This is a genomic window from Pseudomonas sp. PDM21 (assembly GCF_014852505.2).
Classification (GTDB): Bacteria; Pseudomonadota; Gammaproteobacteria; order Pseudomonadales; family Pseudomonadaceae; genus Pseudomonas.
Genome location: NZ_CM181223.1, coordinates 5,484,969 through 5,541,869, shown reverse-complemented (window position 1 = coordinate 5,541,869; position 56,901 = coordinate 5,484,969). Strand labels below are relative to the sequence as shown.

Sequence of the window (56,901 nt, the reverse complement as noted above, 5' to 3'; positions counted from 1 at the left end):
CGCGCGGAGCGGTAAGGGCGACCAGGCGCAGGTCGTTGTGCACGGCAACGCTGGCGGTGTACTGGGTCATCGCCAGGCGCTGCTCGTCGGCCAGCGGGAAGGCCTGGAAGGCCTCGCCGGGGCGCTTGATGGCGAGCAGGTCGGCGCGGTCATGGGAGTCGCCCATGTACTGCTGGCCGGCGACTATAGTGCCGTCCGCGGCGATGGCCAGGTGACGCACGCTGTTCATCTGCTGCGGCAGGGTTTCCCTGGAGATCAGCGCGCCGTCGCGCTGCATCAGCACCAGGCTCGGCTCCATGGCGTCGAGGTTCATCTCAACGCGGCTTTCTGCTTCGGTGCGGATGCCGCCGTTGGCCACCACCAGGGTCTCGCCATCGGGCATCCAGGACACCTGGTGCGGACCGAGGCCGTGGGTGGAAACCTCGCCAGTGTGGTTCAGGCGCTCGCCATCGAAGCGGTACACGCCGAGCAGGCCGCGACCCGGATCGGTGGTGTCGTTCTCGGTCGCGTAGAGCCATTCGCCGTCCTTGTGCCACACGCCGTGGCCATAGAAGTGGCGGTCGGCCTGCGAATCGACGGTCTGCAGCAGGCGGCCGTCATTCAGGTCGATCAGGTAGCTGTGCCGGCCCGGGCGGCGGGCGACGAACAGCGCCAGCGGCAGGCTGGGGTGCTGCACCACGTCGTGGCAGCGCAGGCCGACTTCGGTGGCGAAGGCGCAGCTGCCGTCCAGGCGATAGCCCACGGCATAGTGCTTGCCATCCGCGTCGTCACGGGCGGACAGCACCAGGGGCTCCTTGCCCTTGCGTGACAGCGTCCAGCCGCCGAAGGTCAGGGCGCCGAGGAGCAGGCTGCCCAGGCCGATCACGTGACGTCGCAACATGGCTTTCACCTCTATCACTTCTTGCATCCCATCGATCTTGCGAGCTAGAGCCAGGCCAGGCGGGATGGTGCGGCGGATGCGGAGTTGGCTCCAGCCAATGAGCAATCCGACGCGCCGTCCCAACGACGCATGGCCGACGCGCAGCCGATCGAATCAATCCCCGTCGTTGGCGTTGAAGCCCAGCTGTACTCCCAGGGCCTTGGCGAGGTCGCCTTCGTGCAGGCGGTGGACGACGTTGAGGCTGTCGTACAGCTCGTTCAGCTGCTTGAGGCCGGCTTCGTTCTTGAGCAGCTCGCTGAGCGGCTGGTTGATCGCCTTCAGCTTGCCGTGGACGTCGGCGTAGGCTGCGTCGATCTTGCCGGCCAGCTCTTTCTGTTCGGCCGGCAGCAGGGCGCGCAGGCCCTTCTTGTCGGTGCCGTCCCACAGTGCCTGGGCGCCAGTCAGGCTGGAGTCCAGGCTCGCGAGCGACATGTCGCTGCGCCAACCTTCAGCCTGGAACGGCTGCGGGATGCCCTTGCTCTGGCGGCCCAGTGGGGTGCCGAGTTTCTTCTTCAGCATGTCCAGTGCGGTGACCTGTACGCGCAGCAGTTCGGCGATGGCTTCGTGGGCATCGGCGTAGCGCTCGTTGGGGAACTTGGAGAGCTGGGCGAGCATGCCGCCGTCCTTCTTCCACTGCGCCAGGATGCTCTCCGCCAGCGCCTGCTGGTGTTCGCCGATGGCTTCCAGCAGCGGGCAGTAGCGCGCCTTGGTCTCGGCGTTGGCGAGGTCGATCCTGGCGTCATAGAGAATGTATTCGTAGGCGGTCAGGCCCTGCACCACGACGCTGGATTTATCCAGGGTCGCCGGGGAAATCGCGTTGCCGCTGTTGAGCAGTTGCTCGACCTGGCGCGCCACGAGGTTCTTCTTGTCCGGCCAGAACTGTACCTGCCAGGAGCGGTTGCCCTCGGCCAGCGGACCGACCAGCAGCGGCTGCAGCTCGGCCCAGGCCTTCTGCGCGACCATGAAGTCGGCGCGGGCCTTGGTCAGATCTTCCTTGCCCTGGCAGTAGGCCAGGGCGCTGGCGGCCAGCGCGCGGTCGGCGTCGACCCAGCGGCTGTAGGTCGGCAGGATCACCTGCTGGGCCAGCGTGGCGCTGGTGGTGGCCTGCGGGTCGGTGGGCGAGCAGGCGCCCAGGGCGATGGCAAGGCTGGTGATCAGCAGTCGGGGGCGGAACATGGTGGGCTCGGCTCCTTAGAGTGAGTTCAGGAACGCCAGCAGGGCATCGCGCTGCCCGGCGTCGAAATTCAGTACGCGTTGCTTGGCCGCTTCGGCTTCGCCGCCATGCCAGAGCACGGCTTCGAGCAGGTTGCGGGCGCGGCCGTCATGCAGGAACTGGGTGTGGCCGTTGACCGTCTCGGTCAGGCCGATGCCCCACAGCGGCGCCGTGCGCCAGTCGCGGCCGCTGGCAAGAAATTCCGGGCGATTGTCCGCTAGTCCCTCGCCCATGTCATGCAGCAACAGGTCGCTGTAGGGGCGGATGACCTGGTTGGCCAGTTCCGGCTCGGCGGCATTGGCGCCGGTGGTGAACTTGGGCGTGTGGCAACTGGCGCAGCCGGAATCGAAGAACAGGCCCTTGCCGGTGAGCACCTGCGGGTCGTCGACCTTGCGCCGCGCCGGCACCGCGAGGTTGCGGGCGTAGAAGGCGACCTGGTTGAAGATGTGCTGGCTGACTTCCGGCTTGCCGCCGTCGATGGCGTTCAGGCAGTCGACCTGGGCTTTTGTGCAGTCATCGCTGGGCAGCAGGTCGCTGGTCAGGCCCATGTCGCCTGAGAAGGCGTGGGCGTTCTGCTGGGCGACGTTGGGTTGCCCGGCCTTCCAGCCGAAGCGGCCGAGGACGGTGGCCTGTTTCTCGTCGTCCCAGACCCGGTTCGGCCGACCGTTGATGCCGTCGCTGCCCTTGGCCTGGAGCTCGGCGTTGGCGAGGATGTCCGCCTCGCTGATGGACTCCAGCAGGCCCAGGCCGATCATCGGCGGGGCGATGCGGGCGGAGAACATCGTGTCCTGGTGCATCGGGCCGTAACCCAGGTCGCTGATCAGCAGCTTGGGCTTGCGCAACTCGACCACGGTGCCGTCCTTGAAGCTCACCTTCACCGGCTCGTAGTCCACCCGCACCTTGCCCTCGGGCGCGACGCCTGGGATGGCCGAGTCCTGGAACTGGCCGCCGTACACCGGCTCGGGCACCACGCCCAGGCGCTTGATGGTTTCGACGTCGGCGGCGCCGGCGGGGATCGACAGGCGCACCAGCATCGACACGGCGTTGACGTCGTTGATCTCCGGCGGATGGCCGCGACCGTCCTTGATGTGGCAGTTCTGGCAGGCGTTGGTGTTGAACAGCGGGCCGAGGCCGTCGCGCGCGGTGGTGGTGGTCGGCGCGATCACCCAGGGATTGCGGAAGAAGCTGTTGCCCACGGCGAAGTCCAGGCGGCGACTCGGCGTGAGGTTGCCCGAGGGCATGGAATAGGCGTTGCGATCGCTCTGTTTCACCGTGGTGGCGCCGCCGGAGAGTGCTTCGCCAGGCTCGGCCACGGCATGCTGGGAGGTCTCCGGCTTGCACGCGGCAAGGGCGAGGGCAGACAGCAGCGGCACAAGGCACAGGGCGGTACGGCGGTGGAGCATTGGCGGGGTTCCAGAGCGGTAGATGGCAGCGCGCCATGGTAGCAGGGGCGTCAAATGCAAATATGAAAAATTTGTATTTGAGAACTACATCGTTTGCCGCCCGGAAATGACAAAGCCCCGCAGTGCGGGGCTTTGCAGAGGCTTGCAGGTGGCTGCGGCGTGGAGCCGCAGCACTTTCAGCCGTCAGGACAGGCGGATCAGAACTGGTGATCGGCGTTGTCCGGCTTCAGGTCCTGCACGCCGACCGCGGTGGCGGCCTTCTCGATGGCGCCGGTCTGCTTGACCAGCGAGGCGATGGCGTCGCGGATCTTCTGCTGATCGTCCTTGTCTTCCGGAGCGATCATCTGGTCGAAATGCACACCGTCCTTCTCGGCACGGTCGACGATGACCTGCATCTTGGCTTCGGTGTTGGCCAGGTCGGCCTTCAGGTCGGTGTCGGCCTGGGCGTCAGCCTTGGCGACCAGGTCGGACAGGCTCGGGCCCTTCACGACGCTGCCGTCGGTACGCTTGTATTCGCCGGTGTAGATGTTGCGAATGCTCTTGGCGTTGAAGAACAGGGTGTTGTGGGTGTTGTCGCTGAAGCAGTCGTGCTCGTCTTCGGTGGAGTTGGCTTCCAGCGCGACCTTCATGCGCTCGCCGGCCAGTTCGCCCAGGGACAGGGAACCCATGCCGAAGAACATCTTGCGCAGGTTGTTCTCGGCGGTGTCGGCCTCGACCTTGGCGCGGTAGTTGTCGGCAACGCCGGCCTTGAAGTTGCCGTGCATTTCTTCCAGGTCGGAAACCAGCAGGTCGGTGACGGCCTTCAGGTAGGCGGCACGACGGTCGCAATGACCGTTGGTGCAGTCCTTACCCTGGGCGTAGTCGGTGTACTTGCGATCGCCTGCGCCCGGCTTGGTGCCGTTCAGGTCCTGGCCCCACAGGAGGAATTCGATAGCGTGGTAGCCAGTGGCGACGTTGGCTTCGGAACCGCCCAGTTCGTTCAGGCCCTTGAGCTTCTCGCCGGTGATTTCCTTGACGTCGATCTTGTCTTCGCCGACCTGGATCTCGGTGTTGGCGACGATGTTGGCGCTGGCGCCAGCATTGCCTTCAGCGTGCTGGTAGTCCTTGGCGACGTAATCGATCAGGCCTTCGTCCAGCGGCCAGGCGTTAACCGCGCCTTCCCAGTCGTCGATGATCGAGTTGCCGAAGCGGAAGGCTTCGCTCTGCGAGTAGGACGGGCGGGAGGCGATCCAGGCTTCGCGGGCGGCCTTCAGGGTTTCTTCGCTGGGCTTGGCGATCAGCGCATCGACGGCGGTCTGCAGGGCCTTGGCGGTGGTCAGGGCGTCGCCGTAGGTGGCTTCGGCGATGTCCAGGTAGTTCTTCACCACGGCCTTGACCGCGGCCTCGTCGACCTTGGCAGCCGCTGCCGGGGCAGTGCTCTGGGTGCTGGCAGCCGGAGCGGCGGCAGGAGCTTCGGCTTTCTTGTCATCGCCGCAGCCGGCGAGGGAAATGGCGATGGCGAGCAGGCTGGCAGTGGCCCAGGGCATACGAGTCATGACGGGTTCCTTTGCATGGATAAGAGGCGCACGTAAAAAGGACTGCGCAAGAAAATCCGCAACATAATGCGAAAGATTTGCATTTTTGAAAAGAGAGATCGGTGGCGCCGCTCGATCAAGGGGCCAGCAAGTCGCCAGCAGCGGGCAGGGGATTGGGCTTTTCGTAGGAGCGAGCTTGCTCGCGAACAGCCCCAGCGCCAGTGCCATGCGGTTCGCGAGCATGCTTGCTACGACAGGGGGATTCGGCGTGGGGGAGGAATCAATGGCGCTCGACGGAGCCGTTGGGATTGCCGCCGGCCGCTTCGGCCAGACGTCGCGCCTGCTTGAGGTAGAGCGTCAGTTCGCGCGCCGGCAGCGGCTTGCTGTAGAGGTAGCCCTGACCTTCGTGGCAGCCCTGGGCGATGATGTAAGCCTCCTGCTCGACCGTCTCCACGCCCTCGGCGATCACCTGCATCCCCAGGCTCTTGCCTAGCTGGATGATGGCGCGAACGATGGTGGCGTCGTCGTCGTCCAGCAGCAGGTCCTGGACGAAGCTCTTGTCGATCTTGATCTTGTCCAGCGGCAGGCTCTTCAGGTAGCTCAGCGAGGAGTAGCCGGTACCGAAGTCGTCGATGGCGATCAGGGCGCCTGCGCGGCGCAGGCTGAGCAGGTGCTGGGCGGCGGTGGAGATGTCCTCCATCAGGCCCGTCTCGGTGACTTCCAGCTCCAGCGAGCGCGGCGGCAGGCGGTGCATCTGCAACAGGTTGCTGACCACACGCGGCAGGGCGTTGTGGCGCAGCTGCACGGTGGACAGGTTGACCGCCAGGCGCAGGTCGTCGAAGCCCTGGTCGTGCCATTCGCGCAGTTGGCGGCAGGACTGGTCGAGCACCCATTCGCCGATACTGAAGATGCTGCCGTTCTGTTCCGCCAGCGGGATAAACAGGTCCGGCGCGACCCAGCCCTGGGTCGGGTGCTGCCAGCGCAATAGTGCTTCCACGCCGACCACGCGGTGATCGCGGTAATCCACCTGCGGCTGATACACCAGGTGCAGTTCGTTGCGTGCCAGTGCCTCGCGCAGGTCCTTCTCCAGCTCGCGGCGACGACGCATCTCGCTGTCGACGCTGGCGATGTAGAACTGGTAGCGATTGCGCGAACGGCTCTTGGCCAGGGTCATGGTCTGCTCGGCTTTCTGCAGCAGCTTCTCGGTGGTCTCGCCGTCCTCGGGGAATAGCGTGATGCCGATGGTGGCGCGCAGGTGCACCAGGTGCTGGTCGAGCTCGAAGGGGGCTTCCAGGTCGTCGAGGATCTGCTGGGCCAGTTCCGCCGCTTCGTAGGGCTGTTCGATGTCGGCCTGGACCAGGGCGAACTGGTCGCCGCCCAGCCGTGCCAGGGCGCCGAGGTGCGCGCTGCGGGTGCGCAGGCGGTCGGCGAGGGCGATCAGCAACTGGTCGCCGAACTGGTAGCTGTATTGCTCGTTGATGCCCTTGAAGTCATCCAGGCCCAGGCAGAGCACGGCGACGCGGCGTTGCAGGCGCGAGGCGCCCTCGAGGATCTGGTCCAGGCGCTGTTGCAGCAGCTTGCGGTTGGGCAGGCCGGTGAGGAAGTCGTACTGGGAGATGCGCAGCAGGCTGTCTTCGGCCTCCCGGCGCAGGTGGCCATTGCGCTCGATGGAGGCCAGCAGCTGGTTGGCGGTATTCACCCATAAACCCAGCTCGTCCTTCTCGTGGCCGTCGGGCATTGGCAGCTTGTGCTGGCTGGGGCGGTCCGGGTTGATGGAGGCGAGGTGCTCGATGATCTTCGACAGCGGCTTGGTCAGCAGCCAGTGGTAGACCATGAACAGCACCAGGCTCAGGGCCATGGCGCGGAGGATGCCGGAGATGAAGATGATCACCGAAGTGGCGACGAAGTCGTCGCCGTAGGGCGCGGTGTCGAGGGTGATCTTCAGGTCGCCATAGTACTCGTTGGAACCGCCACGGCCGGCGAGGCGGATGGAGTAGTTCTGCTCGGCGCCGAGGATCGGGTCGGTCATCCAGCGGGTGCTGGAGTCCAGCAGCGGGCGGGATTTCTCCGCCAGCATGGGTTCGTCGGGGTGGCCGATGGCGGCGTAGCGCACGGCTTCGTGCTGGAACAGGCCCTCGAGGACCTGCATCGCCATGTCGCGGTCGAGGCTGTAGACGGCCTGGGTGGAGGGGTCGCGGACCATCGCCAGGATGCGCTGGGCATCGTTGTGCACGGCCTGGCGCGCCTTGTGGGCGTCATAGACGATCTGGGCACAGCTGAGTACCACCCCGACCACGAGGGCCGCGAGCAATACCATTCGCAGCAGCTTGAGGGAGAGGCTGTGCCGGGGATCCAGTTTCAAGGGCGTTCCTTGTTTCTCGCCAGGGGCGAACGACTGGGGCTGAGTATTGGCAATTGGCGCAATGACGTCAAAGGGCCATCGTTGTGTTTCGTGACTGTACCGGCCTTTCAGGTTAGCTGACACGAAGGTGTTACGCGCCCATTACGAAAAAACCCGGCGCGAGGCCGGGTTTTCGTATCAAGCAGGGTACATTCAGGCAGCGAACTGCTCGGCCACGAAGTCCCAGTTGACCAGGTTCCAGAACGCCTCGACATACTTCGGACGCAGGTTGCGGTAGTCGATGTAGTAGGCGTGTTCCCAGACGTCGCAGGTCAGCAGCGGGGTGTCGCCGCTGGTCAGCGGGCAGCCGGCACCGATGGTGCTGGCCAGGGCCAGGGAGCCGTCGGCCTTCTTCACCAGCCAGCCCCAGCCGGAGCCGAAGGTGCCGATGGAGGTCTTGCTGAACTCTTCCTTGAACTTGTCGAAGGAACCGAAGGCAGCGTTGATGGCGTCAGCCAGGGCGCCGGTGGGCTGGCCACCGCCGTTGGGGCTCAGGCAGTTCCAGTAGAAGGTGTGGTTCCACACCTGGGCGGCGTTGTTGAAGATGCCGCCGGAAGAGGTCTTGACGATGTCTTCCAGGCTCTTGCCTTCGAACTCGGTACCCGGAACCAGGTTGTTCAGGTTCACGACGTAGGTGTTGTGGTGCTTGTCGTGGTGGAATTCCAGGGTTTCCGCAGAAATGTGCGGCTCAAGGGCGTTCTTCGCGTAAGGCAGCGGCGGCAATTCGAAAGCCATGGTCTCTCTCCTATCTCACTCAGTCTGGGCTAGCGCGACGTGCGCGCGACCGGTACACGGGGCCGGTTCGATGTTTGTCGCGGCATCCGGGCGTAGCTGCAATGCGCCCCATCAAGGAGCAGGCAGCGCGCCAGTTGCGTCCGGAAGGCTCAGAGCCCGCCGGCGCCACGAAGGTCCGATCATAGCACCCGACCTGCGGCATATCCACGCAGCAACTGTAGGGGCAAAGGCCCTGCACAGCGGCTTGCGCCGGAGCGCGACGCTCACTATGCACAGACCGGGATGACGGAACGTCGTTCGAAAAGCTTCCGTTGGCGGGCCTGAGATCAGCTGGCGAACACCAGTTGCGCGGCCATGCCCAACATCATCACCGCGACCATCAGGTCCACCAGTCGCCAGGTCGCCGGCCGCGCCAGCCATGGCGCAAGCCACGCGGCGCCGAAGGCCAGGGTGAAGAACCACAGCAGCGAGGCGCTGGCCGCACCCATGGCGTAGGCGCCGGGCGCTGCCTGCTGGGCGCCGAGTGAGCCGATCAGCAGCACGGTGTCGAGGTAGACGTGGGGGTTGAGCAGGGTCACCGCCAGCGCTGCCATGAGCACGGTGCGGCGCGAGCGCGGGCCGGTTTCCTGGGCGTCGGCCATGGCTTCGGGTGCGACTGCACGACGCAGTGCCTTGAGGCCGTACCAGACCAGGAAGGTGACGCCGCCCCAACGGGCGATGGCCAGCAGCGTCGGGTTCTCGGCAAGGACCTTGGCCAGGCCGAACACCCCGGCGCTGACCAGGATGGCGTCGCACAGCACGCACAGCGCGGCCACTGACAGGTGATGCTCGCGGCGCAGGCTCTGGGCGAGGACGAAGGCGTTCTGCGCGCCGATGGCGATGATCAGGCCGGCAGCGACCAGCATGCCATTGAGGTAGCTCTGCCACATGGCTCAGGCCTCCGGATTCAGTGCGAGTGCACGGAGTGTTTCCAGCGCGCGCGGGCCGTCGGAGTGGGCGACGAACAGATGGTCGTGGTACCAGGCGGCGATTACGTTGCAACTGATCCCGGCCTTGGCCAGGGCGCCGGCCACGGCGGCGGTGAGACCGACCGCCTGCAACGCAGAGTGCACTTCCAGGGTCAGCCAGGCGGCGACGTAGTCGAAGGCCAGCTCGGCCTGCTCAGCCTCGAGGCGCGGCAGGATCAGCGTCAGCCCCTCGCTCTCGCGGAAGCTGCCCAGCGGCTGCAGGCCGATCGGGAGCTGACCGTCGGGCAGGGTGCAGAAGACGTACTCGCCGTCGTTGAGCACCGGGGTCATGTCGCGCAGCAGCGCGGCCAGGGAGGTTTCGCCAGCCATGGTGGGCAATCCATAAAGAGTGGGAATGCTGGCGATTGTCCGGCTTTGACCTGTATAAGAAAAACCAATACTGCTGATATCTCATTAGGAAAACTGATCATGTTCGACTACAAGCTGCTTGCCGCCCTGGCCGCCGTGGTGGAGCAGGGCGGTTTCGAGCGCGGCGCCCAGGTGCTAGGGCTATCGCAGTCGGCCATTTCCCAGCGCATCAAGCTGCTTGAAGCGCGGGTCGGCCAGCCGGTGCTGGTGCGCGCGGCGCGGCCGCAACCGACCGATCTCGGCCAACGCCTGCTCAACCATGTGCAGCAGGTGCGCCTGCTGGAGGGCGATCTGCAGCAGTGGGTTCCCGCACTGGATGACGGCGCGGCGCCCGAGCGCTTGCGGCTGGCTTTGAATGCCGACAGCCTGGCGACCTGGTGGGCTCATGCGGTCGGCGATTTCTGCGGCGAGCGCCACGTGCTGCTGGACCTGGTGGTCGAGGATCAGGAGGTCGGCCTCAAGCGCATGCGCGCGGGCGAGGTGGCCGGCTGTGTTTGCGCCAGTCCGCGCCCGGTGGCCGGCGGGCGCTGCGAGCCGCTGGGCGCCATGCGCTATCGCGGGCTGGCCAGCCCGGAATTCATCACCCGGCACTTCCCGAGGGGCGTGACGCCTACCGGATTGGTCCGCGCCCCGGCCATCGTTTACGGCCCGGACGATCAACTGCAGCACCGCTACCTGAAGGACCTCGGCGTCGACGGCCACTTCAGCTACCACCTGTGCCCGTCTTCCGAAGGCTTCGTGCGCATGACCAGCGGCGGCCTCGGCTGGGGCCTGGTGCCGGAGCAACAGGTGCGCGGCGAACTGGAACGCGGCGAGCTGGTGGACATGCTGCCGGGGCAGGTGATCGACGTGCCGCTTTACTGGCACCACTGGCGCAACGGCGGCGAATTGCTCGCCGCGCTGACCCGGCACCTGCTGGCGAAGGCGCCGGGGCTCATGGTGCCGATCAACCGCGAATGACGATGCTGCCGCTGCCCGGCAATTGCTCGATGCAGCGCGCGCCGAAGAGTTTCGACGGAGTGAAGTAGCCGACCGTGTTGGGGTTGGCCAGCAGGTGGCGCACCGCGAAGAGCACACCGTGGATGGTCACGTCGTAGCCGTTGGCAGTTTCCAGTCGTGCGGTGCGGCGTTCGCCACGGGCGTTGCGCACTTCGCCCCAGACCCAGGTGCGCAGTTTGCTGCGGGCCAGTTCATTGGGGCCATGGACGCGCTTGTCCACTTGCTGCTTGAGCCAGTCCTGCACGCGGTCGCGGCCCAGCAGCGGGCGGAAGCTGTCCATCACCCGCATGCCGATGGCGGCGGCCGGCGGCACCGGCAGGTAGACTTCGATGTCGCCGATGCCGGTGGAGTAGTAGGCCGTCGCCACGTCGCCCCAGGGGATGGTCACCGCGTGCTTGAGGCCACGGCCGAAGTCGATGTCGCGGCGCTTGTAGCCCAGCGGCACGTCGCGCAGACGCCCGGCCTCGCGCACCTTGCCGCCCAGCTTGAGCCCTTCCACGGTGGTCTTGGCGGTGCCCGGCGAGAGGCCGCTTCCGCTGTCGAAGCCCAGTGCCAGGTGCGCGGCGTCGGGCATGGCTTCCTTCAGGCAGGCGGCGACGCAGTCGGTGGGGATCACGTCGAAGCCGACGCCGGGGCAGATCACCACGCCCGCCGTGCGCGCCACTTCGTCGAGGCTGTGGGCGTATTCGAAGACGGAAATCTCCCCGGTGATGTCCACGTAATGCGCACCGCTGGCGACGCACGCCTCGATCATCGGCGCGGCGGTGGCGGAGAAGGGCCCGGCGCAATTGGCGACCACGCCGACATCTTCCAGCGCGGCCAGGGCGGCGGCGCTGTCGTTCAGGTCGAACACCCGGCATTCCAGGCCCAGTGAACTGCCCAGCGCATGCAGGCTGGCCGGGTTGCGGCCGCCAAGGATCGGTTGCAGGCCCTCGCGCTGCGCCTGCTCGGCCACCAGCCGGCCGGTGTAGCCGTTGGCGCCGTAGATCATCCAGTGGGGCTTGCTCATGGTGTGGCCTCTTGAGAAAACTGCGTGCCTCAAAGGGTAGTCGCAACCACCCGCTGTATGTCGCCGATCGCAAGTCGTGCAACCCTGGCGCAGCGGCGCGGTCTGCAAGGATTCGTTTCTGGCGTGCAAGGCCAGAGTAGTACGGTGCGGCGCCTGCTAGAGTCGCCGGACTATAAGAACGGGAGTGGCGTGCATGAAGATTCTGGTCACCGGAGCCAGCGGGTTCATTGGCGGGCGTTTTGCCCGTTTTGCCCTGGAACAGGGGCTGGCGGTTCGGGTGAACGGACGCCGCGAAGAGGCGCTGCAGCCGCTGGTGGCGCGCGGCGCCGAATTCATGGCCGGCGACCTGTCGGACCCGGCGCTGGTCCGTGCGCTGTGCAGCGGCGTCGACGCCGTGGTGCATTGCGCTGGCGCGGTGGGTGTGTGGGGCAGCCAGGACTATTTCCACCAGGCCAACGTGACCATGACCGAGTCGGTGGTCGAGGCCTGCCTCAAGCAGAAGGTGCGCCGGCTGGTGCACCTGTCGTCGCCGTCGATCTACTTCGACGGCCAGTCCCACGTCGGCATCAGCGAGCAGCAGGTGCCCAAGCGCTTCGCCAACCACTACGGCTCGACCAAATACCAGTCGGAACTGGTCGCCCTCGGCGCCCAGGAATTCGGCCTGGAAGTGCTGGCGCTACGCCCGCGCTTCGTCACGGGTGCCGGCGACACCAGCATCTTCCCGCGGATGATCGCCGCGCACCGCAAGGGCCGCCTGCGCATCATCGGCCAGGGTCTGAACAAGGTGGATTTCACCAGCATCCAGAACCTCAACGACGCGCTGTTCGCCAGCCTGATGGCCGGTGAGGAGGCGCTCGGCCAGGCCTACAACATCAGCAACGGCCAGCCGCTGCCGCTGTGGGACGTGGTGAACTATGTGCTGCGCCGGCTGGACATGCAGCCGGTGGAACGGCACATGCCCTACGGGCTGGCTTATAACCTGGCGTTGCTCAACGAGGGCGTGTGCAAGGTCCTGCCCGGCCGCCCGGAACCGACCCTGCATCGCCTGGGGATGGCGGTGATGGCCAAGGACTTCTCCCTGGACATCTCCCGCGCCCGCCAGTATCTCGACTACGACCCGCAGGCGAGCCTGTGGGATGCGCTGGACGAGTTCTGCGACTGGTGGCGGTTGCGCGGGGCGTAACGGCTGGCTCCTGCACCATCTGTTACCCCGCTGCGAGGGCTTGCCCTCTCCCTAACCCTCTCCCTGAAGGGAGAGGGCGGGGGGAGAGGGAAGTTCCTGGCACAGACTTTCAGAGATAGACAGTTGCTACTACGAGAGCACGTCCAAATCTAACGTGAGGGGCGGGCGCCGCCACGCAGCGGCCCGGAGTACTGCTGGTCGCCACTGCCCTGCATTGGCAGGAAGCTCGGTTCCTGCACCACGCGGGGCAGCTTTACGCCGCTCAGCTCGCTCAGGCGTTCGCCCAGCTGGCGCGTTTCTTCCCGCGTTGAGTCGGCGCAGGCGCGCAGCATGCGCTCGATGGCGTCGCTCTGCTGGTACTGGATCTCCAGTGCCTGTTCTTCACGCAGACGGCGGCGCAGTTCGCGCATGCAATCCAGGATGGCCTTGTTGAGTTCGATCACCCGACTTCCTCCCCGCGAAGGGCGCCAAAGCGGCGCCAAGTACCTGGAGCGGGAGCAAGGGGCGTGCCACGATGTCGCAAAGCCACTATTGGCGGGTCGCCTGGGGAACTGCGACCTCCGTCACGGGTCTTCTGTGCGCCGACGAGGTGCGTGACGCCCTGTGATGGCACGCTGCTCTGAGCGTCACGCGAACGGATATACTGCGCCCTGCGCAGGCAACACGCCGCTTTATCCCCACAGGTTCATTCCATGCGTAACGACACGTTCGACGAATTCGATGATGTGCCCCACCTGTCCACTGACGCCGCCGACCGCGACGAGTTCGGTCATCACCCGCGCCGCGTGGTCGAGCCCAACGGCCGTCCGCAGCCCCAGCCGGTGAAGCGTGGTGGCGGTACCGGAGCGCTGTGGGCGCTGGTCGCGGCCATGGCCATCGCCCTGGCCGGCGTAGGCTGGTGGAGCCACCAGCAACTGCTGCTGATGGAGCAGCAACTGATCGCCACCCAGGAAAGCTTCGCCAAGATCAGCGAGGAAGCCGCCGGTCGCCTGGATGACATCCGCGGCAAGTTCGTCGCCAACGAATCCAACGGCATGACCGACCGCGAGGCGCTGAAGCTGCAGGTCAAGCAGCTGCAGGGTCGCCTGGCCGAGCAGGCCAAGGCGCAGCAGGCGTCCCTGTCGGAGTTTGACGGCGCCCAGGGCAAACGCCTGGCGCAGGTCAGCGCCGACCTCAAGTCCCAGCAGGAAAGCGCCGCGCTGCTGATGCAGCAGCTCGACGTCAAGCTCAAGTCCATCACTGATGAACAGGCCAAGCTGAAGAACGTGCAGGCTGATCTGACCGCCGCCAACCAGCAGATCCAGGCGCTGAACACCGAGATCGCCAACCTGAAGAAGCAGGGCAATCAGAGCCAGGCGATCAAGAGCCTCCAGGACGACCTGATGCTGCTGCGCGCCGAGGTCGATGGCCGTCAGGGCCAGGCCAGCAGCGATACCAAGGAGTTCGACGTGTTCCGCATCCAGGTGATGCGCAACATCAACACCCTGCAGCAGCAGATGCAGAACCTGCAGCAGCAGATCAGCACCCGCTGATTGTCCTGCCGATGAAAAGCCCCCGTGCCGACAGGTCCGGGGGCTTTTTTCTGGCCATCCCTCTTTGGGGGTAGTCACGGCAATTCTTGTCTTGAATCAGTTTCAGGGCCGGCTTCGAGGCGAATAATCGCTAACAAATGAGAGTCATTCCGATTCTCTCCTTGTTCGATCATTCGCCCCGGAGGCTTCCCATGCACGATCTTCAAGCGCAACGCCGGTACCGCATTGCCGGTTACCGGCCCGGGATCGGCGCCGCCTTCCGCCAGCGGCTGTTCTCCATGGGGCTATTGCCTGGCGCCGAATTGCAGGTGCGCCGCGTAGCGCCGCTGGGCGATCCGGTGCAGGTGGATACCCGCCAGTGCAGCCTGGTGCTGCGCCGCCGCGACCTGGCGTTCCTCCAGCTCGAAGCGCAGGACTGATCCAGCATGGACGAACTGCGCATCGGCCTGATCGGCAATCCCAACGCGGGCAAGACCACCCTGTTCAACCAGCTCACCGGCTCGCGCCAGCGCGTTGGCAACTGGGCTGGCGTCACCGTGGAGCGCAAGGAAGGCAGCTTCCGCACCGCGCGCCACAGCGTGCGCCTGGTGGATCTGCCCGGTACCTATTCGCTGACCACGTTGTCGACCCAGGCTTCGCTGGACGAGCAGATCGCCCGGCGCTGCATTGTCGATGGCGAAGTGGACGTGCTGGTCAACGTGGTGGACGCCACCAACCTGGAACGCAACCTCTACCTCACTGTTCAACTACGCGAGATGGGCTTGCCCTGCGTGGTGGCGCTGAACATGCTCGACATCGCCCGCACCCAGGGCCTGAACATCGACCGCGAGGCGCTGGCGCAGGAACTGGGTTGCCCGGTGGTGCCGCTGGTCTCGACCCGTGGCGAAGGCATCGACGCGCTGAAGGATGCCATCGATAGCGTGACGGCACAGCCGCCGCTGCAGGTGCCGTACCCTGCCGCACTGCGCAATGCCGTCATCCAGCTGCTGCCCGCTGACGCACCACCGGCCCAGGCCTGGATGGCCCTGCTGGCGCTGGAAGGCGATCTGCACAGCGCCCGTCAGCTCAAGCTCGATCCGGCGAGCCTGCTGGCCGCCCGCGATGCGATCCGCTGCGCCTGCGGCGAAGACCCGGAACTGCTGCTGGTGGACGCGCGCTACCGGCTGATCGGCGAACTCTGCGAGCGCGCCAGCAACCACCGCCAGGCCGCGCCGCATCGCCTGACCCAACTGCTGGACAGCGTCGCGCTGAATCGCTGGCTGGGCATTCCGGTGTTCCTCTTCGTGATGTACCTGATGTTCTTCTTCGCCATCACCCTGGGCGGTGCGCTGCAGCCGATCTTCGACCAGGGATCCTCGGCACTCTTCATCGACGGTATCCAGTGGCTGGGTGCGCGCACGGGGGCGCCGGACTGGCTGACCGCGCTGCTGGCCCAGGGGCTGGGCGGTGGCATCAACGCGGTGCTGCCGCTGATCCCGCAGATCGGCCTGATGTACCTGTTCCTCGCCCTGCTGGAGGACTCCGGCTACATGGCCCGCGCAGCCTTCGTCATGGACCGCCTGATGCAGGCCCTCGGCCTGCCGGGAAAATCCTTCGTGCCGCTGATCGTCGGCTTCGGCTGCAACGTGCCATCGATCATGGGCACCCGTACCCTGGACAACCCGCGCGAGCGCCTGATGACTTCGATGATGGCGCCGTTCATGTCCTGCGGTGCGCGGCTGGCGATCTTCGCCGTGTTCGCCGCAGCCTTCTTCGGCCAGAACGGCGCGCTGGCGATCTTCTCGCTGTACCTGCTGGGCATAGTCGTCGCGGTGCTCACCGGCCTGCTGCTCAAGCACACGCTGATGCGTGGTGAGGCCTCGCCCTTCGTCATGGAGCTGCCGCTGTACCACGTGCCGCACCTGCGCAGCCTGCTGCTGCAGACCTGGATGCGCCTGCGCGCCTTCGTGGTTCGCGCGGGGACCGTGATCATCCTGGTCAGCCTGGTGATCGGCGGCCTCAACAGCGTCACCCTCGACGGCCGCCCGGTGCAGGGCGACATCGCCGACTCGGCGCTGGCCAGCCTCAGCCACAAGGTCACGCCGCTGCTCAAACCCATGGGCGTACACGAGGACAACTGGCAAGCCACGGTCGGCCTGGTCACCGGCGCGCTGGCCAAGGAAGTGGTGGTCGGTACCCTGAACACCCTGTACACCGCCGAGCACATCCAGGGCGAAGCCTTCGATGCCGACGGCTATGACCTCTGGGGCCAGCTCAAGCAGGCCGGCGCGGATACCCTGGATGGCCTGCGCGACTCGTTCAGCCTCAGCGTGCTGGCCAACCCGGTGGCCGCGAGCATGGCCGACGGCGAGATGGAGGAGGGCTCCATGGGCACCTTCGCCGCCAAGTTCGGCAGCCCCTTGGCCGCCTATGCCTACCTGGTGTTCGTGCTGCTCTACGTACCCTGCGTGGCGACCCTCGGCGCGCTGACCCGCGAGAGCGGTCGCGGCTGGATGACCTTTGCGGTGTTCTGGGGCCTCAACGTCGCCTACTCGCTGGCGACCCTCTGCTACCAGGTCTTCAGCTTCGCCCAGCATCCGCAGTACAGCGCGGTGGCCATCGGCCTGGTGCTGGCGTTCAACCTGGTGCTGTTCCTGATCCTGCGCTGGGTTGGCCGGCGCGGCCTGGAGCTGGACGGCGAGCGCGACCTGCGCCCGGCCCCGGCGGGGAGCTGCCACTGATGGCCACGGCAATCGCGGTGCGCAACCTGCTCGGCGAGATGGGCGAGGCCGATGTGCCGACCTTGGCCCAGCGTCTCGGCGCCTCCAGGGCTCTGCTCGAAGCGCTGCTGGAGCGGCTGCTGGCGATGGGCGTGGTGGAAAAGATCACGCCCGAGCCGGCGGCCTGCGGGAGTTGCAAGGGCTGCGCGGAGGCGACGCGATGTGCGACCACGGGGTATCGGTTGGCTGGTCGCAATGAGGCCACGCCCCTGCGCTGGATCACCACCTGAACCCGGCTCGCAGGGTGGGTGGAGCCTAAGCGATACCCATGCTCTCGGTGCCACGGATCGATGGGTATCGCTGCGCTCCACGCCATCCTACAGGTACCGGTAACTCTGGGTGCCCATTGCAGGAGCGGCTGCGAATTTTCAGGACAACAAAAAAGGGCGCCTTCGCATGAAGGCGCCCTTTTCATTGGCGCAGGAACCCGCCGTTACAGGCGCGGGTAGTCCAGGTAGCCGACCGGGCCCTTGCCGTAGAAGGTTTCCGGGTGCGGCTCGTTCCAGGCGGCGCCTTTTTCCAGGCGGGTCACCAGGTCCGGGTTGGCGATGAACGGGATGCCGAAGGCCACAGCGTCAGCCTTGCCGCTTGCCAGCCACTCGTTGGCGCTGTCCTTGGTGAAGCGCTCGTTGGCGATGTACACGCCACCGAAGATCTCCTTCAGTTTCGGGCCGATGCTGTCGTCGCCGGCCCTCTCGCGGGTGCAGATGAACGCCACGCCGCGCTTGCCCAGCTCGCGGGCGACGTAGCCGAAGGTGGCCAGCGGATCGGCGTCGCCCATGTCGTGGGAGTCCATGCGCGGAGCCAGGTGCACGCCGACGCGGCCGGCACCCCAGACGCCGATCACGGCATCGGTGACTTCCAGCAGCAGGCGGGCACGGTTCTCCACCGAGCCGCCGTACTGGTCGGTGCGCTGGTTGGTGCTGCTCTGCAGGAACTGGTCGAGCAGGTAGCCGTTGGCGCCGTGGACTTCCACGCCATCGAAACCGGCGGCCTTGGCGTTCTCGGCACCGACGCGGTAGGCCTCGACGATGTCGGCGATCTCTTCGGTTTCCAGGGCGCGCGGGGTGACGAATTCCTTGATCGGGCGCACCAGGCTGACGTGGCCGGCCGGCTTGAGGGCGCTCGGCGCTACCGGCAGTTCACCGTTCAGGTACAGCGGGTCGGAGACGCGGCCCACGTGCCACAGCTGCAGCATGATGCGACCGCCGTTGGCGTGTACGGCCTTGGTGATGTTGGTCCAGCCGCGGACCTGGTCGTCGGACCAGATGCCGGGGGTGTCCGGGTAGCCCACGCCCATCGGGGTCACCGAGGTGGCCTCGCTGAGGATAAGGCCGGCGTCGGCGCGCTGGACGTAGTACTCGGCCATCAGTGCGTTGGGCACGCGGCCTTCGTCGGCGCGGCAGCGGGTCAGCGGGGCCATGACGATGCGGTTGGGCAGTTCCAGGTCACCGATGACGATGGGGTCGAAAAGCGTGGTCATTGCGTTACTCCGGGGCGTGAGGGTGGAGGATCAGTCGAGGACGGGTTGGGTCTGGTTGGGCTTGCCGCTGAACGCGATCATCACCGCGATCAGCGCGAGTACGGAGAGCACGGCGCCGGCCAGGGGCACGCGGGTCAGGCCCAGGCCGTGGTCGATGACGCTGCCGCCGACCCAGGCGCCGATGGCGTTGCCGACGTTGAAGGCGCCGATGTTCAGGGTGGCGACGAGGTTCGGCGCGGCGCCGCCGACGCGCACCACGTTGACCTGCAGGGCGGGCACCGCGGCGAAGGCAGCGGCGGCCCAGATGAACAGGGTGATTTCGGCCGGGATCAGCGAGGCGCTGGTCCAGCTCAGGACGGTGGAGACCACCGCCATGGTGGCGAACACGCCGGCCAGGGTGGTGCCCAGGCGCCAGTCAGCCAGACGGCCGCCGAGGATGTTGCCCAGGGTCAGGCCGAGGCCGATCAGTACCAGGCTCCAGGTAATGCCGTGCGGCGAAACCCGGGTGACTTCGCCCAGCAGCGGCGCGACGTAGGTGAACAGCGCGAAGACGGCGGCGGAGAACAGCACGGTGGTGCCCAGCGCCAGCCACAGCGGGCCGTTGCGCAGCGCAGCGACTTCTTTGCGCATGTCCACGGCTTCTTCATCGTGTTTCTTCGGCAGCACGCTCCACAGGCCGATCAGCGCGAACACACCGATCAAGGTCACCGCCCAGAAGGGCGAGCGCCAGCCGGCGATCTGGCCCAGCGCGGTGCCGGCCGGTACGCCGAGCACGTTGGCCAGGGTCAGGCCGGTGAACATCAGAGCCACGGCGGAAGCCTTGCGGTTGGCCGGCACCAGGCTGGCGGCGACCACCGAGCCGATGCCGAAGAAGGCGCCGTGACACAGGGCGGTAATGATCCGCGCCAGCATCAGCAGGCCGTAGTTGGCGGCCACCGCGCAGAGCAGGTTGCCGAGGATGAAGATGCCCATGAGCATCAGCAGCGCGGTCTTGCGCGGCAGACGGGCGGTGAGCAGGGCCATGATCGGCGCGCCGATGGCGACGCTGAAGGCGTAGCCGCTGACCAGCCAGCCGGCGGCGGGAATGGTCACCGAGAGGTCGCCCGCAACCTCGGGCAGCAGGCCCATGATCACGAATTCCGTGGTGCCGATGGCAAACGCGGACAAAGCGAGGACGAGAAGCGAAGTGGGCATTTGCCTGCTCCTGGAGAGTGGGATTGTCTTGGCTGGCAGTAGCCGGGTTACAGCGCTTCGCTCAGGTGGCGAACAAAGGCCTGGATGGTTTCCTCATTACGTTTGAAGAAATTCCACTGGCCGACTTTTCGACTGGTCACCAGGCCCGCGCGCTGGAGGGTGGCCAGATGCGCGGAAACGGTGGATTGCGACAGACCGGTGCGCTGGTCGAACTTGCCGGCGCAGACGCCGATCTCGAAGGATTGGTGCTCCTGCTCGACGAAGAACTGCTCAGGGTCCTTGAGCCAGTGCAGCATGTCGCGCCGCACCGGGTGGGCCAGGGCCTTGAAGATTTCGTCGAGGTCGATGCCAGGATCGAGAGTGGGTTGTTCAGTCATGGGGCACATCGGTATATCGCGTTGGGACGAACTATATATCGGTCAAAAGCGATATGAATTCGTTTGGGGCGATAGTAATGATCGACACCCGTGATAGTAGCCGCTGACCACCCGCGCTACTCTCTGCCCATGAACTACCTCGCGCACCTTCATCTGGGCGGCGACCGGCCCGCCCAACTGCTCGGCAGCCTCTATGGCGACTTCGTCAAGGGACCGCTGGCCGGCCAGTGGCCCGCCGAGATCGAGGCGGGCATCCGCCTGCACCGGCGCATCGACGCCTTCACCGACAGTCACGCCTTGATACACAGTGCCAAGACGCGCTTCCCCAGCGAGCGCCGGCGCATGGCCGGCGTGCTTCTGGACGTGTTCTTCGACCATTGCCTGGCCCGCGACTGGGGGCGTTTCTCCGGCGAGCCGCTGGAGCACTTCACCCAACGGGTCTACGGTGTACTGGGCCGTACGCCTGGCCTGCCGGAGCGTCTGGCGCGCATTGCACCGCGCATGGCCGCGCAGGACTGGCTCGGCAGCTATCGGGAGTTCGAGGTGCTGCAGGACGTGGTCGTCGGGATGTCCCGACGCCTGTCCAGGCCGTCTTTGCTGGATGGCGCCTGGGATGAGCTGGATCGCCTGTATGAGCCTTTGAGCAGCGATTTCCGTGAGTTCTATCCCCAATTGCAGGCCTTCGTCAGAAATCTGCCGAATACGATGGACGGTCCGGCCTGACTTGATATGCGTCAACCGCCCGACGGCCCATAGCGTGTGCAATAGACACATCTGAAGGACGACGAGAGGAGCAGCATGATGAAGTCGTTAATGGTCGCAACGGATCTGTCCGGCCGTTCCGAAAAGGCTTTGCACCGTGCGGCAGCGCTGGCCAAGCGCTACGCCTGCCCCTGGACCGTGCTCTACGTGGTCGATGAAGACCAGCCTTCGGCGCTGGTCGAACAGGAAGTCACCCAGGTGCGCCTGATGCTTGAAGCGCGGCTGGTGGAGCTCACCGAGCTGGGCGGCACCTGCCCGAAACTGCTGGTGGAGCGCGGTGATCCGAATCAGCAGATCCTCGCCGCAGCGAAGCAGCAGGACTGCGAGATGCTGGTGATGGGCGCGCACCGCAAGAGCGTGCTGCGCGACATCTTCGTCGGCACCACGGTCGAGCGAGTGCTGCGCGCCGGGCAACTGCCGGTGCTGGTGGTCAACCAGCCGGCCGGCGGCCAGTACCGCGACCTGTTGATCGCCCTCGATACCTCGCCGGCCTCGGCCCATGCGGTGGAAGTGGCCGATGAACTGGGCCTGCTCGAAGGCGCCGTGCGCCGGGGCGTCTATGCCTTCAGCCCGCTGGCCAAGGGCATGATGCAGTACTCCGGGGTGAGCGAGGAGCGCATCGACGAATTCGTCGGCAGCGAATCCCGCCAGGCGGTGGACGAGCTGAAGAAGTTCCTCCACGAGCGCCATCTGGAAGAACGCATCGACGAACAACTGGTGGCCGTCGGGCTGCCGGGCAACGTGTTGCAGCGGATGGTCGACAAGCATCGGCCCGATCTGCTGGTCATGGGTACTCGGGGTATGGGTGGGATCAAGCGTGCCCTGATCGGCAGTGTTGCCGACTACGCTCTGCGCGAACTGGATTGTGACATCCTGGTCGTGCCGCCGGAGGCTTGAGCCTCCGGCGCCTGGAGACTGTTTTCAGGTTGCGTCGGGCGGCTCGAGGGTGCCGCCCGGCGTAGTTTGAAAGCCGTTTCGTCAGAGTGGGAACCCGTCGGCCGTAGGTTACGGCGGGCTCCAAACCTTCTTCGCTTTCCCTGCCGCCTTGCTGGCAGAACTCAGGCCGCGATGGCCGACTCTTCCTGAGACTCACACACCACCGCGTGGATCGCAGCATGCGCCTGCCTGGCCAGCAGATTGCGGTCCTGGTGCGCGCTGGACAGCGCCGGCAGCAGGTGGACTTCCACCACACCCCGATCATTGTCGAACAGGCGCTTCAGGTGACTGACCAGATCGTCGTCACCGATGAAGGGCGCCAGTTCGCACGCCTGGTCGTTGCGGCGGTAGCGCAGCCCTACCGGCTGCACCGGCACGCCGGCTTCGATGGCGCTGGCCATCAGGCGGCCGTGGAAGGTGCGCAGGCCCGTGCCGTCGGTGGTGGTGCCTTCGGGGAAGACCAGCAGCGAACGGCCGCGCGACAGGTGCGTGGCCAGCTGCGCATTGATCATCCGCGCATCGCCCGAGCCACGGCGAATGAACAGCGTGCCGGCCTTCTCCGCCAGCCAGCCGGCTACCGGCCACTGGCGCACTTCGGCCTTGGACAGGAAGGTCAGCGGCAGCAGCCCGCCCAGCAGCGGAATATCGACCCAAGACACATGGTTGGAGACCCACAGCATCGGCTGTGTGGGCAACTCGCCGTGCACCTGCAGTTCAAAGGGCAGGGCGGCGGACAGGCGCGCCAGGAACCAGCGCGTCAGGCGCTGGCGCAGGGGCATCCGGTCGCCGGGCAGGCGCTCCAGCAGGCTGACGAAGCTGGCCAACACGAGGCCCACCAGCAGAAGTGACAGCAGGCGGGCGACGCGCAGCCAGGCGCGCAGGCTGCGCATCAGACTGCGGCCTTGAAGTGGCGGGCGTAGCGCGGGCAGAGTTCGTCGCGCTTGAGCAGGATGAACACGTCGGCGACGCCGAAGTCCGGGTCCCAGCAGGGTTCGCCGCAGATCTTCGCGCCCAGGCGCATGTAGGCCTTGAGCAACGGCGGCAGCTCGGCGGTGAGGTTGTCCGGCACGTCCATCGGCGGCAGCGGGGTCTTCGGCTCGGCGCGCAGGTTCTGCTGGCACAGGTAGCGGTCGCGCAGGCGCTGCATGACCGCGCGGGCCTGGATGCCGCCGTCGCGCATGGGAATGCTGGCGCAGCCCATCAGGTAGCGGTAGCCGCCTTCGTTGAGCACTTCGGCCAGTTCGCTCCAGAGCACGGCGATGGTGCCGCCGTTGCGGTAGTCCGGGTCGACGCAGGTGCGGCCGATTTCCAACACCGGGCCCTGCAGGTTGTCCAGGCCGTCGAGGGCGAATTCCTCTTCGCTGTAGAAGCGGCCCAGGCGCTGCGCGGCGCGGTGGTCGAGCAGACGGGTGGTGGCCACCAGCGCGCCAGTGTTGAGGTCGCGCACGCCGATGTGGGCGCAGTGGCGGTCGTAGTCGTCCATATCCAGCCCCAGGTCCGCGCCCTTGAGCTGGGCATCGAACTCGCTGCTGAACACGCGGTAACGCAGGGCCTGGGCTTCGCGCAGGGCGCGGGCGCCGCGCAGACGCACGGCCTTGAGACGGCGCTGTGCCGGGGTGTCACAGGAGAGGGCGATCTGACTCATGCGAGTGCCTCCGTGAACCGGCCATGCGGGTTGCGGCCGGTCGGCTTTGTTGTGCAAGCTCAGGCTAGGAATGACCGGTGTCACGCCCATGACGGTGCGGTGATGCTTGTATGACAAGAACAACGACCTCGAAGGAAGGAGCGCCGCGATGCCCTGGAAATGCCTGCTCGGCCCGCAGGACCGGTTACCGCCCGGCCTGGCCCTGGACGACTGGTACGCCGAATTGCTCACCCGCGCAGAGTGCGCCGGCAGCTTCGAACTGGCAGTGCTCGGCGGCCGTCTGGCGACGTCACCGGGGCTGGCCTTCCTTGCTGGCTACCAGGCCGCGCTGCGCGCACTCTGGCCGGCTGCCCCGCGCAGCCTCGGCGCGTTGTGCGTGACTGAGAAGAAGAGCGTGCGCCCCGCCGATCTGCAGACCCGCCTCGAAGGCCTGGTGCTGCACGGTCGCAAGGACTTCGCCACCGCAGCCGACAGCGCCGCCTGGTGGCTGGTTGCCGCGCGTGACGAGGAGGAGGGCCAGCCGCCGCGCATCGCCATGACCGTGGTGCAGGCCGGCGCCCCCGGCGCGAAGCTCGAAGCGCTGCCGGCCCTGCCGCTGATGCCGGACATCCCCCACGCCCGCCTGCTGCTCGATGGCGCCCATTGCGAGCGCCTGCCCGGCGATGGCTGGGAGGCCTACAGCAAACCTTTCCGCACCCTGGAAGACACCCATGTGCTGGCCGCAGTCTGCGCCTGGCTCTATGGCCTGGCCGTGGAACACCAATGGCCGGCGGAGCTGAGTCTGCGCCTGAGCGGCGTACTCGCCGGTTGTGCCGAAGTCAGCCGACAGCCCGCCTCGCAGCCGGAAACCCACCTGCTGCTGGCCGGCGTGTTCAGCCAGTTCGAAAGCCTCGCTTCGGCACTGGATGCCGCATTTGCCTCAGGCGCTGCGGAGCAGGCTGTGGTGTGGAAGCGGGACAAGGGTGTACTCGCCATCGCCGGTTCCGCGCGGGCCAAACGCCTGGAGAAAGCGAGGGTGGCAATAGGCCTTGACCCACGTCAGTGAGGGCTCGGGGAGGGGACGTTAGCCTTACAGAAGTTTCTGAGATACCTAGAAATTTCCGCAGGGCTACCCACTGTTTTCCCTCCCACTGCTTTAGGAAATCCCCTCATGCGACGCGAACCCATCGTGCTGTTCGACGACGGTAAACACCAATGCCTGTGTTTCGACGATCTCGTCAGCGGCGACGGTGTGCAATCCAACCAGTTCCTCATCGTCGACCACGACCAGCGCCTGCTGCTTGATCCGGGCGGCGACCTGACCTACACCCCGTTGTCGCTGGAACTCTCCAAGCTGTTCCCGCTGCAGGACCTGGACTACATCTTCGCCTCGCACCAGGACCCGGACATCATCGCCGCGCTGGACAAGTGGCTGCTGCACACCCGCGCCAAGGTCATCTGTTCCAAGCTCTGGGCACGCTTCCTGCCGCACCTCACGGCCAGCTACCTGGCGGTCAGCCATGGCATCTCCACCTATGACCGCGTGATCCCGCTGCCGGACCGTGGCGAATCGGTGCAATTGGGCCGCTGCCAGCTGAAGATGATCCCTGCGCACTTCCTCCACTCGGTGGGCAACTTCCAGGTCTACGACCCGATCAGCAAGATCCTCTTCTCCGGCGATATGGGCGCCTCCCTGGTGGACGACGCCAGCCCGGTGCAGGACTTCGCCGCCCACGTGCCGCACATGGAAGGTTTCCACCGGCGCTACATGGCCTCGAACAAGGTTGGCCGGCTGTGGGCCAACATGGTTCGCGGCCTGGACATCGAGATGATCGTCCCGCAGCACGGCCGGCCCTTCGTGGGCAAACCGATGATCACGGCATTCCTCGACTGGATCGCCGACCTGCAATGCGGCATGGACCTCATGGGGCCGGACGACTACCAGGTTCCTCGCTAGCGCGCTCGTGCTGACACGTTCCTGTCAACAAGCGCGGCGCTGACCGATTGCGCCAATCGTCCTTGATTACGGCACGATCGGCGCTTAATCCGTCATCTTCACCGTGCTAGGGTGCGGGCCGACCTGATAACAAGAGGCCCGCCGATGCCCTTTGCCCCCTTCCGCCCAGCGCTGCGCGCGCTGGCGCTGGCCACCTGCCTGCTGAGCAGCCACGCCCACGGTAGCGAAACCTGGCCCGAGGCCGACTGGCCTCACGGCGCCACGCCCAGCGGCGCCGCCGTGCAGGCGTTCGAGAACTACGCCTTCCCCACCCGCGACGACGGCACCCGCAAGGGCGTGCGCACCGACGCCGTGGTGGTGATCCGCGATGGCCAGCTGATCTACGAGCGCTACGCCGGCCCGACCCGCGCCGAGACACCGCATCTGGCCTGGTCGATGAGCAAAAGCGTGATGGCCAGCGTCCTCGGCGTGGCCTTCGGCGAGGGCAAGTTCCAGCTCGACGACCCGGTCGCCAAGCATTACCCGGCCTTCGCCGATCACCCCGACATCAAGATGCGCGACCTGCTGCATTGGGCTTCGGGCCTGGCCTGGCAGGAAGAGTACGAGTACGCGCCGGTGCGCTCCTCGGTGGTGGCGATGCTCTACACCCGTGGCCGCGACGACATGGCGAAATTCACCGCCGGCTTCCCCGCCGATGCCGAGCCGGGCAAGCGCTTCCGCTACTCCAGCGGCGACAGCAACGTGCTCTCCGCCACGCTCAAGCAGATGGTCGGCAAGGACTACGCCAACTATCCCTGGACCGCGCTGTTCGAGCCGCTGGGCATCCAGTCCGCCGTCTGGGAGCGTGACGCCAGCGGGACCTTCGTCGGTTCGTCCTACGCCTACATGACAGCCCGCGACTTGGCGCGCATCGGCCTGCTGATGGAGCGCGACGGGCGCTGGAAGGATCGCCAGTTGCTGCCGCAGGACTGGCTGAAATTCGTCCTCGCGCCGTTCCCCGAGTACCAGCCCGATCCGAAGAAGCCCAATGAGGCGGTGCCCGGCGGCCAGTGGTGGCTCAACCGCCCGGTGGCCGGCGCGCCCGCGCCCTGGCCGGATGCGCCTGCGGACACCTTCGCCGCTCTCGGCCACTGGGGCCAGGCGCTGTACGTGATCCCCGAACAGAAGCTGGTGATCGTCCGCTACGCCGACGACCGTGACGGCAGCTACCAGCACGACACCTTCCTCAAGCTTGCCCAGGCGGCCTTCGCCCACGGGGAGGTGCAGCCATGATCCGCCGTCATCCGATCCTCACCGCCCTGGTCCTGTTGCTGCTCGCCCTGGTCACCACCGCGTGGCAGAACCGTGTCCATCTCGCCGCCTTCCCCGGCATCATCGGCGCCTACACCGCCAAGGAGTACTGCTCCTGCCGCTACGTTATGGGGAACTCGGCGGACTATTGTCAGGCCTATACCAAGCAGTACGTGCCGACCAGCGCCTTTCTCGACGACGAAGCGCGCAAGCGGGTGACCGCCCGCGGCCTGGGCAGTACGCAGACAGCCGCCTGGCTCGGTGCGCGCGAGGGATGCCAACTGATGCCCCAGGCGGACGATTTGCCCGAATCGGGCAGCCACTGACGGGCGCGTTCCACGGAGCGGGGCGACCCGCTTCGGAGGACCAATGCATTCTTTTGTAACAGGAGCTGTATGCGCCTTGCTGGTACTGGCCAGCCCCCTGGCCCTGGCTGAATGGCAACTGGACGGCGACACCTCGCGGATCAGCTTCGTCTCGGTCAAGCGCGGCAAGATGGCGGAGGTGCAGCGCTTCGACCGCCTCTCCGGGCAGATCGACGACAAGGGCGCGGTGCGCGTGGTGGTGCCGCTGGAGTCCATCGACAGCGGCCTGGCGCTGCGCGACGAGCGCATGCGCAATGCCTTCTTCGAGATCGAGCGCTTCCCCGAGGCGATTGTCAGCAGTCAGCTCGACCTGAGCCGCTATGAGGTCCTGCAGGTCGGCCAGTCGCGCCAGGAAACCGTGGATTTCAACCTCGACCTGCACGGCCAGCAGCGCCGGCTCAAGTCCGAGGTGCTGGTCAGCCGCCCCAGCGAGAGCCGCATCGAAGTGACAACCATGGAGCCGCTGGTGCTCAAGCTGATCGACTTCGACCTGGAAGAGAAGCTGGAGCCGCTCAAGGAAGTCGCCAACGTGCCGTCCATTACTCCTGAGGTGCCGGTGTTTGCGGTGTTGGGGTTCAGTCAGGTGATCAAGCAGGCGCCGTGACACTGAACGCCATGCCCGCCATCGTGCGCATGGTGGGGAGATGCACCTGACCTGTAGGAGCGGGCCATGCCCGCGATCCGTCGGCAGGGCCGGCGTCTTCCTCCGCTCCGATGTTGGTCCTGTATTGCTGCGTTGGCTTGGGGATTTCTGCGCCGCTTCGGCGTGCGCTCAGATTCCTGGTTTCGCCCCCTCGGGCGAGTTACTTTTCCAAACGCCGAAAAGTAACCAAAAGGCTTGCCCCGGACATCCGGTTTTTCGCCTAGGCGAAAAATACCCTCGTTGAAGCGAAGTTTCAGGGGCACGCTGCGAAGGGCCATCCCTGGCCCATCGCAGCTCTCGCGACATCCATGTCGCTCAACCCCTGAAACTCCGCTTCAACGAGGCCTCCTGAACGGGGCGTTCGGAGTGCGCTGAGGTTTATCTGGAAGTCATCAAGAGCCAGAGCCAGAGCCAGAGCCGGGGCGGGGCATTGGCTCTTCGTAGGACCGAGGGGGGCGCCTAGCCCTTGCTCGCGAACCGCACGGCTCAGCGTCAATTGCGAAAACAGCCAGCCTTAAGCCCGTGCCGCAATCGCCGGCACGTCGGGTTGGAAGCGGAAGCCGGAGCCCACGCTGCAACTGGAAGCGCCGATGATCACGAAGGTAAGCAGCAGGATGGTCTTCATGGTGATGCTCCTGTCATTCAGGATTGGACAGCCTCCAGTCTAGGCCGCACCGCGCGATGCGCGCCGAAGGTCAGGAAACTCCCCGCGGCGAACAACCAGGCAGCGATTCCGCCGTAGCCAAGCACCCAGCCGAACCCCTGCACCAGTGCCGCACGGGCGCCGTCCGGATCGTCCGGACTCAGCCGGCCGCTGGCGATGCTGGCCGCCAGTTGCAGCTTCTCGCCACTCTCTACGCCCTGTAGCGCCGCCGCGACGCCGGAAAGCAGGATCAGCCCCATCACCGCGATATTGATCGCCAGGGAGATCATCCGCGCGCTCATGTCGATGCCTGAGGCCATGCCGGCGCGGGTGGCGGGCACGGCGGCGGTGGAGGTGTTGGTCACCGTGGTGTTGGTCAGCCCCAGGCCGATTCCGGCCAGCACGCAGCCGGGCAGCAGGGTCAGCCAGCTGGCATGGTCCACGCTGCTGCCCCAGAGCATCAGGAAAAAGCCGGCGCCAATCACGAACATCCCGCCGGGAATCACCCAGCCGGGGTGGAAGCGATGCGCCAGGCGCTCGGCGATCGGCGGCACCACCAGCGTCGGCAGGGTGTAGGCGAGCAGCGACCAGCCGGCCTTCACGTCGTCGTAGCCGAGTACGCCGTGGTAGTAGACCGGCAGGTAGATCATCAGCGGCCAGAAGCTCACGTTCATCCCTGCCGAGGCGAACATCGCGCCGGAGAATGCGCGGATGCGCAGTACCGAGAAGTCGAACATCGGGTGGGCGACGCGGCGCTCGATCAGGATGAAGGCCGCCAGGCTGACGAGGCTGAGCAGCAGGATTGCCAGCGCCGGCGGGCTGGCGTAGCCCATGTCGGCGCCCTGGGTGATGTAGAACACCGTGCCGAGCACTGCCAGCGACAGCGTGAGCATGCCGCTGACATCCAGCCGTTCGGCATCCGGATCGCGCGATTCCACCGCGCCGTATTGCGCCAGGGCCAGGGTGAGCAGGGCGAGCGGCCCGTGCACCAGGAACACCCACTGCCAACTGGCCAGGGCGACAATGGCGCTGCCGACGATCGGCCCGAAGCCCAGGCCGATGCCGAACACCACACCCCAGGCGGCGAAGGCGCGCACGCGCTCGGCCGGGTCGCCGAACTGGCTGGTCAGCACGGCCACCTGGCAGATCAGCATGACCCCGCCGGCGGTGCCCTGCAGGAAGCGCCCGGCGATTATGGTCGGCATGTCGCCTGCCAGCCCGCAGAGCAGCGAGGTCAGGCCGAACAGCGCCAGGCTGATGACAAACAGGCGCTTGCGGCCGAAGCGGTCGGCCAGGGTGCCGGCGGCCATCAGCACGCTGGTGACGGCAATGGTGTAGGCGTTCATCACCCATTGCAGGTCCTGGAAGTCGCCGTGCAGCACGCGCTCCAGGGCCGGCAGGCTGGCCGGCACGCTGGAGATTTCCAGGCCGAACATCATCGAGGACAGGCACACCGCCGCCAGGGCGATGAGGTTTCTTGGGTTGCGGTGGGCAGTCATGGGAGTGGGCTCCGTAGGGCGAGCCACCATTGTCGAAAAGAACAAGGTTCCCCATTGGCTCCATTTGGTCCCATCATTGAGTCTTTTCAGGATTCAAAGGGGAAGGGTGATGGATGACCGTCTCGATGGCATCGCTACCTTCGTTCAGGTGGTCGACGCCGGCAGCTTCGCCCTCGCGGCGGAGCGCCTGAGCCTTACGCGTTCGGCGGTGGGCAAGGCCATTGCCCGGCTGGAGGCGCGCCTGGGCGTGCGCCTGCTGCAACGCACCACGCGTAGCCAGAACCTCACCGACGACGGCCAGGTGTTCTACGACAGCTGCGTGCGCGCGCTGGCCGAGCTGGATGCCGCTCACACCGCGCTGGAAGGCGGGCGGATGGAGCCGCGCGGGCGCCTGCGGGTCAGCGTGCCGATCTCCTTCGGCCACCTCTGCGTGGCGCCGCTGATGCTGGCGCTGGCGCGGCAATATCCGTCATTGAGGATCGACCTGTCGTTCACCGATCGCCGCGTCGACCTGGTCGAAGAGGGCATCGACCTGGCCGTGCGCATCGGCCCGCTCAGCGACAGCGCCACACTCGCCGCCCGCAAGCTGGGAGTGCAGTACACCGGCATCGGCGCGGCGCCGTCGTACATAGCCGAGCATGGCATGCCGGAGCATCTCGACGATCTGGTCGGCCACGCTTCCATCAGCTATTCCGTGGCTGGCGTCACCTCCCCCTGGGACATGCGCGACGACGACGGATACGCCAGGCGCATCGAGATGGACCCGCAGCTGAGCATGGACGACCTGCAAGCCATCACCGCCGCCGCCGTGGCCGGTTTCGGCCTGGCACGCCTGCCGACCTGGCTGTTGGCGCGGCACGTGAAGCGTGGCGAGCTGGTGGTGGTGAAGGGACGCTGCAGGTTGCCGCCGCTGGAGATCCATGCGGTATGGCCGAAGACGCGCTACATGCCGTCGAAGATTCGTTGCGCCATCGATGCGCTGGTGGCTGGGATTCCCGCGTTGCTGGCCGACTGAACCATTGGCGCCCACGCCTGCCCAATGGGCTCGCCGGTCGGCCGGTTTGCAAGCCGACGGCGGGCCGCTATCGTTGGCCGTTGATCCATCCGTTTTCCATGTAAGGGATTTCATGCGCTCGCTGTTCACCTTCCTCTTCGCGGCCTGCTTCGCCGCTTCCGCCCAGGCTGCCTGGTACCTCGACTACGAGTCCTCGCGGCTGACCTTCGTCACGACCAAGAACGCCGATATCGCCGAGGTGAACCGCTTCCTGGTGATGCACGGCAAGGTGGAGGAGCAGGGCCGGGTGGAGTTGCGTATCGAGATGGACTCGCTGAGCACCGGCATCCCGCTGCGCGATGAACGTGTGCGCGACCAGTTGTTCGATACCGAGAAGTTCCCCGAGGCGCGCATCACCTCGACCATCGACCTGCGCCCCATCACCGATCTTGCCAACGGCGTGCAGCTGGAGACGCGCCTGCCGCTGCGCCTGGAGCTGAACGGCCAGGCGAAGGACTACCGCACCGATGTGCTGATCACCCGCCTGGACGAGCATCGCTTCCAGGTGGTGACGCTCTCGCCGCTGGTGATCAACGCCGCTGACTTCGGCCTCGCACCAGGCGTGGCGCAGCTACGCAAACTGGCCGGGCTCAAGAGCATCGGCCTGTCGGTGCCGGTGGGCGCCGTGCTGATCTTCGCCTCGCGGTGAGCGGCCCGATCTTCCCCTGGCGGACGGGCAACCGTTTCGCCCTGCTCTGCGATGGCGAGCGCTTCTTCCCGCGCATGTTCGCCGCCATCGACAGTGCCGAGCGGCAGATCGAACTGGAGCTGTACCTGGTAGAAAGCGGCAGTTGCGCCGAGGCGCTGCTGGATCGCCTGCTGGCTGCGCGCTCGCGCGGTGTGAAGGTGCGTTGCCTGTTCGACGCTTTCGGCAGCCTCAAGTTATCCAGCGCCTGGACGCGCCAGCTGCTGGAGGCCGGCGGCGAACTGCGGCAGTACAACCCGCTGAACTGGAAGGCCGGCATCCGCAACCTGTACCGCGATCACCGCAAGCTGTTGCTGGTGGACGAGCGCATCGCCTATGTCGGCGGTACCGGCGCCACCGACGAGTTCTGGTCCGCGCGGGAGAACCGCAGCGACTGGCACGAAGTGATGGTGGAGATGACCGGCCACATCGTCGCCGACTGGCAGCGCCTGTTCGAGCGGCAGTGGAATGCCTGTCTCGGCGTGCGCGCCTGGAAGCCTCGCGAGGAAGTCCTGCTGACCCGCCTGCCGCCGATCCCCAACTACGGCGAAGGCCTGGCGCGGGTCGCCTATGCCGACGCCGGCCAGCACAGGGACATCCTCCAGGCGCTGGTGCGTTCGCTGCGTGGCGCGCACCAGCGTGTGTGGCTGGCGACGCCTTACTTCCTGCCGACCTGGAAAGTCCGCCGCGCCCTGCGCAAGGCCGCCCAGCGCGGTGTCGACGTGCGCCTGCTGCTCACCGGGCGCCTCACCGACCATGCTCCCGTGCGCTACGCGGGTCAGCGCTATTACCCCGGCCTGCTGCGTGCCGGGGTGAAGATCTTCGAATACCAGCCGCGCTTCCTTCATCTGAAGATGGTACTGGTCGATGACTGGGTCAGCGTCGGCTCGTGCAACTTCGATCATTGGAACCTTCGGTTCAATCTGGAGGCCAATGTAGAAGCGTTCGATCCGTCGTTCACCGCGGCGGTGGCCGACTGCCTGGCCGCCGACTTCGCACAGAGCCGCGAGATCGACCTGGGCTTCTGGCGCGCGCGTCCCTGGTGGAAGCGCCTGCGCGAGCGCCTGTGGGGCTCGCTGGACCGACTGGTGGTGAACTTCCTCGATCGCCGCCGCTGATGTCGTTGTGGTTCGTCCAGCTGTCGTTCGCCTACCTGGAAGGAGAGAAGCGTGGAGAACAGACAAAAAAAGGAGCGTTTCATCGGGCTGGAATGGCTGCGCTTCCTGATGGGCCTTTATGTGGTGATCTACCACACGCTGCACAGCTACCCGGCGGAGCAGAAGTTCGCCGGCCTCGATGACCTCACCGCATTGGGCTTCTTCGCCACCAGCACCTTCTTCGTGCTCTCCGGCTTCCTGCTCTGCCACGTCTACGTCACCGACGGGCAGCTGCGCGAGAGCCCGCGCAGTTTCTTCACCAAGCGCCTGTCCAACCTCTACCCGCTGCACATCTTCTCGATCCTGCTGACCATCACCGTGCTGCTGGTGGTGAGCGGGCTGGGCATCGGCCCGGACCTCGATCAGGCCACGCCGCGGTTCGTCATCTACGACACCAACGAGGCCATCGGCCGGCTGCAGCCGGAGCTGTTCCACCACTGGATGAGCGATCGCGAACTGCTGTTCAACAGCATCCTCCAGCTCACCATGCTGCAGGCCTGGAACCCGTATTACCTGACCTTCAACGCGCCGCTCTGGTCGCTGTCGACGCTGTTCTTCTTCTACCTCTGCTTCCCCTTCGTCGCGCCGCGCCTGGCGCGCCTGCAGAACAAATGGCGCTGGCTGCTGGCGCTGTGGGTGCTTTACCTGATCCCGCCGATCCTGGTGGTCGCCAGCGAACAGTACGGCATGCCCTGGACCGGCCTGCTGCACCGCAACCCGCTGCTGCGTCTGCCGGAGTTCCTCAGCGGCATCCTTGCCTACGGACTGTTCCGCGAGTACAAGGACGCCGGCCGCCTGCCGGGGCGCGGGATGCTGGTGGCGATGGGCGCCTTCGTGCTGGCCAATTTCCTCGTCGCCGATTACCTCTATACCCACGGCGCCAAGTACTGGTACTTCCTCCTGCATAACGGCCTGCTGCTGCCGGCACAGTTGGTGCTGGTGTACATGAGTGCCTTGCCGCGCGATCCGCAGAACAGCCTGATCCGCCACTGGTCGCCGAGACTGGGGGCTGCATCGTTGTCGCTGTTCGCCCTGCATGTGCCACTGTTCACCCTGTTCTCGCGCACCGAGAAGCTGATCCGCGCGCCGGGCGACTGCCTGGCCGACTGGGCCTTCTGCGTCGAGTCGGCGACCCACCAGCAGCTGTCGCTGTGGCTGTATCCGCTGTTCCTGCTGTTCATGGTCACCAGTTGCGTGCTGGTGCAGGAGCGCTGCGTAGTGCCGGTGCGCAAATGGCTGGTGCGCCACCTGTTGCCGGCACCGCCCGCGCCGCCAGCCACGCGGCGACGGGTGGTGACGGAGTCCTGAGGCGCGTCCGTCGGTCACACCCGCGAACTGCCTTGAAGGCTGGCGCGCACGGATATGCTTCTGTCGCGGTTGGAACTTCGGCTGGCTTCTCGGCCTATGCTAGGTTTCAACATTGCTGCCACCTTGCCGGCGGCGGCACCTGCGGACTCCCGCCATGCCCCTGGATATCCGCCTGCTCAGCGGTGATGCCCTCCGCCCGTTCATCGATGATCTGGCGCGATTGCGCATCACTGTGTTCCGCGAGTATCCGTACCTCTTCGACGGCAGCCCGGAATACGAGGCCGGATACCTCGACAGCCACGTACGTTCAGCCTGGAGCCTGTGCGTGCTGGTGATCGATGAGGGCAGGGTAGTGGGGGCCTCGACCGGGCTGCCGTTGTTGGACGAGTCCGAGGCTTTGCAGCAGCCGTTCCTGGTGCAGGGCTGGAACCCGGAACGAATCTTCTATTTTGGCGAGTCGGTGGTTCTGCCGGAGTACCGCAGCGCCGATCTCGACCTGCGCTTCTTCGAGGAGCGCGAACGCTTTGCGCGTAGCCTGGATCGCTTCGACTGGTGTGCCTTCTGCGCCCTTCGGCGGCCGCCGGAGCATTCTGCGCGACCTGCCGGCTACCGCTCGCCGGACGCCTTCTGTCTGCAGCGCGGCTTCACTCCGCAACCCTCCCTGCAGACCGAATACCACTGGCGCGATATCGGCGAGCAACAGGAGACCGCCAAGTCGATGATGTTCTGGCTCAAGGAACTGAGCTGACGCACACCAGTGTTCGGGACGCTGGATCAGGGACAGGTTTGCGCCGGTGACCCAGGTGTGGCCGAGAAGTGACCGACCCGGACTTTCGACGGGTGGCAAGGTGTGATGCGCTGGTTATGCTCCGGGGATAACCATAAGAGGGACTTTCCATGCTCCGAATGGCCCTGTGCGCCTTTCTCCTGATGCTCGCCGGTTGCAGCTCGCCCGGTGCGTTCTTCGGCGCGGTCGACGGACCGCCCTTCGGTGCGCTGCCTACGGATGCGCAGCAAGCCACGGTGTACATCTACCGGCCGCAGAACCAGTGGTCCGACGAGGAGCTGGAAGCGCCCGGGCTGTTCATCAACAACGAGCTGATCGGCAGCCTGCCGAGCAACGGCTACTTCGCCCTGAGCTTCGCCCCCGGCAGCTATCCGCTGCAGATGCGTCGCCCGTTGCTGGGCAGCTTCTGGACCTTCTTCGCCGGCGGCAGCCTGGACTTTACCCTGATCGCCGGCTTCACCCTGGAAGCCCGCGCCGGCGAGGTCTACTACCTGCGCTACGACGAGACCCACACGCCGCCCAAGTACGAACACACCGCCGGCCAGGGGGCTGGCCCGCTGCAACTGGTGGGCAAGGAGCTGGGCTCGCGGGAAATCCCCGCCACACGGCAGGTCCAGGAGCCGGTGAGCATTGCCGCCAGCGGCAAGGAAGTCGAAGGACCAGGCTTCTTCGAACGTATCGGGCTCTGAGATTTCCACCCTTTCGGAGTTATGAGGGCAACTCATAGCTCCTTGAGTTTTTATGGTTACCGGGCCGATTTGGCCCGGTGCTAAAAATCGTCGCACCAGCTCATCGACAACAACAAAGAGCGACGCGACATGATCACCTGCCTGCTTTCCCCACCCTCGATCCGTCCTCCGCGTTCCGGCCTGTCCGGTGCCTTCGCGCACCCGTCCGACTTGCTCGTCGATTCCTGATCCCACACCGACTTTCTCCCGGCGTTCTGTGCCGGTTTTGCCACGGGCCGCGCACGCAGGCCCGGGCTTTCTTACACCCCCACGGTTCCATGAGGTACCCCATGAAAAAGCTCGACCTGTACATCGGTGAAGGTTTCGAAGGCCCCGGCGTCAACGCCGCGCACATCAACATCCTGCTCGGCCCGCGCAGCGGCCCGGCCGGCCAGGCCTTCTCCAACAGCCTGGCTTCGCCCAGCCAGGGCCACTGCCCGTTCATGGTGATCGCCCAGCCGAACATTCCGGTCAAGCCGATGACCCTTTACGTGAACAAGGCCGAGATCGATGGTGACCTGCACGCCAACGCCACCTGGGGGGCTTCCCAGGCGGGCATCGCCAAGGCCGTCACCGAGGCGCTGCTGGACGGCACCCTGCCTCCGGAAGCGGAGGACGAATGGGCCATCGTCACCGCCAACTGGGTCAATCCGGGCTGCGACGACCTGGATGCCGTCTTCCGCAACAACTACAACGCCTGCCGCACCGCGATCCGCGCGGCGCTGACCTGCAAGCCCGAGCGTGCGCAGCTGGCCGACGTGGTCAACGCCATCGCCAACCCCTTCTACACCCCCAAGGCCTGAGGTCCGCACCATGCAATACATCCGTCTCGGCAACTCCGGCCTGCAGGTTTCCAAGCTGTGCCTGGGCACCATGAACATGGGCACCCCGGACTGGAAACCGTGGATCTTCGATGAGGCCAAGAGCGAGCCGATCGTGAAGCACGCGCTGGATTCCGGCGTGAACTTCATCGACCTCGCCGACTTTTACTCGGCCGGTGTCGGCGAGGAGGTGGTCTGCCGCATCCTCAAGCGCCTGGTGCGTCGCGAGGACGTGGTGATCACCACCAAGGTCGGCTACGGCACCCGTCCCGGCATCAACGCCAGCGGGCATTCGCGCAAGCACATCATGGATGGCATCGACGCCTCCCTGAAGCGCATGGGCATGGACTACGTCGACATCTACATGCTGCACTTCTACGACGTAAACACTCCGGTGGAAGAGGTGATGGGCGCGCTGAACGACATCGTCCGCGCCGGCAAGGCCCGCTACATCGGCGTGTCCACCATGCTCACCGGCCAGCTGGCGAAGATCCTCATGGCTTGCGAGCGCAATGGCTGGGTCAAACCGATCAACATGCAGCTGCAGCTCAACTGCGCCTACCGCGAGGAAGAGCGCGAGATGATTCCCTTCTGCCGCGACCAGGGCCTTGGCGTCTCGGTGTTCAGCCCGCTGGCGCGCGGGCTGCTGACTGGCGACGCGAACTCCACGCGCAACCAGACCGACTTCTTCACCCAGCAGATGTACGCCGACGAGGCCTCCTTCGAGATCGCCCGCTCCGTGCAGCGCGTGGCCCAACGCCGCGGCGTATCCAACGCGCAGATCGCCCAGGCCTGGGTCCTGCAGCATTCGGGCGTGGATTGCATGCTGGTCGGTGCCGACACCACCGCGCAGTTCGACAGCGCCCTGGCCGCGCTGGAAACCCGTCTGGACGACGAGGAAATCTATGAGCTCGAGCGCAACTACACGCCCTGCGACGTGATCAACGACTACAGCGCCGGCAAGCGTATCCTGCGCGCCGCCCGCCCCATGCGCGAAGCCTTCGCGCTGACGGAGGCGGTGGCATGAGCGCGCTGCTGAAGACTGGCCACTACATCGATGGCCAATGGGTGAATGGCGGCGCGACCTACCCGGTCCGCAACCCGGCCACTGGCGTGCTGATCGTCGAAGTTGCCCGTGGCGGCGCCGAGGAGACCAACGCTGCCATTGCCGCTGCTGAACGGGCGCTGCCGGCCTGGCGCGCACTCACCGCCAAAGAGCGCAGCGCGCGCATCCGTCGCTGGGGCGAACTGATGCTGCAGCGCCAGGACGACCTGGCGCGGCTGCTCAGCACCGAGCAGGGTAAGCCGCTGGCCGAGGCCAAAGGCGAGGTCGCCTACGCGGCGAGCTTCCTCGAGTGGTTCGCCGAGGAAGCCAAACGCGTGTATGGCGACGTGATCCCCTCGCACAAGGGCGATGCGCGCATCGTGGTGATCAAGCAGGCCATTGGTGTGGTCGCGGCGATCACTCCGTGGAACTTCCCGCTGGCGATGGTCACCCGCAAGGTGGGACCGGCGTTGGCCGCCGGCTGCACGATGATCCTCAAGCCTTCGGAAGAAACCCCGCTGTCGGCCTTCGCCCTCGCGGTGCTGGCGGAAGAGGCGGGCATTCCGCCGGGCGTGTTCAACATCGTTTCCGGCGACGCCCCGGCCATCGGTGGCGCGCTGCAGGCATCGGGCTCGGTTCGCAAACTGTCGTTCACCGGCTCGACCCGCACCGGCAAGCTGCTGATGCGCCAGGCGGCGGAGACGCTGAAGAAGGTCTCGCTGGAGCTGGGCGGCAACGCCCCCTTCATCGTCTTCGACGATGCCGATATCGAGGACGCCGTGCGCGGCGCCATGGCCTCGAAGTTCCGCAACACCGGGCAGACCTGCGTGTGTGTGAACCGCTTCTACATCCAGGACGGGGTGTACGACGCATTTGTATCGCGTCTCACCGAAGCGGTGCGTGCCATGCGCGTGGGAAATGCGCTGGAAGGCGAAACCGAGCAGGGCCCGCTGATCAACGAAGCCGCGCTGGCCAAGGTCGAGCAGCATGTCGGCGATGCGTTGGAGAAGGGCGCGAAGCTGCTCTGCGGTGGCCGTCGCCATGCGCTGGGCGGCACCTTCTTCGAACCGACTGTGCTGGCCGAAGCGAGTCCGAAAATGCTGATTGCCAGTGAGGAAACCTTCGGCCCTGTAGCGGCCTGTTTCCGATTCCGCGACGAGTCTGAAGTCCTGAGCCTGGCGAACGATACGCCCTACGGACTCTCCGCCTATTTCTACAGCCGCGACATCGGTCGCGTCTGGCGCATGGCCGAGGGCCTGGAGGCCGGCATGGTCGGTATCAACGAAGGAATCATCTCCACCGAAGTGGCGCCCTTTGGCGGCATCAAGGAATCGGGGCTGGGCCGGGAAGGCTCCAGGTACGGCATCGAGGACTACGTGGAGATCAAGTATTTGCTCATGGGCGGTCTGTCCGCCTGACGCTTCGCCAAGGCGTTCTGCCTCATCCGCCGCGCCCTCCGGGGCTCGGCGGCTCAACCTCGCTGTGTTTCCAATAACAAAAAGTCGGAGACGATCATGTCGGGTCAACCAGTCAAAATCGATGACCTGCCCATCGGCAGGTTTCACATCAAGATCGCCGGCCTCACCTTCGGCGCCCACTTCACCGACGGCTACATCCTCGGCCTCATCGGCATCGCCTTCACCCTGATCAACCCGCAGATGGCGCTGACGCCATTCTGGCAGGGACTGATCGGCAGCTCAGCGTTGCTCGGGCTGTTCTTCGGCAGCCTGTTCTTCGGCTGGATCTCCGACCACCTCGGGCGGCAGAAAATCTTCCTCATCAGCTTCGTGCTGATCACCGTTGCCTCGGTAATGCAGTTCTACGTCGAAACCGCGATGCAGCTGTTCCTCTGCCGGGTGTTGATCGGCATCGGCCTGGGCGGCGACTTCAGCGTCGGCCATGCCATGCTCGCCGAGTTCTCCCCGCGCAAGCAGCGTGGTGTGTTGCTGGGCTCGTTCAGCGTGATCTGGACCTTCGGGTATGTCGCCGCCACCTTCGTCGGCACCGCTCTGCTGGGGCTGGGCGATGATGCGTGGCGCTGGATGCTGGCGTCCTCGGCGATCCCCGCGGCGTTGATCCTGATCGCCCGCATCGGCACGCCCGAATCGCCGCGCTGGCTGATCCACAAGGGCCGCGTCGAGGAAGCCCGTGCCATCGTGCGCAAGCACCTGGGCGCCAACGTGGAGATCGACGAAGAAGTCATCACCCGCAAGCACGCCGGCTACAGCGCGCTGTTCAGCCGCGAGTACCGCAAGCGCACGGCCTTCAACTGCCTGTTCTTCATCTGCATCGTCATGCCGTACTTCGCCATCTACACCTTCCTGCCGTCGATCCTGCAGAAGATGGGACTCGCCGAAGGCTTCGGCACCGAGATGATGCTCAACGCGCTGCTGGTGGTCGGGGCCCTGCTGGGCATCTGGTGCACCATCAAGTTCAGCCGTCGCGGTTTCCTCATCAACTCCTTCCTGATACTCGCCGCTTCGCTGTTCCTGCTGGTGTTGCTGCCGGGCAGCATGGCCTGGCTGATGGTGGCGTGCTTCGGCCTGTTCACCCTGGTGCTGTCGGCGGTGAGCAACCTGGTCGGCGTCTACCCGGCGGAAAGCTTCCCCACTGAAGTGCGCGCCGGTGGTATCGGCCTGGCCACGGCGGCCAGCCGCCTGGGCTCGGCACTGAGCACCTTTCTGCTGCCGGTCAGTGTGGCGGGCATCGGCCTCAACCCGACCATGGCGATCCTTGCCGGCATTCTGTTGCTGGGGGCGATCATCTCCATCGCCTGGGCCCCGGAGACCAAGGACCTGACTCTGACTAACGCCTGCCGCGCCGAGTCAGGATCGGCACCTGGCGATGCGCCGGAAAAGGCTGCTCAACTGGCCTGACATCTCCCTGCGAGCTGAGCGAACGGGCGTGCCGGGAAACCGGTGCGCCCGTTCGTCTGTAGGCTCTGAAACGAGGCTCTACCGGGCAGTTCCTCAGATATCTGCGCTGATCATGTAGGAATTTGGCGCAACTGACTGGGGGACCATCCGTATCTATTTCTACCCCGATTTCAGCGCTCCGGATGGCGATTAAGGTAGCGGTCCCTGCCTCGGATTGCCGTCCCCGTACGTTCGTTCAACGGTGCAAAGGTCCCAGGCGATCACTCTTCAGCAAGGAGTCGCCATGCACCTGCGCCCCACCGTTACCGCCATCCTCCTCAATGGTCTGCCGTTGCTTCCCGCCTTCGCCTTACTGGCCTGCGCCGCCTCCCTGAGCGGCTGCATGACCGACCAGCAGTTCATAGCGCAGAACCAGAACGCGGCAATCACCACCGCCTTGTCCCGTGCACGCTTCGAACTCGATTGCCCGGACGCCACCGCCACCGTGCTGTCGAGCAAGGTCACCCAGTTCGCCTACGCCAACAACCGCACCGAATACACCATCGGTGCCCGCGGCTGTGGTCGGCAGGCGGTGTACATCGCCTTCTGCCTGACGCCCGACAGCTGCACCGCGGTCAGTGATACCGCGCGCCTCGGCCAGTGATGCAGCCACGTCGCCTACCTGTTCCGTTCACAAGAAACCGAGCCCAAGGAGGGTTCCTCATGCAAGCACCCAAGACTCTGCCCCTGTTCGCTGCGCTGGCCCTGGCGGCCATGGTCCCGGCGATGGCCGCCGATATTCCGCTGGGTACCGCGGTGGTGTCCGATGAGGTGGTGACCAAGGTCATCTCCGTCGATGCCAAGGACCGTCGCATCGTCGTCGAGGACGAGGCCGGGAAACCGCTGACCGTACAACTGACCGATGCTGCACAGGACCTGGGGCACCTCAGGGCGGGCGACTATATCGCCGCCCTGGTCGTCCACTCCGCTGCCTTTGACCTTGACACTCAGGTGCAGACACAGGCTCCCGGCGCTCTCGAAATCGATGGCGCGGCCATGGCCACTCCGACCAATCCGCATCCCGGAGGCGATGCATTCCGCATGGCCCGCGTCCAGTTGAAGATCGTCGGTATCAATCTCAAGAAGCATGAGCTGACCTTCGAAGGGCCGAACGGCGCGACCAAGGTGGTGCAGGTCGATGACGCCAAGCTGCGCAGCCGCATGAGCGAGCTGAAGACGGGCCAGATACTGACAGTGACCTACGAGGACACCCTGCAGATCGTCACTGCTCATCCGGTCGCTCAATCGGCAGCGCCGGCCAAGTCCAGCAACTGATGCCCTCGCGGAGTTCCCGCCGTGGCGGGAACTCCCTTTTCCCGTTCCCTCGCCTTCGGGCAATCGCTGTGGATTGACTATGCGCCTGACTCCTTTGGGCTGCCCCTGCGCAGTACTACTCGCGACCGTATTCCTGACCGCCTGTGATCGGGCGGAAAAAACGCCCGTCGGGGCCGCTCCAGTCGCTGTCACGACCGTCGTGGCGAAGTCGGCCAGCCTGCCGGCGAGCATGACTTTCGTCGGACAGACCCAGAGTCCACAGGCGGTGGACATCCACGCGCGGGTGGATGGCTTCCTGCTCAGGCGCAACTACACCGAAGGCAGTGTGGTGAAGGCCGGAGACCTGCTCTTCGAGATCGACCACGCACCGTTCCAGGCCCAGCTCGATTCGGCCAGGGCGCAGTATGCCGCGCAGAAGGCCAGCTACGAACGCGCCAAGGCCAACCTGGATCGCGTGCTGCCGCTGGCGGCGGAAAAGGCCCTGAGCCCGAAGGACCGCGACGATGCCATCGGTACGGCCAAGTCTGCCGAGGCCTCCATGGAGGCGGCGCTGGCCCAGGTGAGGACGCAGGAGCTGAATCTCTCCTACACCTACGTGCGTTCCCCGGTCGATGGCGTCAGTGACTACGCCCACGTCAACGACGGGACCTATGTCAATGCCGGTAATAGCCTGCTGACCTCGGTGTCCACGCTGGACCCGATGCGCGTGGTGATGAGCGTGAGCGAGGAGCAGTTCCTCACCATCCGCGACCTGCGCGACAGCGGTCGCCTGGTGTTGCCGTCCGACGGCCGGCTCGAGGCGGACCTGCAGATGTCGGACGGCTCGCGCTACCCGGCGACCGGCGTGGTGAGCTTCGCGTCTTCCACTTTCAACCAGCAGACCGGCACCTTCATGGTCCGCGCCGACTTCGCCAACCCCAAGGGCAATTTGCGCCCCGGCCAGTTCGTGCGCATCACCCTGAAGGGTGCGAACTACGCCAATGCGATCCAGCTGCCACAGCGTGCCGTCATGCACGGGCCCAAGGGCGACTTCGTCTACGTGGTCGACGGCGACAAGGCCGAGGAGCGCCCGGTGCAGATGGCCGAGCCGTCCGACGAGTTCTGGCGAGTCGAGAAAGGGCTCAAGGCCGGCGAGCAGGTCGTGGTCGATGGCGCCGGAAAGCTCGCGCCCGGCGTCCCCCTGAAGATCACCGGTGACGCGCCGGCCGGCAGTTTCGGCCCGGCGACCCCCAAGGCAGAGTGAGGCGACCGTCATGCTTTCGCGTTTCTGTATTGACCGTCCCATCTTCGCGATGGTGCTGTCGCTGATCATCATCATCGCCGGCGGCGTTTCCATCTTTGCCTTGCCGGTAGCGCAGTACCCGGACATCACCCCCATCCAGATCACCGTGACGGCGACCTATCCGGGCGCCGATTCGCAGACCATCGCTTCCACCGTGGCGGCGCCCATCGAGACGCAGGTCAACGGCGTCGACAACATGCTGTACATGCAGTCGGTCAGCTCGCCCACCGGGCAGATGACGCTGAACGTGTACTTCGACATTGGCACCGACCCGGATATCGCCCAGGTCCAGGTACAGAACCGCGTCAGCCAGGCGCTGGCGCAGCTGCCGCAGTCCGTGCAGCAGAACGGAGTGAACGTGCAGAAGCGCTCCTCCAGCTTCCTCATGCTGCTGGCGATCTACTCGCCTGACGGCAGCTTCGACCAGCAGTACGTGGGTAACTACGCCAACCTCTACGTGCTGGACGCGATCAAGCGCATCCAGGGCGCCAACCAGGCGCAGATCATGGGCGACGCCGACCTCGCGTTGCGCATCTGGCTCAAGCCGGACCGCATGGCGGAGCTGGGCATCACCGCGACCGACGTGCAGGACGCGGTCAGCCAGCAGAACCAGCAGTTCGGCGCCGGCAACATTGGCCAGGCGCCGTCCCAGGGGATGATGGAACTGACCTATCCGCTGGTTACGCCGGGGCGCATGAAGACTGCCAAGGAGTTCGAGCAGATCATCCTGCGCGCCGACGCCAATGGCACTGCGATCGTTCGGCTGGGCGACGTGGCCAGTGCCGAGATCGGTCTCAACCAGTACAGCATGCGCTCCTCGCTCAACGGCAAGACGGCAACCATGATCGCGGTCTACCAGCAGGCGGGCTCCAATGCCCTGGAAGTGTCGAAGAACGTCCGCGCCGCGCTGGCGAGCATGTCCACTACCTTCCCCCAGGGCATCGGCTATGCCGTCTCCCTGGATACCACCGAGTTCGTCCGCTCCTCGATCCATGAGGTCGTGGTTACGCTGCTGATCGCCATTGCCCTGGTAGTGCTCGTGGTGTTCATCTTCCTGCAGAGCGTGCGCAGCACGCTGATTCCGGTGGTCGCCGTGGTCGTGGCGGTAATCGGCACCTTCGGCGCGCTGCTGGCGCTGGGCTTTTCGATCAACCTGCTGACTCTCTTTGCCCTGGTGCTGGCCATCGGCATCGTGGTGGACGACGCCATCGTGGTGGTGGAGAACGTCGAGCGGAACATGGAGTCGTTCCACCTGAACGCCCATGACGCCACCGTGAAGGCGATGGAGGAGGTGACCGGCCCGGTGATCGCCATTGTGCTTGTGCTCTGCGCGGTATTCATTCCCGTGGCATTCGTCAGTGGTACCACCGGCCTGCTGTATCGCCAGTTCGCCCTGACCATTGCCTGCTCGGTGATCATCTCCGGCTTCGTCGCCCTGTCGCTGTCGCCAGCGCTCGCCTCGCTGATCCTCAAGCCGGGCCAGCATGCGCGCTGGAAGGGCTTCGAGTGGTACAACCAGCGCTTCGACAGGATGACCCATGGCTTCGTCGGCCTGGTCTCCCTGGTCGTTCGGCGCATGTTGGTGGCGCTGGTGCTGTTCGCCGCCATGCTGCTGGGCATCGCCGCGCTGTTCTCGAGGATTCCCACCAGCTTCGTGCCCGAGGAAGACCAGGGCTACCTGCTGGTTGCCGTGATGATGCCGGACTCGGCGAGCCTGGATCGCACTGAGGCCACAACCGAGCAGGTCGCGGCGATGTTCCGCGAGCACCCGGCCGTGCAGGACGCGTCGGCGATCTCCGGCTACAGCTTCATCGATGGCCAGAACCAGACCAACATGGGCACGGTATTCCTCAACCTGAAGCCTTCGGAACAGCGCAAGGGGGACGCGATGTCGGCCGATGGCATCATCCGCGCTCTCTACCCCAAGCTGGCGACCATTCCCCAGGCCCGCATCATCCCCATCAACCCGCCGTCGATTCCCGGCCTGGGTACCCAGGGCGGCTTCGAATTCTGGGTGGAGAACCGTGGCAACGGTGATGCGAAGGAACTCCAGGCCGCCACCTGGAAACTCATCGGCGCCGCCGCCAAGCGCCCGGAGCTGTCCGGCCTGATCAGTACCTTCCAGGCCTCGACCCGGCAGATGCGCGTCTCGGTGGACAACGCCAAGGCGGAGACCTTGGGCGTGCCGATGGCCGACGTGTACGGCGCACTGCAGACTCAGTTCGGTTCGGCCTATATCAGCCAGTACGTGCTGGGCAGTCGGGTGTGGCAGGTGATCGTGCAGGGCGATGCGCAATACCGCAGCTCGCCGACCGACCTGGGCAATCTCTACGTGCGGCAGAAGGACGGCAAGATGATCCCGCTGTCCGCCCTGGTGAAGACCGAATTCACCTCCGGCCCCAGTCTGGTGACGCGATTCAACAACTTCCCCGCGGCCAAGATCACCGGCAATGCCGGCCCTGGCTACAGTTCCGGCGATGCCATCAAGGCGATGCAGGAACTGGCCCTGCAGGAGCTGCCACCGGGTTACAGCTTTGCCTGGAGTGGCGAGGCCTTCGAGGAGAACAAGGCGGGTAACACCACGGTGCTGGTGTTCGTCTTCGGGATCATCATGGTCTTCCTCATCCTGGCGGCCCAGTACGAGTCCTGGTCGCTGCCGCTGACCGTGCTCAGTGCGGTGCCCTTCGGTATTTTCGGGGCGCTGGTGGCGATCTGGCTGCGCGGCATCTCCAACGACGTGTACTTCCAGATCGGCCTCGTCACCCTGGTGGGGCTGGCGGCGAAGAACGCGATCCTGATCGTCGAGTTCGTCATCCTGCAGCGACAGGCCGGGTTGTCGCCGCTGGACGCGGTGCTCAAGGCGGTCGAGTTGCGCCTGCGGCCTATCATCATGACGTCCCTGGCCTTCATCTTCGGCGCCGTGCCGCTGGCGATCGCCAGCGGAGCCGGGGCCAACTCCCGTCACTCCATCGGCACCGGCATCATCGGCGGCATGCTCGCGGCCACCAGCCTGGCGTTGCTGTTCGTGCCGCTGTTCTCCTACCTCGTCGAACGTTTCAGCGAACGACGGGAACAGTCCAGAAATTCCGTGACCGCGTTGGTGACGCCCCGTGGCGACACCACCCAGGAGGCGCACTGATGACCGCCAGGAAACTCATACTGGGACTGGCCGTCTCGACCCTGGCCGGCTGCATGGTCGGCCCCGACTATCAACGCCCCGAGGTCGCCATGCCGGCGGCCTACAGGGCGCACCTGAACTCCACCACGTCCCAGGTCGACGGCCCGTGGTGGGGCCAATTCGGCTCTCCCACCCTGTCGTCGCTGGTCAAGGAAGGGCTGGCGAACAACCTCGATCTGCAGCGCGCTACCGCGCGCATCGAGCAGTTCCGAGGTCAATTGCGCACGGTACGGGCGGGGCTGTTCCCGCAGTTGGGGGTGGGCGCAGGGGCCAAGCGGGCACGGACTGATCAGTTCGTCGGTACGCCGCTGGCTGGGTTCGATGGAGTGGGCAACCAGTACCAGGCGGGCCTCGATGCCAGCTGGGAGATCGACCTCTGGGGCAAGCTGCGTCGCCAGAGCGAAGCGGCAAGCGCGCAATTGCTCGGTGCGCAATACGCGCAGCGCGGCGTGGCGCTGAGCCTGGCCAGTCCGATCAGCGAGGGCTATCTCAACCTGCTGGCACTGGACGAGCAGCTCGTCATCGCCGAGCAGACCGCGCAGGCGCGCAAGGACGCCCTGGACATCTTCCAGAAACGCTATGACCGAGGCGTGATCCGCCAGATCGAACTCAGCCAGGCACAGAACGACTACTGGGCGACCCAGGCGGCGATTCCTCCCCTGAGAGCGAAGATCAGCGCGGCGGAGAACTCGCTGTCGGTGCTGCTCGGTCGAAACCCCGGCCCTATCGTGCGCAAGGAACGCCTGTCTTCCCTGCGCGCGCCGAAGGTGCCGGACGTCCTGCCAGCCACCTTGCTGTCGCGACGCCCTGACCTGCTGCAGGCCGAGCAGGCTGTGGTCGCCAGCAACGCGATGGTCGGTGCGGCGCAGGCGCTGTACCTGCCGGACCTGAACCTGTCGGGGATGATCGGCTTCAGCCGGGGCGAGAGCGGGCAGTTGTTCGAGAGTGCATCCAGGGTCTGGAACCTGGCCCTGGGGCTCAACCAGACCGTGTTCGATGCCGGGGCAATCTCCGGACAGGTGCTCCAGGCGAAATCCGAGTACCAACAGTCGGTACTCGCCTACAAGCAGGCGGTGCAATCGTCGTTGGCCGATGTGAATGATGCGCTGGTGAGCACGCGGGAGACGGCGGCGCAGCTGACTGCGGTCGAGCAGCAGGTCGGCGCATTGCAGACCTACTCGCTGCAGGCGCGTCGCCTGTACGAGGGGGGATATTCGACTTACCTGGATGTCACCACGGCGGAAGAAAAACTCTTCGACGGGCAGTTGCAGGAGGTAAGCAGCCGCCTGGCTTCGCTGAATGCGTTCAACACGCTGTATCTCTCCGTGGGCGGCGAGGTGGGCGCGGATGCCGCGCTGCTGTTCAAGCCTGTCGCGCTGAAGGGGGGCTAGTTCGATGGCACCGGCAGCTTCCCGCCGCCGCGGGGAGAAAATCCGCATCTTCCGTGGCGATGATGCAGGCGATGCAGAAATCCTCGCGGCGCTACGGGGCGAGGAATTGGCGGTGCGCGGCGATGGCGTTTGCACGTCGCTGTCTCGGCCGCCGATGAAAGGCGTGATGGTGCGTCTTTCTATTCGTGCTCCCCGCTGCATCGAGGTGTTGCGCGACGAGTCGATCGGCAAGTCGAAACTCCCCCGCATCTGACAATCCACCTGCGTAGGCGCCCCTCGGGCGAGAGGCGCCTACGGTAATCAGCTTTGGGGAACGACACGCGCCCCGTTGCCACTGCCCTCGATGTACACCGCCATGCCTTGGCCGAGGTTGGGGTTCACCGGCTGGGTCACCGAGACCAACACGCCGCTGCGCATGCGCACGATGACCTGCTGGGCTTCCTTGGGTTGGTCGTAAAGTTTCTTTTCCTCGTAGTCGCCACCCAGCGCTCCGCCCATTGCGCCAGCCACCATGGCTACGTCACTGCCCGTTCCGCCACCAATCAGGCCGCCCAGTACCGCACCACCGATGCCTCCAAGCACGGCACCGACGCCGCTGTCCTGGTTGCTCTGCATTTGCGTCAAGGTGATCTGCTCGATGCGCCCGCTGCGGATTGCTATCTCGCCCGGGCCGCCGTTTCCGGCGTCGACCGTTGCGCAAGCGCTGAGGGAAAGGGCGAGCAGGGCGCTGACGAGCCAGGATGTTGCTGGTTTCATGTCTCTGTACCTCGAGAATTGCAGGCGCGCCCTCATTGGCATGCCTGTTTCCTGAGGTTAAGGGGATGCTTCCGGCGATGCTGCGGGGGGAGGTGAGTACAGGAAATGTCGCGGCAGACTCTAGGATGCTTCCGGCAGAACTGAGACGGGCGCAGTGTCAAGAATGGGCGTGCACGCCGGTCGAGGCATGCGGCAGAGGCTTCACGAGGGGCTCCGTTACTCCCGTCTCTGTCTTGGGCCAGGTCCTGGAGTTTCGTGAGTCAGGGCCTGGCTTTTTTTACGCTCGCGAAGGCAGCTTCACGGATTCCGCTCCACATTCAGCCAATGCTGGAAGCGCTCCACTTTCGACAGGCCCAGCTTGTCGCTGGCGATATCCAGCCAATAGCCGTAGGGGCCGATCACCTCGACCGGGGTGATCGGCAACAGGCTGCCGCTGGCCAGCTCCCTTTCGATCATCTGCCGGTCGATCACCGCCAGCCCACCCCCGGCGAGGGCCGTATGGATGACCTGGTCCAGGGTGCTGAATTCGATGCCGCTGGCGGCATCGACGTCGCTGCGGCCGACCGCTTCCAGCCAGTTTTCCCAGACCCGCAGGCGCTTGCCTTCGTGCAGGATGTGCAGCAGCGGGTGGTCGTGCAGTTCCGGCGGTTGTTCGCCGTCGAACAGCTCCGGGCTTGCCACGGCTATGTGGCGCTCCATCACCAGCAACTCGCTGTGGCAGTGGGGGGCCTGCTCCAGGCCAAAGCGGATGCGGCAATCCAGTTCGCCAGCGCTGTCGTCACCCTGCTGGTTGGTGATGCTCAGGTTGATGTCCGGATAGCGCTTGAGGAAGCTGCGCAGGCGCGGCGACAGCCAGCGTGTTCCCCAGGTTGGTGGCGCGAGGATGCGCAGGCGCTGGCGCAGGTTGGGCACGCGCACGGCCTGCAGGGCGCGCTCCATCTGGTCGAAGGCGTCGCCCAGGTGCGGGGCGAGGGCGCTGCCGGCCTCGGTCAGGGTCAGGCCGCGTGGCGTGCGTAGGAAAAGGCTGATTCCGAGGTATTCCTCCAGTTGCTTGATCTGCCGGCTGACGGCTCCCTGGGTGACGTTCAGGGCATCGGCCGCCCGATTGAAACTGCGGTGGCGGGCCACTTCTTCGAAGACGCGGAGCATGGTCAAGGGCGGCAGATTACGCATGGCGGGGCCATCCGGAAGTACGCTCGGGGCGCGGGCTTTTTTCGCTGATTCTAGCGATGGCGATGCCTTCGGAATATGCGTTTTTCTCGGGTTATGACTGCGATTTAGTCGTTTGTGTGGTGGTTCGGCCAAGGGCTAGTTTCGGCCGCGCTCACGAACCGGGGAGCACCGGGCGCGGGCGATTCCCATAACGACAAGAAACCAGCCGAGGCACCTTCAACGTGGCCAGACTCCACCTGCCGTTCCTGCTTCCTGCCCTCTTCGCCCTGAGCTCTACTGCCATCGCCGTACCGGTGACCGACAACCTGGACATCGGCGGCGCCGTGCGCGCGCGCTGGGATCATGACCCGGACCGCGATATCGAGAAGTTCGGCATCGACACCGCGATGCTGCGCGTCACCTACACCTCCGACACCTGGATCGGCGCCGCGCGCTACCGCTGGTACGGCAAGGACTATCCCTACCAGTACACCGAGCACTTTGGTGACGTGAACTTCGCCGAGTACGCCTGGATCGGCTACAAGTTTGATCCGGATCGGCAGATCCAGGTCGGTCTCAACCAGATTCCCTTCGGTCTGCAACCCTTCTTCGGCAGCACCTTCTACGAGACCCTCGGCAACGTCATCGGCCTGGAAGACGTCAACGACGTGGGCGTGAAGTACCTCCAGCAGCAGGGCGACTGGAACCTGCAGGTCGGCGCGTATAGCCGCCCCGCCTGGGAGGGCAACGGCACCAGCAACGGCACCACCTATTCCACCGTGGTGACTTCGGCGGATGGCTATGTCGGCGATGGTTCGCGCAACAAGGAGCGGCAGATCCTGGTCGGCCGCCTGGCGCGCTCGCTGCAACTGGGCGATTGGAAATCCGAAGTGGGCTTCTCGGCGCTGACCTCGCGCCTGGAGAACCAGGACACCGACGACAACGGCCGGCGCAACGCCTACGCCATTCACTATGCCGGGCAGAATGGCCCCTGGGGCGTGCAACTGCAGGCAGCGCGACAGCAGATGTCGCCGCGCAATCAGGGGAGCGACGAAGTAGTCACATTCGGTGGGTACGACGGTACGTTCAACGTCGCCAGTCGCGGTAGCCTGTATGTCGGAGACCTGAGCTACAGCATTCCGGGAGGTTTCCTCGATGGTTGGGTCAGCGGCGTGAAGGTCTATGGCAACTACAGCGCCTTCGACAAGTCCGCTGACGACTTCAAGACTTCGCAGCGCTTCATCCTCGGCACCTCCTTCTCGGTGAAGGCGGTGTACATCGCCGTGGAGTGGCTCAACGGTCGCAACGATCCGTACATCGGCGGCAGCAACTACACCCAGAGCCTGGCCGAAGGTGGCACCAGCCACTGGGAGAACCAGCTGTACGCGAATGTCGGCTATTACTTCTGATATTGCGCTGACAAGGCCCGCGCGGCAGAGGCCGCGGGGCAGGGAAGGGTGGGTGAAACGCAAGATTCCGGCGCTCAATGCGCTGAAAGCCTTCGAAGTGGCCGGCAGCACGGGGAGCTTTACCCGTGCGGCCGAGCTGCTCAACGTGACCCAGAGCGCGGTCAGCCGCCAGGTGCGTCAGCTGGAGGAACAGCTGGGCGAGAGCCTGCTGGTGCGCCGGCATCATCACCTGGAGCTGACCGAGGCCGGGCGTGTACTGCTGCGTGCGCTGCAACTCTCGTTCGACCGCATCGAGCTGACGGTGCGCGGTATCCAGCAGCGCCACCACCTCAATCGCCTGCGGGTCAACGCGCCGCCCACCTTCGCCCTGCGCTGGCTGTTGCCGCGCCTGTCGCGCCTGCGCGAAGCGCACCCTGACCTGGAAGTGAGCCTGACCACCAACCTGCAGGACAGCCTTGCGCAGAGCAGCACGCTGGATTGCGCGATTCGCTTCGGCAATGGCGAATGGGACGGCCTGGACAGCTCGCTGCTGATGCACGAACGGCACATCGCAGTGTGCGCGCCCAGCCTGCTGGCGCAGCGCGAGGAGCAGGACATCGATCTGCGCAGCATGACTTTGCTGCATGTGCTGGCCCGCGACGACCAGCGCTTCCTGACCTGGCGACACTGGCTGGACGCGGCGAAGATCCAGGGCGTCGACCTGCAGGGTGGCTACGAATTCGACCTGCTGGACATGGCCATCCGCGCGGCCATCGACGGGCTGGGCATCACCATCGCCGACCGGCAGATGGTCGCCCGTGAGCTGGCGGCGGGGCAGCTGGTGCAGATGCTCGACGTCGAGGTGCAGGGGCACCAGTCGTACTGGTGGGTGAGCCGGCCGGAGCAGGAGTTGCCGTCCCACGTCCAGCGCTTCCATGAGTGGTTGCAGCAGGAGGTGTGGATGACCGAGCGCAACCTGGCGGGATCGGGCTCCGTCATCAGTCTTTCCTGAAAGAATCCGTCGTCATTTCCTGTAGGAAGTGGCGACTTTCCTGCGCGCACTAACCTGCGTTTTTTGCATGTTATGGCGGTTTATTAATCGCTTGTCGCGACTGGGGCGCCTGTCGAAACTTCGGCCAACCGATAACGACAAGAGTCACCTCCCTGCCTGCGCCGCGCCGCCTTGCCCGTCGCCTGCATGAGCCAGCCTGCACCTTGTCGTTGCGTGGGGCCGCCACCGGCCCGAAGCCTTGCTTGAACGACAGGACATGACCATGCGTACAGATCGACACTTCATCGACGGCCGATTCGCCGACGCCTCCTCCGCCCATATCGCCGTTTTCGACCCGGCGACCGAGCAGCAGGTCGCCCAGGTGCCGGCCGCGAACGAGGCCGATGTGCGCAACGCCGTCGAAGCCGCCGCCCGCGCCCAGCGCAGCTGGGCTCGCCTGCCGGCCATCGAGCGCGGCGAACACCTGCGCCGCTTCGCCGAAGCCCTGGAACGCAACGCCGATCGTATCGGCGCCGCCCTGGCCGCCGAGTCCGGCAAGAGCCTGGCCGATGCCAGCAGCGAAGCCTTCTACGCCGGCCAGATCACCCGCTACCACGCCGAATGGGCGCGTCGCATCGAAGGCGAAGTGATCCCCAGCGACTCCACCGACGAAACCATCCTGCTGCAGCGCGAACCGATCGGCGTGGTCGCGGCGCTGATCCCGTTCAACTACCCGGTCTATACCTTCCTGCGCAAGGTCGCGCCGGCGCTGATCACCGGCAACGCCGTGGTGGTGCGCCCGAGCAACAACACCCCGACTTCCGCCTTCGAGATCGCCCGTTGCGCCGAGGAAGCCGGCCTGCCCGCAGGCGTGCTGAACGTGCTGACCATGAATCACGACGTCGCCGCCGTGCTCTGCCAGCAGCCGCAGATCGGCCTGATCACCCTGACCGGCAGCGTTGGCGCCGGCCGTATCGTGCTCGACTACTGCAAGGCCAACATCGCCAAGCCGTCCCTGGAACTGGGCGGCAAGACCCCGGCGATCATCGAGGCGGACGCCGACCTGGAGAAGGCCGCCGCCGCCATCGTCGCCTCCAAGACCACCCACTGCGGCCAGCTGTGCACCGCCATCGAGCGCGTCTATGTGCAGGCCAGCGTGCATGACCGTTTCCTTGCCCTGCTGCGCGAGAAAATGGCCGCCGTGCGCATCGGTAACCGTGCCGAGGACGCCAGCCTGATGGGCCCGCTGCAATACGGCCGCGCCCGTACCGACGTGCACGCCAAGGTCCGGCGCGCGCTGGCCGAAGGCGCCGTGCTGGAGTGCGGCGGCGTGCTGCCCGAGGGCGCCGGCCACTTCTACCCGGCGACCCTGCTCAGCGGCTGCCGCCAGGACATGGAGATCGTCCAGGAGGAAATCTTCGGCCCGGTGCTGCCGGTGCTGTCATACAAGACCCTCGACGATGCGCTGGCCATGGCCAACGACCACCAGTTCGGCCTGTCCTCGGTGCTGTTCACCGAGAACTACCGCAACGCCATGAAGGTCGCCAACCACATCGAGGCTGGCGAGATCTACATCAACCGCACGCCTGCCGACCCCTACCAGGGCTTCCACGCCGGCTGGAAACGCTCGGGCCTGGGCGGCGACGACGGCAAGCACGGGATGCTGGAGTTCACCCAGACGCGCCTCGTGGTCCTCAAGTTCTGACCCCACCTACGGGGCCCACTGCCTGGGCCCCGATACTCCCACCGCTGTTCCGACCAGTTGCCGGCGACCGAGCCGGCTGCGAGATGCATGATGAAAAAAACAATAAGTGCAGATGCCATGACCATGGCCGTGCCGGCTAACGCCAACCTCACCCGTTACATCCAGCTTGCCCTGCTCGTACTTGCGGCGGGGGCAATCTATCCCATGCTGTACCTGCGCCAGGTGTACCAGAGCACCATGCTCGAGGCGCTGGCGATCAACAACAGCGAACTGGGCTACCTCTACTCGATCCTCGGTACCGCCTTCCTGCTCAGCTACCTGCCCAGCGGCTGGCTGGCCGACCGCCTGTCGCCGCGCTTCCTGATCAGCTTCTCGCTGATCGGCACCGGCCTGCTGGGCATGTGGTACGCGATGCTGCCGGGCTTCGACACGCTGCTAGTGATCTTCTGCGGCTTCGGCATCACCACCGGCCTGACCTTCTGGGCCGCGCTGATCAAGCGGGTGAAGATGCTCGCCGGCGAAGACGAGCAGGGCCGCTTCTTCGGCGTGCTCGACGGCGGCCGCGGACTGGTCGAGGCGCTGCTGGCGACCATCGCCATCGCGCTGTTCGCCTACGTCACCGAGACCCGCGGCGAGAAGAACGCCCAGGGCCTGCAACTGGTCATCCATATGTACGCGATCTTCTGCATCGTGCTGGGCGCCGCACTGATGCTGGTGCGTGATCCGCAGAAGAACGGCAAGCAGTCCCGCGCCGAGAAGGGCAACCTGCTGGAAGACTTCCGCACCCTGCTGCGCATTCCCGAACTCTGGCTGGTCACCGCCATTGTCTTCTGCGGCTACCACTTCTTCTGGGCCACCTACAGCTTCTCGGCGTACCTGCAGGAAGGCGGCTTCGGCCTCTCCGCCACCGCTGCCGGCCTGATCACCACCATCAAGCTGTGGATGCGCCCGCTGGGCGGCATCGGCGGCGGCTGGCTGGGTGACCGCTTTACCCGTACCGGCGTGCTGACCTGGGCCATGCTCCTGGCCGCCCTGGGGATGATCGGCCTGATCGTGCTGCCGAGCCTGCATGTGCTCGGCGTGCTGATCTTCCTGGTGATCTTCATCGGCCTGATGACCTACGCCATCCGCGGCCTGTACTGGGCGATCCTCGATGACTGCCACATCCCGCTGCGTGTCACCGGTCTGGCCATCGGCATCATCTCGGTGCTGGGTTACGCCCCGGACGCCTACCTGCCCCTGCTCAACGGCTACATCACCGACCGCTTCCCCGGCTTCGTCGGCTACCAGATCTACTTCTCCTATGTCGTGGTGATGGGCCTGCTGGGCGTGGTCGCCACCCTGATCCTGAACAAGCGCATCCAGAAGAGAGCGAAAAACGCATGAAGATCGTCTCCCTCGAAACCCATGTGGTCGCCGTCCCACCGCCCCACGTCGGCGGCATGTACTGGCTGTTCGTCAAGCTGAAGACCGATTGCGGCATCGAAGGCGTCGGCGAGATCTACGCCGCCACCTTCCATCCCCGGGTGATGGTGCCGGCCATCGAGGACGTGTTCGGCCGCTACCTGGAGAACCAGGACCCGCACCACATCGAGCGCTTCTTCCGTCGCGCCTATTCGAGCGGTTTTACCCAGCGCCCCGACCTGACCATGATGGGCATTGTCAGCGGCCTGGAAATGGCCTGCTGGGACATCATCGGCAAGGCCGCGAACAAACCGGTGTACGAGTTGCTCGGCGGCAAGGTCCACGAGCGCCTGCGCTCCTACACCTACCTGTACCCGAAGAACGCCCAGGGCGAATACGACTACTCCGACCCGGACCTGGCGGCCGAGTGCGCCATCGAGAACATGAAGCTTGGCTTCACCGCGCTGAAGTTCGACCCGGCCGGCCCCTACACCGCGTTCTCCGGCCACCAGGTGTCGCTGGAGGTGCTGGATCGCTGCGAGACGTTCTGCCGCAAGATCCGCGAAGCGGTGGGCAACCAATGCGACCTGCTGTTCGGCACCCACGGGCAGATGGTGCCGTCCTCGGCCATCCGCCTGGCGAAGCGCCTGGAGAAGTACGACCCGCTGTGGTTCGAGGAGCCGATCCCGCCGGGCCAGGAAGACGCCATGGGCCAGGTCGCTGCCAAGACCAGCATCCCGATCGCCACCGGCGAGCGCCTGACCACCAAGTACGAGTTCTTCAGGCTGCTGCAGGCCGGCGGCGCGTCGATCCTGCAGATGAACGTCGGCCGCTGCGGCGGCCTGCTCGAAGGCAAGAAGATCGCCTCCATGGCCGAAGCCTTCTATGCCCAGATCGCCCCGCACCTCTACAACGGCCCCATCGGCGCGGCAGCGAGTTTCCAGCTGGCGGCCTGCACGCCGAACTTCCTGATCCAGGAAAGCATCGGCACCTGGGACGGCTTCCACGCGCAGGTGCTGAAGAAGCCGCTGCAGTGGGAAGACGGCTACATCATCCCGTCCAGCGAGCCCGGCCTTGGCGTCGAGCTGAACATGGACGTGGTCCGCGCCCACAGCCCCTACACCGGCGAACGCCTGCACCTGCAGATGGGCCCGGACCCTGTCGATGTGAAAGACAACGCACCGGCCAAAGGCTGATGCCGGACCCGCTCCCTGCAAACGGGAGCGGGGATCTACCCAACACCGCGGTACGCAATCCATGAAATACGACTACATCATCGTCGGCGCCGGTTCCGCCGGCTGCATCCTCGCCGCCCGCCTGAGCGAATCGGGCCAACACAGCGTCCTGCTGCTGGAAGCCGGTGGCAAGGACAGCTCGCACTGGTTCAGGATCCCGGTGGGCTTCGCCAAGCTCTACTACAACCCGACCTTCAACTGGATGTACTACAGCCAGCCGCAGAAGCAGCTCGCCAACCGCGAACTCTATGCGCCGCGCGGCAAGGTGCAGGGTGGCTCGGGCTCGATCAACGCGATGATCTATGTGCGTGGCCAGGCCCATGACTTCGACGACTGGGCGGCCAACGGCAACGAGGGCTGGTCGTTCAAGGACGTGCTGCCGTACTTCCGCAAGCTGGAATCGCACCCGCTGGGCAACACCGAGTACCACGGCGCCAACGGTCCAATTCGGATCACGCCGATGAAGGGCCACACCCATCCGATCTGTGACAGCTTCCTGGAAGGCTGCCAGGAGCTGGGTTATCCGCTGAGCGACGACTTCAACGGCAAGGACTTCGAAGGCGCCGGTCTCTACGACGTCAACACCAGGAACGGCCAGCGCTGTTCCAGCAGCTTCGCCTACCTGCACCCGGCGCAGCACCGCGCCAACCTGACCATCGAGCGCAACGCGCTGGTGGAGCGCGTGCTGTTCGACGAGAACAAGCGCGCCATTGGCGTGAGCGTGAAGCAGAGCGGCGTGCAGCGTGAGTTCCACGCCGAGCGCGAAGTCATCATCGCCGCCGGCGCGGTGGACTCACCCAAGCTGCTGCAACTCTCCGGCGTCGCCGA

The 56,901-nt window shown here is 65.7% G+C and carries 53 protein-coding genes (2 of these 53 running past the window's edge); 35 read left to right on the top strand and 18 right to left on the bottom strand.

Annotation, left to right across the window (positions count from 1 at the left end):
- The 8 genes from IB275_RS25585 to IB275_RS25550 all read right to left on the bottom strand — a co-directional run.
- Positions 1–880 carry the 5' portion of a DUF1513 domain-containing protein gene (locus tag IB275_RS25585; protein ID WP_192292319.1) on the bottom strand. The gene continues 215 nt to the left of window position 1, outside the view, so the window shows 880 of its 1,095 coding nt (coding positions 1–880); its start codon is at positions 878–880; the stop codon falls past the left edge of the window.
- A gap of 153 nt (positions 881–1,033) precedes the next feature.
- Positions 1,034–2,095, bottom strand: coding sequence for an imelysin family protein (locus tag IB275_RS25580; protein WP_192292316.1), 1,062 nt, complete (start codon positions 2,093–2,095; stop codon positions 1,034–1,036).
- Between the two features lie 15 nt (positions 2,096–2,110).
- The gene (locus tag IB275_RS25575; protein WP_192292313.1) at positions 2,111–3,535 is read right to left on the bottom strand and encodes a di-heme oxidoreductase family protein; all 1,425 of its coding nucleotides are present in this window, start codon (positions 3,533–3,535) and stop codon (positions 2,111–2,113) included.
- Positions 3,536–3,732: 197 nt separating this feature from the next.
- Positions 3,733–5,070, bottom strand: coding sequence for an imelysin family protein (locus IB275_RS25570; RefSeq protein ID WP_081516376.1), 1,338 nt, complete (start codon positions 5,068–5,070; stop codon positions 3,733–3,735).
- Positions 5,071–5,329: 259 nt separating this feature from the next.
- Positions 5,330–7,411: a putative bifunctional diguanylate cyclase/phosphodiesterase gene (locus IB275_RS25565; protein WP_081516375.1), complete on the bottom strand. Its 2,082-nt coding sequence runs from the start codon at positions 7,409–7,411 to the stop codon at positions 5,330–5,332.
- Between the two features lie 192 nt (positions 7,412–7,603).
- Positions 7,604–8,185 carry a superoxide dismutase gene (locus IB275_RS25560; protein WP_045211147.1) on the bottom strand — a complete coding sequence of 194 codons (582 nt, stop codon included), beginning with the start codon at positions 8,183–8,185 and terminating at the stop codon, positions 7,604–7,606.
- A gap of 326 nt (positions 8,186–8,511) precedes the next feature.
- Positions 8,512–9,114: a LysE/ArgO family amino acid transporter gene (locus IB275_RS25555; RefSeq protein WP_192292310.1), complete on the bottom strand. Its 603-nt coding sequence runs from the start codon at positions 9,112–9,114 to the stop codon at positions 8,512–8,514.
- Positions 9,115–9,117: 3 nt separating this feature from the next.
- A complete protein-coding gene (locus tag IB275_RS25550) occupies positions 9,118–9,522 on the bottom strand; it encodes an ACT domain-containing protein (RefSeq protein WP_192292307.1) in 405 nt (134 codons plus the stop codon).
- A gap of 93 nt (positions 9,523–9,615) precedes the next feature.
- Between IB275_RS25550 and IB275_RS25545 the strand changes: the two genes are divergently transcribed.
- Positions 9,616–10,521 carry a LysR family transcriptional regulator ArgP gene (locus IB275_RS25545; protein WP_192292563.1) on the top strand — a complete coding sequence of 302 codons (906 nt, stop codon included), beginning with the start codon at positions 9,616–9,618 and terminating at the stop codon, positions 10,519–10,521.
- Here IB275_RS25545 and IB275_RS25540 read toward each other — a convergent pair.
- Positions 10,508–11,569, bottom strand: coding sequence for a saccharopine dehydrogenase family protein (locus tag IB275_RS25540; RefSeq protein ID WP_192292304.1), 1,062 nt, complete (start codon positions 11,567–11,569; stop codon positions 10,508–10,510). The genes IB275_RS25545 and IB275_RS25540 overlap by 14 nt on opposite strands.
- A 193-nt stretch (positions 11,570–11,762) precedes the next feature.
- On the opposite strand from IB275_RS25540, the gene IB275_RS25535 reads away from it, so the two are divergent.
- On the top strand, positions 11,763–12,752 hold the full coding sequence (locus IB275_RS25535; RefSeq protein ID WP_192292301.1) for an NAD-dependent epimerase/dehydratase family protein: 990 nt from the start codon (positions 11,763–11,765) through the stop codon (positions 12,750–12,752).
- Positions 12,753–12,901: 149 nt separating this feature from the next.
- On the opposite strand, the gene IB275_RS25530 is transcribed toward IB275_RS25535, so the two are convergent.
- Positions 12,902–13,192, bottom strand: coding sequence for a hypothetical protein (locus IB275_RS25530; RefSeq protein WP_285887111.1), 291 nt, complete (start codon positions 13,190–13,192; stop codon positions 12,902–12,904).
- 252 nt (positions 13,193–13,444) lie between these two features.
- Between IB275_RS25530 and IB275_RS25525 the strand changes: the two genes are divergently transcribed.
- The 4 genes from IB275_RS25525 to IB275_RS25510 all read left to right on the top strand — a co-directional run bounded on the left by IB275_RS25525 (position 13,445) and on the right by IB275_RS25510 (position 17,273).
- Complete coding sequence (locus tag IB275_RS25525; protein WP_192292295.1) at positions 13,445–14,284, top strand: kinetochore Spc7 family protein; 840 nt, start codon at positions 13,445–13,447, stop codon at positions 14,282–14,284.
- Between the two features lie 191 nt (positions 14,285–14,475).
- Positions 14,476–14,703 (top strand): ferrous iron transporter A, encoded by a 228-nt coding sequence (gene feoA / locus IB275_RS25520; RefSeq protein WP_081516367.1) that lies wholly within the window; start codon positions 14,476–14,478, stop codon positions 14,701–14,703.
- 6 nt (positions 14,704–14,709) lie between these two features.
- Positions 14,710–17,004 carry a Fe(2+) transporter permease subunit FeoB gene (gene feoB, locus IB275_RS25515; protein ID WP_192292292.1) on the top strand — a complete coding sequence of 765 codons (2,295 nt, stop codon included), beginning with the start codon at positions 14,710–14,712 and terminating at the stop codon, positions 17,002–17,004.
- The gene (locus IB275_RS25510) at positions 17,004–17,273 is read left to right on the top strand and encodes a FeoC-like transcriptional regulator (protein WP_192292290.1); all 270 of its coding nucleotides are present in this window, start codon (positions 17,004–17,006) and stop codon (positions 17,271–17,273) included. Before feoB ends, IB275_RS25510 begins: the two co-directional genes overlap by 1 nt.
- A gap of 203 nt (positions 17,274–17,476) precedes the next feature.
- On the opposite strand, the gene IB275_RS25505 is transcribed toward IB275_RS25510, so the two are convergent.
- The 3 genes from IB275_RS25505 to IB275_RS25495 are packed head-to-tail and all read right to left on the bottom strand — an operon-like array spanning position 17,477 to position 20,097.
- The gene (locus IB275_RS25505; protein ID WP_192292287.1) at positions 17,477–18,526 is read right to left on the bottom strand and encodes an alkene reductase; all 1,050 of its coding nucleotides are present in this window, start codon (positions 18,524–18,526) and stop codon (positions 17,477–17,479) included.
- 30 nt (positions 18,527–18,556) lie between these two features.
- Positions 18,557–19,720: an MFS transporter gene (locus IB275_RS25500; protein ID WP_138215929.1), complete on the bottom strand. Its 1,164-nt coding sequence runs from the start codon at positions 19,718–19,720 to the stop codon at positions 18,557–18,559.
- Positions 19,721–19,767: 47 nt separating this feature from the next.
- Positions 19,768–20,097 (bottom strand): ArsR/SmtB family transcription factor, encoded by a 330-nt coding sequence (locus IB275_RS25495; RefSeq protein ID WP_192292284.1) that lies wholly within the window; start codon positions 20,095–20,097, stop codon positions 19,768–19,770.
- A 129-nt stretch (positions 20,098–20,226) separates the two neighbouring features.
- Here IB275_RS25495 and IB275_RS25490 point away from each other — a divergent pair, with 129 nt between their 5' ends.
- Positions 20,227–20,820 (top strand): acyl carrier protein phosphodiesterase, encoded by a 594-nt coding sequence (locus IB275_RS25490; protein ID WP_192292560.1) that lies wholly within the window; start codon positions 20,227–20,229, stop codon positions 20,818–20,820.
- Positions 20,821–20,895: 75 nt separating this feature from the next.
- Complete coding sequence (locus tag IB275_RS25485) at positions 20,896–21,756, top strand: universal stress protein (protein WP_225601570.1); 861 nt, start codon at positions 20,896–20,898, stop codon at positions 21,754–21,756.
- 161 nt (positions 21,757–21,917) lie between these two features.
- On the opposite strand, the gene IB275_RS25480 is transcribed toward IB275_RS25485, so the two are convergent.
- Entirely contained in the window at positions 21,918–22,685 is a 768-nt protein-coding gene (locus IB275_RS25480) for a lysophospholipid acyltransferase family protein (protein ID WP_192292281.1), read from the bottom strand.
- On the bottom strand, positions 22,685–23,440 hold the full coding sequence (olsB, locus tag IB275_RS25475; protein ID WP_081516358.1) for an L-ornithine N(alpha)-acyltransferase: 756 nt from the start codon (positions 23,438–23,440) through the stop codon (positions 22,685–22,687). The genes IB275_RS25480 and olsB overlap by 1 nt, the downstream gene beginning before the upstream one ends.
- Positions 23,441–23,588: 148 nt before the next feature.
- Between olsB and IB275_RS25470 the strand changes: the two genes are divergently transcribed.
- The 5 genes from IB275_RS25470 to IB275_RS25450 all read left to right on the top strand — a co-directional run bounded on the left by IB275_RS25470 (position 23,589) and on the right by IB275_RS25450 (position 27,635).
- Positions 23,589–24,485 (top strand): acyl-CoA dehydrogenase middle domain-containing protein, encoded by an 897-nt coding sequence (locus IB275_RS25470; protein ID WP_192292279.1) that lies wholly within the window; start codon positions 23,589–23,591, stop codon positions 24,483–24,485.
- 105 nt (positions 24,486–24,590) lie between these two features.
- Complete coding sequence (locus tag IB275_RS25465; RefSeq protein WP_192292275.1) at positions 24,591–25,376, top strand: oxygen-binding di-iron domain-containing protein; 786 nt, start codon at positions 24,591–24,593, stop codon at positions 25,374–25,376.
- Between the two features lie 144 nt (positions 25,377–25,520).
- Complete coding sequence (locus IB275_RS25460) at positions 25,521–26,648, top strand: serine hydrolase domain-containing protein (RefSeq protein ID WP_192292272.1); 1,128 nt, start codon at positions 25,521–25,523, stop codon at positions 26,646–26,648.
- Positions 26,645–26,992, top strand: coding sequence for an amidase (locus IB275_RS25455; RefSeq protein WP_192292269.1), 348 nt, complete (start codon positions 26,645–26,647; stop codon positions 26,990–26,992). The genes IB275_RS25460 and IB275_RS25455 overlap by 4 nt, the downstream gene beginning before the upstream one ends.
- A 43-nt stretch (positions 26,993–27,035) precedes the next feature.
- Positions 27,036–27,635, top strand: a complete 600-nt coding sequence (locus IB275_RS25450) for a YceI family protein (RefSeq protein WP_192292266.1) — start codon at positions 27,036–27,038, stop codon at positions 27,633–27,635.
- Between the two features lie 681 nt (positions 27,636–28,316).
- Here IB275_RS25450 and IB275_RS25445 read toward each other — a convergent pair.
- Positions 28,317–29,816 carry an MFS transporter gene (locus IB275_RS25445; protein WP_192292263.1) on the bottom strand — a complete coding sequence of 500 codons (1,500 nt, stop codon included), beginning with the start codon at positions 29,814–29,816 and terminating at the stop codon, positions 28,317–28,319.
- Positions 29,817–29,925: 109 nt separating this feature from the next.
- Between IB275_RS25445 and IB275_RS25440 the strand changes: the two genes are divergently transcribed.
- From IB275_RS25440 to IB275_RS25365, 16 genes are all read left to right on the top strand, one after another.
- Positions 29,926–30,831 carry a LysR family transcriptional regulator gene (locus tag IB275_RS25440; RefSeq protein ID WP_192292260.1) on the top strand — a complete coding sequence of 302 codons (906 nt, stop codon included), beginning with the start codon at positions 29,926–29,928 and terminating at the stop codon, positions 30,829–30,831.
- Positions 30,832–30,943: 112 nt separating this feature from the next.
- Positions 30,944–31,519, top strand: coding sequence for a YceI family protein (locus IB275_RS25435; protein WP_192292257.1), 576 nt, complete (start codon positions 30,944–30,946; stop codon positions 31,517–31,519).
- On the top strand, positions 31,516–32,673 hold the full coding sequence (locus IB275_RS25430) for a phospholipase D-like domain-containing protein (protein ID WP_192292254.1): 1,158 nt from the start codon (positions 31,516–31,518) through the stop codon (positions 32,671–32,673). The genes IB275_RS25435 and IB275_RS25430 overlap by 4 nt, the downstream gene beginning before the upstream one ends.
- A 108-nt stretch (positions 32,674–32,781) precedes the next feature.
- Positions 32,782–34,020, top strand: a complete 1,239-nt coding sequence (locus IB275_RS25425; protein WP_494514450.1) for an acyltransferase family protein — start codon at positions 32,782–32,784, stop codon at positions 34,018–34,020.
- A 160-nt stretch (positions 34,021–34,180) separates the two neighbouring features.
- Positions 34,181–34,768: a GNAT family acetyltransferase gene (locus IB275_RS25420; RefSeq protein ID WP_192292557.1), complete on the top strand. Its 588-nt coding sequence runs from the start codon at positions 34,181–34,183 to the stop codon at positions 34,766–34,768.
- A gap of 149 nt (positions 34,769–34,917) precedes the next feature.
- Positions 34,918–35,496: a DUF2846 domain-containing protein gene (locus tag IB275_RS25415; protein WP_192292248.1), complete on the top strand. Its 579-nt coding sequence runs from the start codon at positions 34,918–34,920 to the stop codon at positions 35,494–35,496.
- A gap of 329 nt (positions 35,497–35,825) precedes the next feature.
- On the top strand, positions 35,826–36,338 hold the full coding sequence (fae, locus tag IB275_RS25410; RefSeq protein ID WP_192292245.1) for a formaldehyde-activating enzyme: 513 nt from the start codon (positions 35,826–35,828) through the stop codon (positions 36,336–36,338).
- Between the two features lie 10 nt (positions 36,339–36,348).
- Positions 36,349–37,383 (top strand): aldo/keto reductase, encoded by a 1,035-nt coding sequence (locus IB275_RS25405; RefSeq protein WP_192292242.1) that lies wholly within the window; start codon positions 36,349–36,351, stop codon positions 37,381–37,383.
- On the top strand, positions 37,380–38,819 hold the full coding sequence (locus tag IB275_RS25400; RefSeq protein WP_192292239.1) for an NAD-dependent succinate-semialdehyde dehydrogenase: 1,440 nt from the start codon (positions 37,380–37,382) through the stop codon (positions 38,817–38,819). The genes IB275_RS25405 and IB275_RS25400 overlap by 4 nt, the downstream gene beginning before the upstream one ends.
- A 96-nt stretch (positions 38,820–38,915) precedes the next feature.
- Entirely contained in the window at positions 38,916–40,277 is a 1,362-nt protein-coding gene (locus tag IB275_RS25395) for an MFS transporter (protein ID WP_192292236.1), read from the top strand.
- Between the two features lie 283 nt (positions 40,278–40,560).
- Positions 40,561–40,920 (top strand): hypothetical protein, encoded by a 360-nt coding sequence (locus IB275_RS25390; RefSeq protein WP_192292233.1) that lies wholly within the window; start codon positions 40,561–40,563, stop codon positions 40,918–40,920.
- Between the two features lie 59 nt (positions 40,921–40,979).
- Positions 40,980–41,591, top strand: coding sequence for a hypothetical protein (locus IB275_RS25385; protein ID WP_192292230.1), 612 nt, complete (start codon positions 40,980–40,982; stop codon positions 41,589–41,591).
- Positions 41,592–41,790: 199 nt separating this feature from the next.
- Complete coding sequence (locus IB275_RS25380) at positions 41,791–42,834, top strand: efflux RND transporter periplasmic adaptor subunit (RefSeq protein ID WP_192292227.1); 1,044 nt, start codon at positions 41,791–41,793, stop codon at positions 42,832–42,834.
- Between the two features lie 10 nt (positions 42,835–42,844).
- Positions 42,845–46,012: an efflux RND transporter permease subunit gene (locus IB275_RS25375; RefSeq protein ID WP_192292224.1), complete on the top strand. Its 3,168-nt coding sequence runs from the start codon at positions 42,845–42,847 to the stop codon at positions 46,010–46,012.
- Positions 46,012–47,442, top strand: coding sequence for an efflux transporter outer membrane subunit (locus IB275_RS25370; protein WP_192318806.1), 1,431 nt, complete (start codon positions 46,012–46,014; stop codon positions 47,440–47,442). The genes IB275_RS25375 and IB275_RS25370 overlap by 1 nt, the downstream gene beginning before the upstream one ends.
- A gap of 4 nt (positions 47,443–47,446) precedes the next feature.
- A complete protein-coding gene (locus IB275_RS25365) occupies positions 47,447–47,695 on the top strand; it encodes a hypothetical protein (RefSeq protein WP_192292218.1) in 249 nt (82 codons plus the stop codon).
- A gap of 47 nt (positions 47,696–47,742) precedes the next feature.
- Here IB275_RS25365 and IB275_RS25360 read toward each other — a convergent pair whose 3' ends face one another.
- Both IB275_RS25360 and IB275_RS25355 read right to left on the bottom strand, forming a co-directional pair.
- On the bottom strand, positions 47,743–48,198 hold the full coding sequence (locus IB275_RS25360; protein ID WP_151188276.1) for a hypothetical protein: 456 nt from the start codon (positions 48,196–48,198) through the stop codon (positions 47,743–47,745).
- A gap of 297 nt (positions 48,199–48,495) precedes the next feature.
- Positions 48,496–49,371, bottom strand: coding sequence for a LysR substrate-binding domain-containing protein (locus IB275_RS25355; protein WP_192292215.1), 876 nt, complete (start codon positions 49,369–49,371; stop codon positions 48,496–48,498).
- Positions 49,372–49,592: 221 nt separating this feature from the next.
- On the opposite strand from IB275_RS25355, the gene IB275_RS25350 reads away from it, so the two are divergent.
- From IB275_RS25350 to IB275_RS25325, 6 genes are all read left to right on the top strand, one after another.
- On the top strand, positions 49,593–50,759 hold the full coding sequence (locus tag IB275_RS25350; RefSeq protein WP_192292212.1) for a putative porin: 1,167 nt from the start codon (positions 49,593–49,595) through the stop codon (positions 50,757–50,759).
- Positions 50,760–50,811: 52 nt separating this feature from the next.
- Positions 50,812–51,750, top strand: a complete 939-nt coding sequence (locus tag IB275_RS25345; RefSeq protein WP_081516333.1) for a LysR substrate-binding domain-containing protein — start codon at positions 50,812–50,814, stop codon at positions 51,748–51,750.
- A 262-nt stretch (positions 51,751–52,012) separates the two neighbouring features.
- Entirely contained in the window at positions 52,013–53,434 is a 1,422-nt protein-coding gene (gene aldA, locus IB275_RS25340) for an aldehyde dehydrogenase (protein ID WP_192292210.1), read from the top strand.
- A gap of 90 nt (positions 53,435–53,524) precedes the next feature.
- The gene (locus IB275_RS25335; RefSeq protein WP_225610428.1) at positions 53,525–54,820 is read left to right on the top strand and encodes an MFS transporter; all 1,296 of its coding nucleotides are present in this window, start codon (positions 53,525–53,527) and stop codon (positions 54,818–54,820) included.
- The gene (locus IB275_RS25330; RefSeq protein WP_192292207.1) at positions 54,817–56,034 is read left to right on the top strand and encodes a mandelate racemase/muconate lactonizing enzyme family protein; all 1,218 of its coding nucleotides are present in this window, start codon (positions 54,817–54,819) and stop codon (positions 56,032–56,034) included. The genes IB275_RS25335 and IB275_RS25330 overlap by 4 nt, the downstream gene beginning before the upstream one ends.
- A 61-nt stretch (positions 56,035–56,095) precedes the next feature.
- Positions 56,096–56,901, top strand: the beginning of a protein-coding gene (locus IB275_RS25325) for a GMC family oxidoreductase (RefSeq protein WP_192292204.1). 859 nt of this gene lie beyond the right edge of the window; 806 of the gene's 1,665 nt are visible here — the first part of the coding sequence; it begins with the start codon at positions 56,096–56,098; its stop codon lies off the right edge, out of view.

Bases quoted from the DNA above. Each gene is read 5' to 3' on its own strand.
- IB275_RS25580 (WP_192292316.1), bottom strand. From the start codon at position 2,095: ATGTTCCGCCCCCGACTGCTGATCACCAGCCTTGCCATCGCCCTGGGC.
- IB275_RS25575 (WP_192292313.1), bottom strand. From the start codon at position 3,535: ATGCTCCACCGCCGTACCGCCCTGTGCCTTGTGCCGCTGCTGTCTGCC.
- IB275_RS25570 (WP_081516376.1), bottom strand. From the start codon at position 5,070: ATGACTCGTATGCCCTGGGCCACTGCCAGCCTGCTCGCCATCGCCATT.
- IB275_RS25560 (WP_045211147.1), bottom strand. From the start codon at position 8,185: ATGGCTTTCGAATTGCCGCCGCTGCCTTACGCGAAGAACGCCCTTGAG.
- IB275_RS25555 (WP_192292310.1), bottom strand. From the start codon at position 9,114: ATGTGGCAGAGCTACCTCAATGGCATGCTGGTCGCTGCCGGCCTGATC.
- IB275_RS25550 (WP_192292307.1), bottom strand. From the start codon at position 9,522: ATGGCTGGCGAAACCTCCCTGGCCGCGCTGCTGCGCGACATGACCCCG.
- IB275_RS25540 (WP_192292304.1), bottom strand. From the start codon at position 11,569: ATGAGCAAGCCCCACTGGATGATCTACGGCGCCAACGGCTACACCGGC.
- IB275_RS25535 (WP_192292301.1), top strand. From the start codon at position 11,763: ATGAAGATTCTGGTCACCGGAGCCAGCGGGTTCATTGGCGGGCGTTTT.
- IB275_RS25525 (WP_192292295.1), top strand. From the start codon at position 13,445: ATGCGTAACGACACGTTCGACGAATTCGATGATGTGCCCCACCTGTCC.
- feoA (WP_081516367.1), top strand. From the start codon at position 14,476: ATGCACGATCTTCAAGCGCAACGCCGGTACCGCATTGCCGGTTACCGG.
- feoB (WP_192292292.1), top strand. From the start codon at position 14,710: ATGGACGAACTGCGCATCGGCCTGATCGGCAATCCCAACGCGGGCAAG.
- IB275_RS25510 (WP_192292290.1), top strand. From the start codon at position 17,004: ATGGCCACGGCAATCGCGGTGCGCAACCTGCTCGGCGAGATGGGCGAG.
- IB275_RS25505 (WP_192292287.1), bottom strand. From the start codon at position 18,526: ATGACCACGCTTTTCGACCCCATCGTCATCGGTGACCTGGAACTGCCC.
- IB275_RS25500 (WP_138215929.1), bottom strand. From the start codon at position 19,720: ATGCCCACTTCGCTTCTCGTCCTCGCTTTGTCCGCGTTTGCCATCGGC.
- IB275_RS25495 (WP_192292284.1), bottom strand. From the start codon at position 20,097: ATGACTGAACAACCCACTCTCGATCCTGGCATCGACCTCGACGAAATC.
- IB275_RS25490 (WP_192292560.1), top strand. From the start codon at position 20,227: ATGAACTACCTCGCGCACCTTCATCTGGGCGGCGACCGGCCCGCCCAA.
- IB275_RS25485 (WP_225601570.1), top strand. From the start codon at position 20,896: ATGATGAAGTCGTTAATGGTCGCAACGGATCTGTCCGGCCGTTCCGAA.
- IB275_RS25480 (WP_192292281.1), bottom strand. From the start codon at position 22,685: ATGCGCAGCCTGCGCGCCTGGCTGCGCGTCGCCCGCCTGCTGTCACTT.
- olsB (WP_081516358.1), bottom strand. From the start codon at position 23,440: ATGAGTCAGATCGCCCTCTCCTGTGACACCCCGGCACAGCGCCGTCTC.
- IB275_RS25470 (WP_192292279.1), top strand. From the start codon at position 23,589: ATGCCCTGGAAATGCCTGCTCGGCCCGCAGGACCGGTTACCGCCCGGC.
- IB275_RS25465 (WP_192292275.1), top strand. From the start codon at position 24,591: ATGCGACGCGAACCCATCGTGCTGTTCGACGACGGTAAACACCAATGC.
- IB275_RS25460 (WP_192292272.1), top strand. From the start codon at position 25,521: ATGCCCTTTGCCCCCTTCCGCCCAGCGCTGCGCGCGCTGGCGCTGGCC.
- IB275_RS25455 (WP_192292269.1), top strand. From the start codon at position 26,645: ATGATCCGCCGTCATCCGATCCTCACCGCCCTGGTCCTGTTGCTGCTC.
- IB275_RS25450 (WP_192292266.1), top strand. From the start codon at position 27,036: ATGCATTCTTTTGTAACAGGAGCTGTATGCGCCTTGCTGGTACTGGCC.
- IB275_RS25445 (WP_192292263.1), bottom strand. From the start codon at position 29,816: ATGACTGCCCACCGCAACCCAAGAAACCTCATCGCCCTGGCGGCGGTG.
- IB275_RS25440 (WP_192292260.1), top strand. From the start codon at position 29,926: ATGGATGACCGTCTCGATGGCATCGCTACCTTCGTTCAGGTGGTCGAC.
- IB275_RS25435 (WP_192292257.1), top strand. From the start codon at position 30,944: ATGCGCTCGCTGTTCACCTTCCTCTTCGCGGCCTGCTTCGCCGCTTCC.
- IB275_RS25425 (WP_494514450.1), top strand. From the start codon at position 32,782: ATGGGCCTTTATGTGGTGATCTACCACACGCTGCACAGCTACCCGGCG.
- IB275_RS25415 (WP_192292248.1), top strand. From the start codon at position 34,918: ATGCTCCGAATGGCCCTGTGCGCCTTTCTCCTGATGCTCGCCGGTTGC.
- fae (WP_192292245.1), top strand. From the start codon at position 35,826: ATGAAAAAGCTCGACCTGTACATCGGTGAAGGTTTCGAAGGCCCCGGC.
- IB275_RS25405 (WP_192292242.1), top strand. From the start codon at position 36,349: ATGCAATACATCCGTCTCGGCAACTCCGGCCTGCAGGTTTCCAAGCTG.
- IB275_RS25400 (WP_192292239.1), top strand. From the start codon at position 37,380: ATGAGCGCGCTGCTGAAGACTGGCCACTACATCGATGGCCAATGGGTG.
- IB275_RS25395 (WP_192292236.1), top strand. From the start codon at position 38,916: ATGTCGGGTCAACCAGTCAAAATCGATGACCTGCCCATCGGCAGGTTT.
- IB275_RS25390 (WP_192292233.1), top strand. From the start codon at position 40,561: ATGCACCTGCGCCCCACCGTTACCGCCATCCTCCTCAATGGTCTGCCG.
- IB275_RS25385 (WP_192292230.1), top strand. From the start codon at position 40,980: ATGCAAGCACCCAAGACTCTGCCCCTGTTCGCTGCGCTGGCCCTGGCG.
- IB275_RS25375 (WP_192292224.1), top strand. From the start codon at position 42,845: ATGCTTTCGCGTTTCTGTATTGACCGTCCCATCTTCGCGATGGTGCTG.
- IB275_RS25370 (WP_192318806.1), top strand. From the start codon at position 46,012: ATGACCGCCAGGAAACTCATACTGGGACTGGCCGTCTCGACCCTGGCC.
- IB275_RS25365 (WP_192292218.1), top strand. From the start codon at position 47,447: ATGGCACCGGCAGCTTCCCGCCGCCGCGGGGAGAAAATCCGCATCTTC.
- IB275_RS25360 (WP_151188276.1), bottom strand. From the start codon at position 48,198: ATGAAACCAGCAACATCCTGGCTCGTCAGCGCCCTGCTCGCCCTTTCC.
- IB275_RS25355 (WP_192292215.1), bottom strand. From the start codon at position 49,371: ATGCGTAATCTGCCGCCCTTGACCATGCTCCGCGTCTTCGAAGAAGTG.
- aldA (WP_192292210.1), top strand. From the start codon at position 52,013: ATGCGTACAGATCGACACTTCATCGACGGCCGATTCGCCGACGCCTCC.
- IB275_RS25335 (WP_225610428.1), top strand. From the start codon at position 53,525: ATGAAAAAAACAATAAGTGCAGATGCCATGACCATGGCCGTGCCGGCT.
- IB275_RS25330 (WP_192292207.1), top strand. From the start codon at position 54,817: ATGAAGATCGTCTCCCTCGAAACCCATGTGGTCGCCGTCCCACCGCCC.